The sequence below is a fragment of the Brevundimonas sp. M1A4_2e genome (genome assembly GCF_053345555.1).
Window position 1 is genome coordinate 1 of record NZ_JBKFAI010000007.1, and the last position, 53294, is coordinate 53294.

The 53294-nt window shown below is 67.9% G+C and carries 60 protein-coding genes (1 of these 60 running past the window's edge); 34 read left to right on the forward strand and 26 right to left on the reverse strand.

Annotated elements, in window-relative coordinates:
- Positions 1 to 771 precede the first annotated feature (771 nt).
- Together ACLBV5_RS13370 and cueR are read left to right on the forward strand one after the other, a co-directional pair.
- Entirely contained in the window at positions 772 to 3264 is a 2493-nt protein-coding gene (locus ACLBV5_RS13370) for a heavy metal translocating P-type ATPase (RefSeq protein ID WP_447605974.1), read from the forward strand.
- Positions 3261 to 3665, forward strand: a complete 405-nt coding sequence (gene cueR, locus ACLBV5_RS13375) for a Cu(I)-responsive transcriptional regulator (RefSeq protein ID WP_253119780.1) — start codon at positions 3261 to 3263, stop codon at positions 3663 to 3665. The genes ACLBV5_RS13370 and cueR overlap by 4 nt, the downstream gene beginning before the upstream one ends.
- A gap of 222 nt (positions 3666 to 3887) precedes the next feature.
- On the opposite strand, the gene ACLBV5_RS13380 is transcribed toward cueR, so the two are convergent.
- Entirely contained in the window at positions 3888 to 4448 is a 561-nt protein-coding gene (locus ACLBV5_RS13380) for an OmpA family protein (protein WP_134582421.1), read from the reverse strand.
- 293 nt (positions 4449 to 4741) lie between these two features.
- Between ACLBV5_RS13380 and ACLBV5_RS13385 the strand changes: the two genes are divergently transcribed.
- Entirely contained in the window at positions 4742 to 5623 is an 882-nt protein-coding gene (locus ACLBV5_RS13385) for a hypothetical protein (protein ID WP_447605975.1), read from the forward strand.
- Here the strand turns inward: ACLBV5_RS13385 and ACLBV5_RS13390 are convergent.
- The gene (locus tag ACLBV5_RS13390) at positions 5620 to 6408 is read right to left on the reverse strand and encodes a prepilin peptidase (RefSeq protein WP_253119778.1); all 789 of its coding nucleotides are present in this window, start codon (positions 6406 to 6408) and stop codon (positions 5620 to 5622) included. The genes ACLBV5_RS13385 and ACLBV5_RS13390 overlap by 4 nt on opposite strands.
- Positions 6409 to 6588: 180 nt before the next feature.
- On the opposite strand from ACLBV5_RS13390, the gene ACLBV5_RS13395 reads away from it, so the two are divergent.
- From ACLBV5_RS13395 to ACLBV5_RS13410, 4 genes are all read left to right on the forward strand, one after another.
- A complete protein-coding gene (locus ACLBV5_RS13395; protein ID WP_227157804.1) occupies positions 6589 to 7065 on the forward strand; it encodes a helix-turn-helix domain-containing protein in 477 nt (158 codons plus the stop codon).
- A 78-nt stretch (positions 7066 to 7143) separates the two neighbouring features.
- Positions 7144 to 7632: a hypothetical protein gene (locus tag ACLBV5_RS13400; protein WP_253119775.1), complete on the forward strand. Its 489-nt coding sequence runs from the start codon at positions 7144 to 7146 to the stop codon at positions 7630 to 7632.
- A 37-nt stretch (positions 7633 to 7669) separates the two neighbouring features.
- Positions 7670 to 7903, forward strand: coding sequence for a hypothetical protein (locus ACLBV5_RS13405; RefSeq protein WP_025978483.1), 234 nt, complete (start codon positions 7670 to 7672; stop codon positions 7901 to 7903).
- A 117-nt stretch (positions 7904 to 8020) separates the two neighbouring features.
- On the forward strand, positions 8021 to 10396 hold the full coding sequence (locus ACLBV5_RS13410; protein WP_447605976.1) for a TonB-dependent receptor: 2376 nt from the start codon (positions 8021 to 8023) through the stop codon (positions 10394 to 10396).
- Positions 10397 to 10452: 56 nt separating this feature from the next.
- On the opposite strand, the gene ACLBV5_RS13415 is transcribed toward ACLBV5_RS13410, so the two are convergent.
- Positions 10453 to 10905, reverse strand: coding sequence for a DUF983 domain-containing protein (locus tag ACLBV5_RS13415; RefSeq protein WP_025978481.1), 453 nt, complete (start codon positions 10903 to 10905; stop codon positions 10453 to 10455).
- 147 nt (positions 10906 to 11052) lie between these two features.
- Here ACLBV5_RS13415 and ACLBV5_RS13420 point away from each other — a divergent pair, with 147 nt between their 5' ends.
- The gene (locus tag ACLBV5_RS13420) at positions 11053 to 13881 is read left to right on the forward strand and encodes a hypothetical protein (RefSeq protein ID WP_447605977.1); all 2829 of its coding nucleotides are present in this window, start codon (positions 11053 to 11055) and stop codon (positions 13879 to 13881) included.
- A 74-nt stretch (positions 13882 to 13955) separates the two neighbouring features.
- Here the strand turns inward: ACLBV5_RS13420 and ACLBV5_RS13425 are convergent, their stop codons facing one another.
- The 3 genes from ACLBV5_RS13425 to ACLBV5_RS13435 form a co-directional block, all read right to left on the reverse strand.
- Complete coding sequence (locus ACLBV5_RS13425) at positions 13956 to 14234, reverse strand: HU family DNA-binding protein (protein WP_003170475.1); 279 nt, start codon at positions 14232 to 14234, stop codon at positions 13956 to 13958.
- A gap of 122 nt (positions 14235 to 14356) precedes the next feature.
- Positions 14357 to 15148, reverse strand: a complete 792-nt coding sequence (fliP, locus tag ACLBV5_RS13430; RefSeq protein WP_025978478.1) for a flagellar type III secretion system pore protein FliP — start codon at positions 15146 to 15148, stop codon at positions 14357 to 14359.
- Positions 15149 to 15168: 20 nt separating this feature from the next.
- A complete protein-coding gene (locus tag ACLBV5_RS13435; protein WP_024353562.1) occupies positions 15169 to 15447 on the reverse strand; it encodes a FliO/MopB family protein in 279 nt (92 codons plus the stop codon).
- 153 nt (positions 15448 to 15600) lie between these two features.
- Here ACLBV5_RS13435 and ACLBV5_RS13440 point away from each other — a divergent pair, with 153 nt between their 5' ends.
- The 4 genes from ACLBV5_RS13440 (at position 15601) to ACLBV5_RS13455 (ending at position 17254) form a co-directional block, all read left to right on the forward strand.
- Complete coding sequence (locus tag ACLBV5_RS13440) at positions 15601 to 16005, forward strand: flagellar basal body protein (RefSeq protein WP_447605978.1); 405 nt, start codon at positions 15601 to 15603, stop codon at positions 16003 to 16005.
- Positions 16006 to 16066: 61 nt separating this feature from the next.
- Entirely contained in the window at positions 16067 to 16453 is a 387-nt protein-coding gene (gene flgC / locus ACLBV5_RS13445) for a flagellar basal body rod protein FlgC (protein ID WP_447606063.1), read from the forward strand.
- Positions 16454 to 16464: 11 nt separating this feature from the next.
- The gene (gene fliE, locus ACLBV5_RS13450; protein ID WP_278070524.1) at positions 16465 to 16788 is read left to right on the forward strand and encodes a flagellar hook-basal body complex protein FliE; all 324 of its coding nucleotides are present in this window, start codon (positions 16465 to 16467) and stop codon (positions 16786 to 16788) included.
- Between the two features lie 82 nt (positions 16789 to 16870).
- Positions 16871 to 17254 carry a VOC family protein gene (locus ACLBV5_RS13455; RefSeq protein WP_278070525.1) on the forward strand — a complete coding sequence of 128 codons (384 nt, stop codon included), beginning with the start codon at positions 16871 to 16873 and terminating at the stop codon, positions 17252 to 17254.
- A 2-nt stretch (positions 17255 to 17256) separates the two neighbouring features.
- On the opposite strand, the gene ACLBV5_RS13460 is transcribed toward ACLBV5_RS13455, so the two are convergent.
- A complete protein-coding gene (locus ACLBV5_RS13460) occupies positions 17257 to 18402 on the reverse strand; it encodes an acyltransferase family protein (protein WP_253119766.1) in 1146 nt (381 codons plus the stop codon).
- Between the two features lie 231 nt (positions 18403 to 18633).
- Positions 18634 to 19221: a GTP cyclohydrolase I FolE gene (folE, locus tag ACLBV5_RS13465; protein WP_025978472.1), complete on the reverse strand. Its 588-nt coding sequence runs from the start codon at positions 19219 to 19221 to the stop codon at positions 18634 to 18636.
- A gap of 150 nt (positions 19222 to 19371) precedes the next feature.
- On the opposite strand from folE, the gene fliQ reads away from it, so the two are divergent.
- From fliQ to cckA, 4 genes are all read left to right on the forward strand, one after another.
- The gene (fliQ, locus tag ACLBV5_RS13470; protein ID WP_024353554.1) at positions 19372 to 19635 is read left to right on the forward strand and encodes a flagellar biosynthesis protein FliQ; all 264 of its coding nucleotides are present in this window, start codon (positions 19372 to 19374) and stop codon (positions 19633 to 19635) included.
- 15 nt (positions 19636 to 19650) lie between these two features.
- Positions 19651 to 20421, forward strand: coding sequence for a flagellar biosynthetic protein FliR (gene fliR, locus ACLBV5_RS13475; RefSeq protein WP_025978471.1), 771 nt, complete (start codon positions 19651 to 19653; stop codon positions 20419 to 20421).
- On the forward strand, positions 20414 to 21490 hold the full coding sequence (gene flhB, locus ACLBV5_RS13480) for a flagellar biosynthesis protein FlhB (RefSeq protein WP_025978470.1): 1077 nt from the start codon (positions 20414 to 20416) through the stop codon (positions 21488 to 21490). The genes fliR and flhB overlap by 8 nt, the downstream gene beginning before the upstream one ends.
- 226 nt (positions 21491 to 21716) lie before the next feature.
- Positions 21717 to 23798 (forward strand): cell cycle histidine kinase CckA, encoded by a 2082-nt coding sequence (cckA, locus tag ACLBV5_RS13485; RefSeq protein WP_447606064.1) that lies wholly within the window; start codon positions 21717 to 21719, stop codon positions 23796 to 23798.
- 15 nt (positions 23799 to 23813) lie between these two features.
- Here cckA and ACLBV5_RS13490 read toward each other — a convergent pair whose 3' ends face one another.
- Positions 23814 to 23996 (reverse strand): hypothetical protein, encoded by a 183-nt coding sequence (locus ACLBV5_RS13490; protein ID WP_025978468.1) that lies wholly within the window; start codon positions 23994 to 23996, stop codon positions 23814 to 23816.
- A gap of 192 nt (positions 23997 to 24188) precedes the next feature.
- On the opposite strand from ACLBV5_RS13490, the gene ACLBV5_RS13495 reads away from it, so the two are divergent.
- From ACLBV5_RS13495 to ACLBV5_RS13520, 6 genes are all read left to right on the forward strand, one after another.
- Positions 24189 to 24803, forward strand: coding sequence for a superoxide dismutase (locus tag ACLBV5_RS13495; protein ID WP_303705820.1), 615 nt, complete (start codon positions 24189 to 24191; stop codon positions 24801 to 24803).
- Positions 24804 to 24970: 167 nt separating this feature from the next.
- A complete protein-coding gene (gene rpsD, locus ACLBV5_RS13500; protein WP_025978466.1) occupies positions 24971 to 25588 on the forward strand; it encodes a 30S ribosomal protein S4 in 618 nt (205 codons plus the stop codon).
- A 158-nt stretch (positions 25589 to 25746) separates the two neighbouring features.
- On the forward strand, positions 25747 to 26127 hold the full coding sequence (locus ACLBV5_RS13505) for a lipoprotein (RefSeq protein ID WP_025978465.1): 381 nt from the start codon (positions 25747 to 25749) through the stop codon (positions 26125 to 26127).
- Positions 26128 to 26237: 110 nt separating this feature from the next.
- Positions 26238 to 28592: a bifunctional diguanylate cyclase/phosphodiesterase gene (locus tag ACLBV5_RS13510; RefSeq protein WP_447605979.1), complete on the forward strand. Its 2355-nt coding sequence runs from the start codon at positions 26238 to 26240 to the stop codon at positions 28590 to 28592.
- A gap of 87 nt (positions 28593 to 28679) precedes the next feature.
- The gene (locus tag ACLBV5_RS13515) at positions 28680 to 28808 is read left to right on the forward strand and encodes a hypothetical protein (protein ID WP_262922409.1); all 129 of its coding nucleotides are present in this window, start codon (positions 28680 to 28682) and stop codon (positions 28806 to 28808) included.
- A complete protein-coding gene (locus ACLBV5_RS13520) occupies positions 28808 to 29191 on the forward strand; it encodes a hypothetical protein (RefSeq protein WP_447605980.1) in 384 nt (127 codons plus the stop codon). The genes ACLBV5_RS13515 and ACLBV5_RS13520 overlap by 1 nt, the downstream gene beginning before the upstream one ends.
- On the opposite strand, the gene ACLBV5_RS13525 is transcribed toward ACLBV5_RS13520, so the two are convergent.
- The 4 genes from ACLBV5_RS13525 to ACLBV5_RS13540 all read right to left on the reverse strand — a co-directional run bounded on the left by ACLBV5_RS13525 (position 29188) and on the right by ACLBV5_RS13540 (position 31882).
- Complete coding sequence (locus tag ACLBV5_RS13525; protein ID WP_025978462.1) at positions 29188 to 29613, reverse strand: acyl-CoA thioesterase; 426 nt, start codon at positions 29611 to 29613, stop codon at positions 29188 to 29190. The genes ACLBV5_RS13520 and ACLBV5_RS13525 overlap by 4 nt on opposite strands.
- Before the next feature lie 20 nt (positions 29614 to 29633).
- Positions 29634 to 29987 carry a Grx4 family monothiol glutaredoxin gene (grxD, locus tag ACLBV5_RS13530; RefSeq protein ID WP_134579900.1) on the reverse strand — a complete coding sequence of 118 codons (354 nt, stop codon included), beginning with the start codon at positions 29985 to 29987 and terminating at the stop codon, positions 29634 to 29636.
- A 100-nt stretch (positions 29988 to 30087) separates the two neighbouring features.
- Positions 30088 to 31335, reverse strand: coding sequence for a hypothetical protein (locus ACLBV5_RS13535; protein ID WP_447605981.1), 1248 nt, complete (start codon positions 31333 to 31335; stop codon positions 30088 to 30090).
- Between the two features lie 166 nt (positions 31336 to 31501).
- On the reverse strand, positions 31502 to 31882 hold the full coding sequence (locus tag ACLBV5_RS13540; protein WP_134579903.1) for a hypothetical protein: 381 nt from the start codon (positions 31880 to 31882) through the stop codon (positions 31502 to 31504).
- Positions 31883 to 32024: 142 nt separating this feature from the next.
- Here ACLBV5_RS13540 and ACLBV5_RS13545 point away from each other — a divergent pair, with 142 nt between their 5' ends.
- Both ACLBV5_RS13545 and yczE read left to right on the forward strand, forming a co-directional pair.
- Complete coding sequence (locus ACLBV5_RS13545; RefSeq protein WP_447605982.1) at positions 32025 to 32258, forward strand: hypothetical protein; 234 nt, start codon at positions 32025 to 32027, stop codon at positions 32256 to 32258.
- A 29-nt stretch (positions 32259 to 32287) separates the two neighbouring features.
- Positions 32288 to 32896, forward strand: a complete 609-nt coding sequence (gene yczE, locus ACLBV5_RS13550) for a membrane protein YczE (RefSeq protein WP_447605983.1) — start codon at positions 32288 to 32290, stop codon at positions 32894 to 32896.
- 4 nt (positions 32897 to 32900) lie between these two features.
- On the opposite strand, the gene ACLBV5_RS13555 is transcribed toward yczE, so the two are convergent.
- Positions 32901 to 34529 (reverse strand): peptide chain release factor 3, encoded by a 1629-nt coding sequence (locus tag ACLBV5_RS13555; protein ID WP_278070536.1) that lies wholly within the window; start codon positions 34527 to 34529, stop codon positions 32901 to 32903.
- A gap of 159 nt (positions 34530 to 34688) precedes the next feature.
- Between ACLBV5_RS13555 and ACLBV5_RS13560 the strand changes: the two genes are divergently transcribed.
- A complete protein-coding gene (locus tag ACLBV5_RS13560) occupies positions 34689 to 34829 on the forward strand; it encodes a hypothetical protein (protein WP_253119745.1) in 141 nt (46 codons plus the stop codon).
- Between the two features lie 11 nt (positions 34830 to 34840).
- Here ACLBV5_RS13560 and ACLBV5_RS13565 read toward each other — a convergent pair whose 3' ends face one another.
- From ACLBV5_RS13565 to ACLBV5_RS13575, 3 genes are all read right to left on the reverse strand, one after another.
- Positions 34841 to 36496 carry a DUF1570 domain-containing protein gene (locus ACLBV5_RS13565; protein ID WP_447605984.1) on the reverse strand — a complete coding sequence of 552 codons (1656 nt, stop codon included), beginning with the start codon at positions 36494 to 36496 and terminating at the stop codon, positions 34841 to 34843.
- Between the two features lie 63 nt (positions 36497 to 36559).
- Complete coding sequence (locus ACLBV5_RS13570) at positions 36560 to 36940, reverse strand: hypothetical protein (protein WP_025978454.1); 381 nt, start codon at positions 36938 to 36940, stop codon at positions 36560 to 36562.
- Positions 36941 to 37127: 187 nt separating this feature from the next.
- Positions 37128 to 37457, reverse strand: coding sequence for a DUF1491 family protein (locus ACLBV5_RS13575; protein ID WP_447605985.1), 330 nt, complete (start codon positions 37455 to 37457; stop codon positions 37128 to 37130).
- 55 nt (positions 37458 to 37512) lie between these two features.
- Here ACLBV5_RS13575 and ACLBV5_RS13580 point away from each other — a divergent pair, with 55 nt between their 5' ends.
- Positions 37513 to 38388 (forward strand): hypothetical protein, encoded by an 876-nt coding sequence (locus ACLBV5_RS13580; RefSeq protein WP_447605986.1) that lies wholly within the window; start codon positions 37513 to 37515, stop codon positions 38386 to 38388.
- Between the two features lie 8 nt (positions 38389 to 38396).
- On the opposite strand, the gene ACLBV5_RS13585 is transcribed toward ACLBV5_RS13580, so the two are convergent.
- A complete protein-coding gene (locus tag ACLBV5_RS13585) occupies positions 38397 to 40043 on the reverse strand; it encodes a sensor histidine kinase (RefSeq protein WP_447605987.1) in 1647 nt (548 codons plus the stop codon).
- A 132-nt stretch (positions 40044 to 40175) separates the two neighbouring features.
- Here ACLBV5_RS13585 and ACLBV5_RS13590 point away from each other — a divergent pair, with 132 nt between their 5' ends.
- Together ACLBV5_RS13590 and ACLBV5_RS13595 are read left to right on the forward strand one after the other, a co-directional pair.
- The gene (locus tag ACLBV5_RS13590) at positions 40176 to 40610 is read left to right on the forward strand and encodes a SufE family protein (RefSeq protein ID WP_134579915.1); all 435 of its coding nucleotides are present in this window, start codon (positions 40176 to 40178) and stop codon (positions 40608 to 40610) included.
- Positions 40611 to 40687: 77 nt separating this feature from the next.
- On the forward strand, positions 40688 to 40981 hold the full coding sequence (locus tag ACLBV5_RS13595; protein WP_134579917.1) for a hypothetical protein: 294 nt from the start codon (positions 40688 to 40690) through the stop codon (positions 40979 to 40981).
- A gap of 13 nt (positions 40982 to 40994) precedes the next feature.
- Here the strand turns inward: ACLBV5_RS13595 and ACLBV5_RS13600 are convergent, their stop codons facing one another.
- From ACLBV5_RS13600 to ACLBV5_RS13615, 4 genes are all read right to left on the reverse strand, one after another.
- Positions 40995 to 42056, reverse strand: a complete 1062-nt coding sequence (locus tag ACLBV5_RS13600; protein ID WP_447605988.1) for a linear amide C-N hydrolase — start codon at positions 42054 to 42056, stop codon at positions 40995 to 40997.
- Between the two features lie 43 nt (positions 42057 to 42099).
- Positions 42100 to 42270 (reverse strand): hypothetical protein, encoded by a 171-nt coding sequence (locus tag ACLBV5_RS13605; RefSeq protein WP_447605989.1) that lies wholly within the window; start codon positions 42268 to 42270, stop codon positions 42100 to 42102.
- 114 nt (positions 42271 to 42384) lie between these two features.
- Positions 42385 to 43101, reverse strand: a complete 717-nt coding sequence (locus tag ACLBV5_RS13610; protein ID WP_447605990.1) for a DUF6456 domain-containing protein — start codon at positions 43099 to 43101, stop codon at positions 42385 to 42387.
- Complete coding sequence (locus tag ACLBV5_RS13615) at positions 43098 to 43469, reverse strand: chromosomal replication initiator protein DnaA (RefSeq protein ID WP_024353527.1); 372 nt, start codon at positions 43467 to 43469, stop codon at positions 43098 to 43100. Before ACLBV5_RS13615 ends, ACLBV5_RS13610 begins: the two co-directional genes overlap by 4 nt.
- 373 nt (positions 43470 to 43842) lie before the next feature.
- On the opposite strand from ACLBV5_RS13615, the gene ctrA reads away from it, so the two are divergent.
- Positions 43843 to 44544: a response regulator transcription factor CtrA gene (gene ctrA / locus ACLBV5_RS13620; RefSeq protein ID WP_024353526.1), complete on the forward strand. Its 702-nt coding sequence runs from the start codon at positions 43843 to 43845 to the stop codon at positions 44542 to 44544.
- A gap of 245 nt (positions 44545 to 44789) precedes the next feature.
- Here ctrA and ACLBV5_RS13625 read toward each other — a convergent pair whose 3' ends face one another.
- The 3 genes from ACLBV5_RS13625 to fliI are packed head-to-tail and all read right to left on the reverse strand — an operon-like array spanning position 44790 to position 47636.
- Positions 44790 to 45860 carry an endo-1,4-beta-xylanase gene (locus ACLBV5_RS13625; protein ID WP_303682901.1) on the reverse strand — a complete coding sequence of 357 codons (1071 nt, stop codon included), beginning with the start codon at positions 45858 to 45860 and terminating at the stop codon, positions 44790 to 44792.
- Between the two features lie 2 nt (positions 45861 to 45862).
- Positions 45863 to 46276: a flagellar export protein FliJ gene (locus ACLBV5_RS13630; protein ID WP_303682902.1), complete on the reverse strand. Its 414-nt coding sequence runs from the start codon at positions 46274 to 46276 to the stop codon at positions 45863 to 45865.
- A 16-nt stretch (positions 46277 to 46292) separates the two neighbouring features.
- Complete coding sequence (fliI, locus tag ACLBV5_RS13635) at positions 46293 to 47636, reverse strand: flagellar protein export ATPase FliI (RefSeq protein ID WP_447605991.1); 1344 nt, start codon at positions 47634 to 47636, stop codon at positions 46293 to 46295.
- Positions 47637 to 47826: 190 nt separating this feature from the next.
- Between fliI and ACLBV5_RS13640 the strand changes: the two genes are divergently transcribed.
- The gene (locus ACLBV5_RS13640; protein ID WP_447605992.1) at positions 47827 to 49311 is read left to right on the forward strand and encodes a methyl-accepting chemotaxis protein; all 1485 of its coding nucleotides are present in this window, start codon (positions 47827 to 47829) and stop codon (positions 49309 to 49311) included.
- A 9-nt stretch (positions 49312 to 49320) separates the two neighbouring features.
- Here ACLBV5_RS13640 and ACLBV5_RS13645 read toward each other — a convergent pair whose 3' ends face one another.
- Positions 49321 to 50229 (reverse strand): EamA family transporter, encoded by a 909-nt coding sequence (locus tag ACLBV5_RS13645; protein ID WP_447605993.1) that lies wholly within the window; start codon positions 50227 to 50229, stop codon positions 49321 to 49323.
- Positions 50230 to 50314: 85 nt separating this feature from the next.
- Here ACLBV5_RS13645 and ACLBV5_RS13650 point away from each other — a divergent pair, with 85 nt between their 5' ends.
- The 4 genes from ACLBV5_RS13650 to ACLBV5_RS13665 form a co-directional block, all read left to right on the forward strand.
- On the forward strand, positions 50315 to 50797 hold the full coding sequence (locus ACLBV5_RS13650; protein WP_024353520.1) for an Lrp/AsnC family transcriptional regulator: 483 nt from the start codon (positions 50315 to 50317) through the stop codon (positions 50795 to 50797).
- A gap of 68 nt (positions 50798 to 50865) precedes the next feature.
- Positions 50866 to 51822 carry a glycosyltransferase family 9 protein gene (locus ACLBV5_RS13655; protein WP_447605994.1) on the forward strand — a complete coding sequence of 319 codons (957 nt, stop codon included), beginning with the start codon at positions 50866 to 50868 and terminating at the stop codon, positions 51820 to 51822.
- Between the two features lie 68 nt (positions 51823 to 51890).
- Complete coding sequence (locus tag ACLBV5_RS13660; RefSeq protein WP_447605995.1) at positions 51891 to 53228, forward strand: dihydroorotase; 1338 nt, start codon at positions 51891 to 51893, stop codon at positions 53226 to 53228.
- Positions 53225 to 53294 carry the 5' end (the start) of a prephenate dehydrogenase/arogenate dehydrogenase family protein gene (locus ACLBV5_RS13665; protein WP_447605996.1) on the forward strand. 665 nt of this gene lie beyond the right edge of the window, so only the first 70 of its 735 coding nucleotides appear in the window; it begins with the start codon at positions 53225 to 53227; the stop codon falls past the right edge of the window. Before ACLBV5_RS13660 ends, ACLBV5_RS13665 begins: the two co-directional genes overlap by 4 nt.

Sequence of the window (53294 nt, forward strand, 5' to 3'; positions counted from 1 at the left end):
GAAACCGGAAGGCGGGAAAACCCACTTGCGCCAGAGCGCCTCGAGCGCGTGCTTTTGGTCGGGACCCGGCTTCGCGGAAGGCATTATGGCCAGCGGTCATGCGTACCGCACCAACAGGTCGAACACATGGCCGCACCGACCAGGCTCAGCAGAACGTCAGATCAACCCTTGCCAACGGGGAGCCGTCCACACATGGCGCTTCAGACGTCAGCTAAACACTCAGTCCTGTGCTGCGTCGGGAGGGTAAGCGACTGAGCCACTCTTAAGTGGTTTCGGCTGGGTTTGAGCCGCTCCTAGGTGGTCAGCTTAAGTGGTCGGATTTCTAGAGCCCAACGATTCCAGGGCCCGACTGAGCAGGTCTTGAGTGATCCCGATAACCTCACGTTTTTCTGTGTTAAATCAGGTACATAAGGCGAGGTGTCTAACTGGTTAGACACCGCTTATAGTCGTTTCGGCCTTTTCAAGCATCGTCATGGCGTCATCGGCGAGGGCGACTTGGCTTGCTTCGCGGGTGTGGCGAGCGACCTCGTTGAGGCTTCGGTGCCTTATGGTCGGGCGCGCGCAACGCTGACATCGCCGCCCATATCATCGGCTTCGTGCGTCATGCGGCGATCGGCGATCCGCTTGTCCCTTATGAGACGCGGGTGAACGTTATGGCGCACTCCGGGGCCTCTCTAACCCCAGCCTCCGCGGCGGGTTTCCTGACTGTTGACCTTCCCTTGATGGGAAGGTTTAGCAGTGTCGTCGTCAAAGGTTTGCGAGGACGACGCCATGGCCGCCGAAGGCTTCAGAACACTGGATATACCCGTGCTGGGCATGACCTGCGCCAGCTGCGTGGGCCGGGTCGAAAAGGCCATCCGCGCCGTGCCGGGCGTCACGCACGCGCAGGTCAATCTGGCCGCCGAGCGGGCGCAGGTGTCGCTGTCGCCTGACGGTTCCGCCGCCGCCGTGGCCGCCGCGATCAAGAGCGCAGGCTATGAGCCGATGCAGGAGGAGGTCGCCTATCCTGTGCGGGGCATGACGTGCGCGTCCTGTGTCGGCCGCGTGGAAAAGGCGCTGGCCGCCGTGCCGGGGGTGCTGTCGGCCAGCGTCAATCTGGCGACCGAGCGGGCGACCGTGCGCTTCCTGTCGGGGACGACGACGTTTCAGGATCTGGCCGCCGCCGTCGAACAGGCCGGCTATGGGCTGGACACGCCCGAGGACGCCGGGCCGGACGCCGGCGACCGCGAACAGGCCGCCCGCGACGCCGAGATCAGGAAGCTGGGCCGGGCGGTGCTGATCGCGGGCGCGGCGACCCTGCCGCTGTTCGTGCTGGAGATGGGCTCGCACTTCGTGCCGGGGATGCACCACTGGATCGGCGAGACGATCGGCGCCTTCAACTGGAAGGTCATCAGCTTCGTGCTGGCGACCTTCGTGCTGTTCGTTCCGGGGATCATCTTCTATCGCAAGGGCGTGCCCGCCCTGCTGCGCTGGGCGCCGGACATGAACTCCCTCGTCGTGCTGGGCGCGACGGCGGCGTGGACCTTCTCGACGGTGGCTACGTTTGCCCCCCAGTGGCTGCCTGCGGGCACGGCCAACATCTATTTCGAAGCGGCGGCGGTGATCGTCACCCTGATCCTGGTCGGGCGCTGGATCGAGGCGCGGGCCAAGGGCCGCACGGGCCAAGCCATTCGCCGGCTGATGTCGCTTCAGGCCAAGACCGCGCGCGTGGTGCGCGACGGCGTTGAGCAGGACGTGGCCGTCGATGCGGTCAAGGTTGGCGACGTGGTCGTGGTGCGCCCCGGCGAGCGGGTGCCGGTCGACGGCGTGGTCACGGACGGGGCCTCCTTCGTCGATGAATCCATGCTGACGGGCGAGCCGATCCCGGTCGAGAAGACCGCCGGCGCCGACGTCACGGGCGGCACGCTGAACACCACGGGCGCCTTCCGTTTCGAGGCGCGTCAGGTCGGCGCCCAGACTGTGCTGGCCCAGATCGTCCGCATGGTCGAGGCGGCGCAGGGCGCCAAGCTGCCCATTCAGGCGCTGGTGGACAAGGTGACGGGCTGGTTCGTGCCCGCCGTCATGGCCATCGCCGCCCTGACCTTCGGGGCGTGGTTCCTGTTCGGGCCGTCGCCGTCGCTGGGCATGGCGCTGGTCAGCGCGGTGGCCGTGCTGATCATCGCCTGTCCGTGCGCCATGGGGCTGGCGACGCCGACCTCCATCATGGTGGGCGTGGGCCGAGCGGCCGAGCTGGGCGTGCTGTTCCGCAAGGGCGAGGCGCTTCAGGCCCTGCAGGGCGTGGACGTCGTCGCCTTCGACAAGACCGGCACCCTGACCGAGGGCAAGCCGACATTGACCGATCTGGTCACGGCCGAGGGCTTTGACGAGGCGACGGTGCTGGCCCAGGTGGCGGCGCTGGAAAGCCTGTCTGAGCACCCGGTGGCCCGCGCCCTGGTCGCTGCGGCCGAGGCGCGCGGCGCGACGGTGGCCCGGCCGCTGGACTTCGCCTCCATCCCCGGCAAAGGCGTGACGGGTCTGGTTGACGGGGCGCGCGTCGCGGTCGGCGCCGACCGCTACATGGCCGAGTTGGGCTGCGACGTTGCCCTGTTCGCCGAGGCGGCGGCCCGTCTGGGCGACGAGGGCAAGACGCCGCTCTACGCCGCCGTGGACGGTCGACTGGCCGCCATCATCGCCGTGGCCGACCCGGTCAAGGCGACGACGGCCGAGGCGATCGCCGCCCTGCATGAGCTGGGGCTGAAGGTGGCGGTCATCAGCGGCGACAACAGCCGCACCGCCGCCGCCGTGTCGCGTCGTCTGGGCATTGACGAAGTCCACGCCGAGGTCATGCCGGACGGCAAGGTGGCGGTGATCGAGGCGCTTAAAAAGGGCGGGCGCAGGGTCGCCTTCGTCGGCGACGGGGTGAACGACGCCCCGGCTCTGGCGGCGGCGGATGTCGGCCTGGCGGTCGGCGGCGGCTCGGACGTGGCGATCGAGAGCGCGGACGTGGTGCTGACCGGCGGCGACCTGCGCGGCGCGGTCAGCGCTATCGGCCTGTCGCGGGCGACGATGAACAACATCCGCCAGAACCTGGCCTGGGCCTTCGGCTACAACGTGCTGCTGATACCGGTGGCGGCGGGGGTGCTGTATCCGGTCTTCGGCCTGATGCTGTCGCCCATGCTGGCGGCGGGGGCCATGGCCCTGTCCAGCGTCAGCGTGGTGCTGAACGCCCTGCGCCTGCGCGCCTTCAGACCCCATATCGGCAGCGCGAAGGGAGCCGCGCGATGAACATCGGCAAGGCCGCTGAGGCGACCGGCGTCTCGGCCAAGATGATCCGCTATTATGAGGCGCAAGGGCTGATCCGCCCTGCAGACCGCACCGAGGGGAATTACCGCGACTTTTCAGAGCGCGACCTGAACGACCTGCGCTTCATCCGCCGGGCGCGGGGGCTGGGCTTTTCAATTGAGGAGATCAGCCGCCTGCTGTCCCTGTGGCGCGACGAGGCCCGGCCCAGCCGCGAGGTCAAGGCGATGGCGCAGAAACATCTGGAGGACCTGGACGCCCGCATCCGTGAAATGCGCGAGATGGCCGACACCCTGCGCCATCTGGCCCAATGCTGCGTCGGGGACGAACGTCCGGACTGTCCCATCCTGTCGGATCTGGCGGGCGGATCCGCCGGTCAGCAATAGCGCGCGGACTGAAGCTGAACGTCAGAATGACAACGGCGGCGCCCCTCGCGGGACGCCGCCGTTTCTCGTTCCAGCCGGGGCAGGAGGCCGGACCGAATGGCTAGACCCTTTTCGGTTCAGTCGGAATCGACTGCACCCAGAACAAGGGTCCAGAATTAGCTGGAGCGAATATCTGAGTTGAGTTGGACCTGCGTCCAACTCAACCGATTTCGCTCTTGGCTGTTAGGCCAGAACCATGATGGCGACGCGGCGGTTCTGGGCGCGGCCTTCACGGGTGTTGTTGGGGGCGACCGGCTTGGCGGCGCCGTAGGAGATGGTCGCCATGCGGTTCAGGGCGATGCCCTGATCGCTCAGGAAGCGACGCACCGCTTCGGCGCGTTCCTGGCCCAGACGCTCGTTGATCTGGTCGGTGCCGGTCGAGTCGGTGTGGCCCTGGATCTCCAGATACACGTTGGCGTTCTCGGCGCGCAGGCGCTGGACCAGTTCGGCCAGGCGCTGTTCGGCTTCCGGCGACAGTTCGGTGTGGTTGACCGGGAATTTCACCGAGTCGTCCGACAGGACGACTTCGTACAGGAATTTGCCTTGGGCCAGTTTGTGCGCGGCGTTGGCGCGGGCCAGGGCTTCGCCCGCCGTGCCTTCGACCTGCGTCAGATGAGCGTCGACGCCGTCTACGCGCTCGTTCACGACCTGGACGTTGTCGCGGACGAACCGATGGCTGGCGCAGCCGCTGACGGCGATGCCGAGAACGGCGACGGCGCCGATAACAGCGGTCCTAGATGCCAAATTGATCAAATCAAGTCTCCTTCGTGCCCGGCCCAACTCCGGGGATGTTACGCGCCGCACCGATGTCGGTTGCAAAACGGCGGAGCAAAGACGCGCGAAGAAGTGAAAAGGTTCAGCTTGACTGTAAAAAAATATAAAGAACCGACGTTCTTGTTATTCTCCCTTCCTCGCCAGACGCCTTTTTCCTGACGTTCTCAGGTGATCAGTTTCTCGCGATCTGAACGGCGAGGAGCCTTGTTGCAAATGTCACCATCGGGCGTTCGCGGAACCTGCAGCGGAACAGGCGTCAGGTAGTGAGGCGGGCGTCGAGGCGTAAACGGTCCGGGGTCCTGCCGGTTGCGGCCAGCATCGCGGCGCATGGCCTGATCCTGGCGATGATGATGACGGCTCCGGTCAAGCCCGTCGTCGCGCCGCCGCCGCCGCCGCCGGTCGAGGTGATCCTGGTTGAGCCGCCTCCGCCCGCGCCTTCAGAGCCGGCGCCGGGCGATGCGCCGGCGGGAGGCGCCGAGGCCGCGCCCGCGCCTCAGCCTGAACCGGCGCCTGCCGCGCCCGCGGTTGCGACGCCCGTTCCGGTTCCGGCGAAAACGCCCCAGAAGGCGCGGGCCGCCGCGCCGACGCCGCCGACGCCTCGCCCCCCTCGCCCGACGCCTCCGGCGCCGCAGGTCGAGCCGCTGCCGATCTCGGCGCCGGAACCCAGCGTGTCCTTCGTGCTGTTGGGAGACGGCGCGCTCAGCGGCGCCTTGACCGCGGGGCAGGGGACGGGCGGAGGCGGCGGGACGGGCTCTGGGGCGGGCGGCTCGGGCGGCGGCTCCGGTTCAGGCGCAGGGGGCGGTTCGGGGCAGGGGTGCGACATGGTCAAGCGCATCCAGAACGCCCTGCGCAATGATGCGCGGATCAACGCCGCGATCGGACAGGCCTATCGCGCCTCCGGCGCCTCGGGCCGGGCGATCCTGATGTGGAACGGCGACTGGCTGCAGAGCCCCGGCGAGGAAGGCAAGGGGCTGGCCGGGGTGCGACAGGCCATCGCCGTCACGGTCGGTTTCTCGCCGCGCGTCTGTAAGGCCGAGACCGTGAACGGCTATGTGCTGCTGACGCTCAGCGATCAGCCGGGCGCCCCGCGCGTGGCGCTGGGCAGCGGCGGGCGCTGGCGCTGGTCCGACCTGCTGTCCCTCTAGCCGGTCACGCCGAGCCCGAGGGGGCCATAAAGCCAGGTCAGCCAGGCGCCGATGGCCAGAAAGACGCCGAACGGCAGGCGGTCGGTCCCGGCGACGGGGCGGCGCAGGACGACCTTGGCCGCGACGACGCTCAGGCCGCTCAGGGACGCCCACAGCAGCACGCTGGGCAGGCCCATCCAGCCGACCCAGGCGCCGATCGCGCCCAACAGGAAAGGATCGCCCCCGCCCAGCCCGTCGCGCCCGCGCAGGCGCTTATAGATAAAGGCCAGCAGCCATAGGCCGCCGAAGCCCGCCGCCGCCCCGATCAAGGGCGTCTTCAGCGGGCCGACCAGCGACCATTGCAGGCCGCTCTGCACATTGGCGGGGTCCAGCGCCACAGCCGCGAACAGGCCGCTGAGAAACAGCGGCAGGGTCAGGGCGTCCGGCAGCCAGAAATGCTCGGCGTCGATGATGGCGATCAGCAGCAACTGCCAGCCCAACACCGCGCCCGCCAGCGCCCAGGCGGGATCGTCGAAGCGCAGCGCCGCCCAGACGCCGATGGCGGCGGCGGCCAGCTCGATCAGGGGATAGCGCACAGGAATGGCCGCGCCGCAGTCGCTGCACTTCCCGCGCGTCATCGCCCAACTGACGACCGGGATCAGCCGCCAGGGCTTCAGGGGGCGCTCGCATGACCCGCAACGGGAGCGCTGCACGACGACATCCTGGCCCTTGGGCAGACGCAGGCTGACCAGGCCCAGAAAGCTGCCCACGATCAGTCCCAGGCCGCCCATCAACGTCGCCAGCATGCGCTTCCCTCTGTCTTCTTATCCAGTCTCGGCTCCTAGTGCGGCGATCCTCCGACGACATGCAATGGAAATGCTGAAACGCAAAGGTTGTGTCGCAGCGCGGCGACACCTAACGACCTATCCGTCGCGGGCGTCGCTGAAGACTGGACGCGCGACCTTTCAAATGGATATTCGGGTTTTGTGACCATAGTTTCGGCGATCGACAAATTGACGCCGCGCGAACGGGAAATTCTTCTGCTCGTAGCGGAACGTCTGGGCGACAAGGAGATCGCCCAGCAACTGAACCTGTCGCCCCGCACCGTTCAGAACCACCTGCATCGCGCCTATGAGAAGCTGGGCGTTTCCGACCGCCAGCAGGCGGCCCGCCTGCTGAGTAATTCCTACTCACGGCAATCGCCGCCCCTGTCGTCCGAGCCGTTTCTGGGCTCAGAACATGGCGTCCTTGCAGGTTCCGAACGTGTCGAGGACGGGAAGACACCCTGGCCGGTTCCCTTCTATGGGAGCTATGTACGCCTGGGGCGCTGGCGTCGGCCACGCACGGTCGGCGGCTCTGTTCTGCTGTTGATCCTGGGCGGGGCGCTGGCGTGGATTCTGCTCGCAGCCGCTGCGATCAGTTTAATTCCTCCCGTTCTGGAGATGATCCATGGCCTGCGCTGACGCTTATGATGGGCGGAGATGCGCATGATCAAAGGGATTTAAGCGCCTGACGACTGATCGGGCCGAGCGGAGACGTCGATGACCCCTGTGCAGCTCGCACTGCAGTTCGCATTGCTGGCGTTCAGTCTGGCGGGCCTTTTCCTGCTGCTCTGGCGGGGACGGACCTTGGACCGTGCTGCCGCCGGCGTCGTCCTGATGGCTCTGACCTTGTCCTACGCGGTCGATGACGCGAGCCCGCAGGGGTTTGAGTTCGGCGTGGTCATCATCGATACGACGGCCTTCCTCGCCCTGTGGTTGATCGCCGAGCGGGCGGGGCGGTGGTGGATCGTGATGGCCGCTGCACTGCACCTGGTGTCGACCTTGGTCTACGTCGCGCCGTTCTTGACCTCGACCAGTCTGGCCTGGGCCGCGATGACGCTGATCTGGGTCCTCTGGTTCCTGACGTCACTGACATTTTTCTTCGGCGTCTGGGAAATCGAAGCCGCCCGACGCTTCGCCTTTGGGGGGCGACATGGCTCAACAGTGGACGATGGAGGCGGCCCGCGCGCTGCTCCGTCAATGGAATGACAAACGGCTTGAGGCCTCCGTTCGTGCGGGGGGGCTGATGGCTGAACTGGGGGCGCTTGAGGTCTGGCTGCTGGAGCAGCGGCCTGAGACCCTGGCCGAGGCGGAGCGCCTTCTGGACCTGATCACATCACACGAAAGCGGCGGCGGGCGCGGGCTGGAGCAACTGTGCCGCATCGGCGGCGGGGTTCGTAACGACGTCGACGCCCATCGCAGCCGGGTGGAGCACAGCTTCGCTCCGCGCGCCTCGGGACCGCTGGCGGGGCGCGCCTAAAAGTCATCATTTGATGATGGTCGGCCAGGGTTTCGTCCTGCCGACCGGACTGTTACAGCCGTTGACAGTCCGCGACGAAGCCTTGCGCCGTCGCTCCGCAAAGCGGTTTTTCCTCCCATGAATTTCGCCGTTCGCGCCGCGTCTCTCGCGTCCGCCTCTCTGTCCGTGCTTGCTTTCGCCGCGCCTGTTCTGGCCGAAGCGCCTATAGACACCGGCCCGACCCAGGTGTCCGAGATCGTGGTGACGGCCGAGCGCCGCGAGGCGCCGCTGGCGGCGACGCCGTTGTCGCTGACGGTGGCGAGCCAGCCCCTGCTGGACGGCGTCGGCGTGCGCGACATCAAGGATCTGCAGATCCTGGCGCCGGGCCTGATCGTGGCCTCGACCTCGAACCAGACCTTCACCACCGCCCGCATCCGCGGCGTCGGCACGGTAGGCGACAATCCGGGCGTGGAGAGCTCGGTCGGCGTCATGATCGACGGCGTTTACCGCCCGCGCAACGGGGCGGCGCTGGGCGATCTGGGCGAGGTCGAGCGCATCGAGGTGCTCAAGGGCCCGCAGGCGACCCTGTTCGGCAAGAACACCTCGGCGGGCGTCATCAACGTCGTCACCGCCGCCCCGTCGTTCGACGCGCGCATGGCGGGCGAGGCGACCTTCGGCGACTATGGAACGCACGGCGGCTCCGTCTCCCTGACCGGCCCGATCGTGGACGAGGTTCTGGCCGGGCGGCTGTATGCCGCCGCGCGTCGCCGCGACGGCCTCTATGACGTGAAGACGGGGGAGGGGCCGCGCACCTCGACCGACGATCAGACCGAACACTATGACACCGTGCGCGGTCAGCTGCTGTGGCGCGCCACGCCGGACCTGACCGCCCGCCTGACCGCAGACTGGACCGAGCGGGACGAGCGTTGCTGCGTCGGCGTTCAGCTGGTGACAGGCGCGACGGCGCCCCTGCTGGCGACCTTCGCGCCCGACGGCGGCGTGGCGGCGACGCCGAAGCCGTGGGATCGCGTGGCTTATTCGAACCGCGACACCAACACCCGCATCCGCGACAAGGGGCTAGCGCTGCACCTGAACGCCGATCTGGGCTGGGCGACGCTGGAGAGCACCTCGGCGGTGCGCGACTGGCGCGGCGTCATCAGTCAGGACTGGGACTTCACCTCGGCCGATCTGGCCTATCGCCCGGACGACGGCAGCTGGTCGAACCGCTTCCGCACCCTGACGCAGGAGTTCCGCCTGTCGGGTCAGCGCGGAAAGCTGGACTGGTCGGCGGGCGCCTTCTTCGCCGATGAGAAGCTGACCCGTCGCGATAGCCTGCTCTACGGCGCCGATTACGAGGGCTACGTCAGCCGCCTGCTGTCGCGCTCGGCGTCGAACCCGCTGGGCGACCCGAACTACGTCTCGACCCTGACCGGCCTGGCTGTGGGCCAAAGCTTCGTCGAGGGCGAGGGTCAGCTGGATCGCTATTGGCAGACGGCCCGCAGCGCCGCCCTGTTCGGCCAGGTCTCCTACGCCGTGACCGACCGCCTGACCCTGACAGGGGGCCTGCGCCGCACCCATGAGACCAAGGAGATGACGGCCGCCTATCACAACACCGACGGCGGGCGGGCCTGCGCGGCGGCGCTGGCCAATGGCGTGAGCAACGCCACCTTGTGCCTGCCGTGGTCGAACCCGGCGTTCAACGGTCTGAACCAGTCGGAAACCGTCAAGGACGAGGCCTGGACCGGCCTGGCCCGCGCCGAGGTCCAGGCGGCCGAGGGGACGCGCCTCTACGCCTCCTGGTCGCGAGGGCGCAAGAACGGCGGCTTCAACCTGGACCGCGGACAGACCAACCTGGCCCCTGACGCCTCGCGCGCCTTCCCGGCCGAGAGCGCCGACGCTTTCGAGGCGGGCATTAAGAGCGTGATGCTGGACCGACGCCTGCTGGTCTCGGCCGCCGCCTTCCGCCAGACCTATGACGACTTCCAGCTGAACACCTTCCTGGGCACGACCTTCCTGGTCCGCTCCATCCCGCAGGTGCGGGCCAAGGGCGTCGAGGCGGACTTCATGTTCCTGCCGTTCGAGGGCCTGTCGCTGCAGGGCGGCCTGACCTACGCCCAGACGGAGTATGGCGACGACGCCGTGCCGGGCCTGCCGCTGCTGGCGGGCAAGCGGATGAACTTCGCTCCCCTGTGGAGCGGATCGCTGGCCGGAACCTATGAGCGGCCGGTGACGGCCGGCTTGACCGGACGGGTGACGTTGGCGGCCAAATATTCGTCGGAATACAACACCGGCTCGGACCTCGATCCGGCCAAGAGCCAGCCGGGCTTCTGGCTGGTGGACGGCCGCGTCGCCCTGGCGCGGGACGATGCGTGGAGCGTCGAGCTGTGGGGCCGCAATCTGTTCGATCAGGACTATCGCCAGGTGGCCTTCGGCGCCCCGTTCCAGACGGGCACCCTGGGCGCCTTCCTGGGCGCGCCGCGCACGGTGGGCGTGACCCTGCGGGTCATGCGCTGAGGCCATGAAAAAAGGACGCCGGCGATGCTGGCGTCCTTTTTAAATTCTCGGTCGGATCAGTCCTTGTCGCGGGCCGCAGCCTTGGCCGCGCGCTCGGCCTGGCCGCGCCAGCCATAGCCTTCGCCATGTTTGCCGACGCTGACGAAGGTCGCCTCCTCAGCCTTGTGGAAATACTGCTCGGACACCATCCAGCCCTTGAAGGGGCGCAGCACCGACAGGCACATGGCCGCCAGCACCGGGAAGGTCACCAGGAAGTGGACCCAGACCGGCGGATGAACGGTGAACTCGAAGATCATGAAGGCGATCATGCCGACGACGCCGACGGCGCACATGACGAAGAAGGCCGGGCCGTCCGCCGGATCGGCGAACTTGTAGTCCAGCCCGCATTCGGGGCAAGACTCGCGCAGGCTCAGATAGCCCTTGAACACGGGACCCTGGCCGCAGCGGGGGCAGCGGGCGCGAACGCCGGTCTTCACGGGGCTGATCGGAGGATAGACGGGATCGGACACTAAAGCTGTTCCTGCGGCGAACGATGTCCATGATGTCGGCCGTTCGTCACAGGGAAGCAAGCGGGTGTTTTGTCCTATTCGCGACAGACCCTCGCGTCAGGCCCCGTTAACGACGATTAAAGCCCTTCGCGCGAGCATGCGCGCGATATGTCCGGGGCCCCCGCCAAGAAGCGCGTTCTGCAGACGACCGTGGCGGCCGCCGCGGCGGGCGTCGTCGTCTTCGCGCCTCTGGCTCCGGCGCCGTCGCTGGCCCAGGCGGGCGCTCCAGTCGAGATCCGCATCGGCGCCAATGCGGGCTTCACCAGGATCGAGTTCGCCGGGGTCGTCGGGGCGCGCGCACGGGTGCGTCAGGACGGCCGCACGGTCGTGGTCCGCATCGGCACGACCGCCGCTCCCGACGTCAGCCGCCTGCGCGTCGATCCGCCCAAGGGGCTGGAGAAGATCGAGACCCGCGCCGCCCAGGGCGCGACCGAACTGGTCCTGATCCTGGCCGAGGGGGCGGGCGCGACCAGCGGGTCCGCGGACGGCGCCGTCTGGCTGAACCTCTATGCGCCGGCCAAGGACGGCGACGGTCTGCGCCGCTCGCCGGTGCCGATCGGCGGGGCGGTGCCGGTGGCGGCCGAGGTCAAGGGCCAGCAGACGGTGATGCGTTTCGCCTGGAACGGGCCGGTCGGCGCCGCCGTCTTCCGGCGCGGCGAGGCGGTCTGGGCCGTGTTCGACCACGCCGCCCGCATGCAGATGAAGGGCGAGGGCCTGAACGGCGCCCGCTGGGCCGCCGGGCCTGACTTCACCGCCGTGCGCATTCCGGTCGAGCCGGGTCAGGCCGTGGCCGCCCGCGCCGAGGGCTCGACCTGGGTGGTGACCATCGGCGGAACCGCCCCTGCGCCCAGCGGCGTGGATATCGAGCGCGACGACGCGGTCAAGGCGTCGTTGACCGCGCGCATGGCCGGGGCGACCCGCACCGTCTGGCTGACCGACCCGATGATCGGCGACCGCTTCGCCGCCGTCACCGCCCTGGCCCCCGGCAAGGGGCTGAAGACCGGACGGCGTACGGTGGACGCCGGCTTCCTCCCGACCGCCCACGGCCTGGCGGTCGAGACCCCGACCGACGATCTCAGCGTCACCGCCGACGGCGATCTGGTGACGGTGACAAGGCCGCGCGGCCTGACGCTGTCCTCGCCGACCGCCGGGCTGGAACGGGCGGCTGAAGGCGCCGACGCGCCGCGCGCGGCGTCTCGTCCGGCGCTGATCCCGGCCGACTGGTCCGCCGATGCGGGCGAAGGCGGCTTCATCGCCCGCCATCGCGCCCTGCAGGACGCCGCCGAACGCGAGAGCGGCCGCGCCGCCGAAGACCTGCGCGCCCCGATCGAGGCGCGGCTGGCCTATGCCCGCTTCCTGGTCGGGCATGGTCTGGGGTTCGAGGCGGTCGGGGTGCTGAACGCCCTGATCAAACAGACGCCCGCCATGCAGGGCGTGGCCGAGGTGCGCGGCCTGCGCGGCGCCGCCCGCGCCTCCATCGGCCGGTTTAACGAGGCGGAGGCCGACTTCTCGTCCGGCGCCCTGGCGGGCGATCCCTCGACCAAGGTGTGGCAGGGCTATATCGCGGCCCAGCAGGGCGACTGGGCCAACGCGCGGCGGCTGTTCGCGGCCGGCGCAGGCGTGGTCGACGGCTTCGCTCCCGAATGGCGCGCGCGCTTCGGCGCCGCCCATGCGATGGCGGCGGTCGAGACCGGCGACGCCGACGCCGCGCGCGAACTGCTGGCCTATGCCTTCAGCCAGCCGAACGTGTCGGCCCCCGATCAACTGACGGCCCGCCTGGTGCAGGCGCGCCTGTTCGAAATGGATGAGAAGCCCGACCGGGCTCTGGCGGTCTACAAGGCGGTGGCGCGCGCCCCGCTGGACGGCGTCGCCACGCCCGCGCGCCTGGGCGTCATCAAGCTGGAGATGGCCAAGGGGACGCTGAAGGCCGACGCCGCCGCCGCCCAGCTGGAGGCGCTGAAATGGCGCTGGCGCGGGGATGCGACCGAGCTGGCGGTGATCCGCACTCTGGGCGAGCTTTATCTCTCCCAGGGGCGCTATCGCGAGGCCCTGACCACGCTGAAGACGGCGGGGCCGAAGATCGTCACCCTGCCGGGCGGCGACCGGCTTCAGGCCGATCTCGACAACGCCTTCCGCGCCTTGTTCCTCGAAGGCGCGGCGGACGGTCTGCAGCCGGTGCAGGCGCTGGCCCTGTTCTTCGACTTCCGAGAACTGACGCCCGTCGGCGCTGACGGCGACGAGATGGTGCGGCGGCTGGCGCGGCGCCTGATCGACGTCGACCTGCTGGATCAGGCGGCGGAGCTGCTGAAGTATCAGGCCGAGAACCGGCTGGACGGGGTGGCCAAGGCTCAGGTCTCGACCAATCTGGCCGCCGTCTATCTGATGAACCGCCAGCCGGAAGAGGCGCTGCAGGCCCTGTGGTCGTCGCGCACGACCCTGCTGCCGACCGCCATGAATATCGAGCGCCGCGCCCTGGAGGCCCGCGCCCTTATGGAACTGGGGCGCTATGACCACGCGCTGGAGGTGCTGGGCAAGGACGCCTCGCCCGCCGCGCGCGACGTGCGCGCCGACATCCTGTGGAAGCAGCAGCAGTGGGGGGCGGCCGCCGCCCTCTATGAGCAGCGCCTGGGCGACCGATGGAAGGAGACCGCCGCGCCGCTCAGCGAGGTCGAGGAGACGCGCCTGATCCGTGCGGGCGCGGGATATTCGCTGGCGCGGGACGCGGGGGCGCTCTCCCGTTTGTCCAAGAACTACGCCGCCTTCGCCGAGGGCGCGCGCTCGCCGGGCGCGATCCGGGTAGCGCTGGCGGGGCTGGACGGCGGCGACTCGGGCCGGCCGCAGGACTTCGCCGCCCTCAGCGCCGGGGCCGACGCCTATGCCGGCTGGATCGCACAGACCAAGGCCGAGTTCCGGGCGAAGACGGGCGCGGGCCAATAAAAAACCCCCCTCCCGGCGGGAGAGGGGTTTTTTTGCATCAATCCTGACGAGCAGGACGAACGCGCCGTAAAGGCTTAGCCGTTGACGGCGTCCTTGAGCGGCTTGGACACGCGGAAGCGCACGGCCTTCGAGGCCGGGATCTTGATCGTCGCGCCCGTGGCCGGGTTGCGGCCTTCGCGCTCGGCGCGCTCAGCCGTGTCGAACACGCCCAGGTTGGAGATACGGACGTCGTCGCCCGACTTCAGAGCCTTGTGGATGTTCTCGACAATGGCGGTCAGAACCTTGCCGGCGTCAGCTTGCGACACGCCCGCGTCTTTGGCGACAGCGGCGATCAGTTCAGCTTGAGTGGTCATGAGGGTATTTTCCCAATGGTGGTCGCCCGGAAGGAAGCGCCGGGCGAGGACCGGGGGATCAACGACGGTTTTTGTGAACTTGGCAAGCCCGCATCGCCCAGAAGGCCTTGCAGGCTGGGGATTTATCCTGCGCCGGAGGCTCTCTGGAAGCTCTCGACGAGGCTGCCCGCGACCAGTCTCCACCCGTCCACCAGCACGAAGAAGATCAGTTTGAAGGGCAGGCTGACCACCACCGGCGGCAGCATCATCATGCCCATCGACATCAGCACGCTGGCGACCACCAGATCGATCACAAGGAACGGAACAAAAAGAAGAAATCCGATGGTGAAGGCGGTCTTCAGCTCGCTGATCATGAAGGCCGGGGTGACCACTCTCAGGGGCAGGTCCTGCATGTTCGCGGTGGCCGTGACGCCCGACAGTCGAGTGAACAGGGCCAGGTCGTCCGGCTTCACCTGAGCCAGCATAAAGGTTTTTACCGGTTCGGACGCCGCATCGAAGGCCTGAGGCAGTTCCATCTGCTGATCCATCAGCGGACGGACCCCCGAATCATAGGCGTCCTGCCAGGTCGGAGCCATGACGATGGCGCTCAGGAACAGGGCCAGGGACACCAGGACGGCGTTCGGCGGCGACTGCTGCATCCCCAGCGCCGTACGCAGAAGCGACAGCACCACGACGATCCGCACGAAGCTGGTGGTCATGATGACGATGGACGGGGCCAGCGACAGCACCGTCATCAGCCCGACCAGTTGCACCACGCGCTGCGTCAGGCCGGCGCCCGTCCCCAGGTCGATGTTGATGGCCGATCCGCTCTGCGCCGCCTCCTGCGCCAGGGCGCCCAGCGGCCAGATCAGGCACAGGGCGGTGGTGATCAGCGACAACAGGGCCGCGCGTTTGAGTTCGGCGCGGGTCGGCATGGCGAAAACTGCGGGGCGTTTCACTTCACGCCTCCCGGTTGGCGCGGCTCGATCAGTTCGCGGCCCTCGCCCAGCAGGATTAGCCGTTCTTCGTCATCGACGCGGATCAGGACCAGACGGCGCGACGGGTCCAGCACCAGAGTCTCGACGACCTTCATCCGCCGCACCTGTCCCTGCTGGCCCTGAAAGCGCGCCAGAATCTCCGGCGCATAACGACGCGCCGCCCATGCGGCCAGGCCGATGATGCCCAGGGTGATGGCCAGGCCGAAGATCGCCCGGAACAGATCAAGGAAGTTCATGCGGATGCAGCCCCAGACGCGCGACGATCCGGCGTTCGGCCGCCACGCTTCGGGCCATGTTTCAACAGACGTGGTTAACGGCGCGTTTAGGGATACGGGATATTAACCATGCAGGCGGCAAAATCTGCCGATCCGTTCGTCCGAGGGATTCGCATGTCCGTCACCGACCTGCCGCTGCTGAATCAGATCAAGGGCCGTCTGGCCTGGCTGGACGACCGTCAGCGGGTGATCGCCGAGAACGTCGCCAACTCCGACACCGCCGGCTATATCGCGCGCGACCTCAAGACGCCCGCCGACTTCGCCGCAGCCGTGAAAAAGAACGCCGGGCTGCGCATGACGGCCACCAACGCTCATCACGTCTCTCCGCCAGCGCGCGCGCCGCGTTTCGAGGGGATGGAAGCGCCGGATTCCGAGACCACCCTGGACGGCAATTCGGTCGTGGTCGAAGAGCAGATGCTCAAGATGGCCGAGAGCCGCATGGCCTATGACGCCGCCATCGGCTTCTACCAGAAGTCCATGCAGATGATCCGCCTGGCGGCCAAGAAGCCGGCCGCCTGAGGGGAAATGAAACATGCCTGACCCGATCAACAACCGCCCGGTAAGTCCCCGCAACACCGCCATGGCGGTCGCCTCCAGCGCGCTGAAGGCGCAGCAGTCGCGGATGCGGATCATCGCCGAGAACATCGCCAACGCACAGTCCACGGCCACTGTCGCAGGCGGCCAGCCGTATCGCCGCCAGATGCCGGTGTTTCAGAGCCGCGACGTGGACGGCGCGACCGGCGTCGCCTTGGCCGAGGTGCGGCCGGATCAGAGCGACTTCCGCATGGATTACGACCCCTCGCACCCGGCGGCGAACGCGGAAGGCTATGTCATGCGGCCCAACGTCGACACCCTGATCGAGGCGATGGACATGCGCGAGGCGCAGCGCGCCTATGAGGCCAATCTGAACGTAATCGAGACGGCGCGGAACATGGATTCGCGCACCCTCGACATCATCAAGAAGTAAGGGGCTAAGGCATGAACCCCATCATGGCCGCCCGCGCCTACGCCGCCGTTCAGGGCGGAGGCGGCGTCAGCGTCACGACCTCGGCCAACGCCGCCGCGAGCGCCGGTCCGAACGCGGCCGGCGGCTTCGCCGACCTGTTGCAGAACGTCATGACGCAGACGACGCAGGCCACCCGCGTCGCCGAGGTCCAGATGGCCCAGTCGGTCCAGGGCCAGGGCAATCTGATCGACGTCGTCACGGCCATCTCGTCGGCCGAGGCCTCGCTGGAGACAGTGATGGCCGTCCGCGACCAGGTCATCTCGGCCTATCAGGAGATCATGAGGATGCCGATCTAGCGTCGGCTTCTCCATTTCCTGACGAGTGCGGATCGAACCCGCGCCCCGCACGCTTTCTTTCCCGACAGTGAAAGGAAGACCCATGCTCAAGGACAAGAACTCCTCGGCTATCGTGGCGGTCAGGGATCTGGATCGCGCCCGCGCCTTCTATTCAGACGTGCTGGAGCTGAACCTGGCTGATAGCGGGATGGAAGGGATGCTGGGCTACCGCACCGGCGGCACCTGGCTGATCGTCTATAAGTCCGACTTCGCTGGAACGAACCAGGCCAACGCCGTATCCTGGGACGTCGGGGTCGAACTGGACGACATCGTCGCCGCTCTGAAGGCCAAGGGCGTGGCGTTTGAGCGCTATGACGGCATGGAGCACGACGGCGACATCCACGTGTGCGGGTCCCTGCGCCTGGCGTGGTTCAAGGACCCGGACGGCAATGTGCTGCATCTGGTCGGCGGCGCCGGCGCAGGCTGAGGTTAGCCTTCCAGCGACACCACCGGCTGGCTGACGGCGGCGCTGCGGCCGCGCGCCTTCAGCCACGCGCGGATGCGGTTCTGGATCGGCTGGTCGATCAGGTAGTGCAGGCCGAAGGCGAAGACGAAGGCCGCCAGCACGCCCAGACCCCACAGCCCCCAGCGCCAGGCTTCGCCCAGCGCCAGCTTGCCGGCCACGGCGTCGGCCAGGCCGAACCAGGCGATGCGCACCACCTCGTTCGAGATGAACATGGAGAAGGACACCATCGCCGCCTGCTCGACCAGTTTTGAGGGCCTGCGTCCAGGAACGGCGCCCGCCGCCAGGATGATGAGGCTGATGAAGACCAGCGAGATCAGGGCGTGTTTGTCGAAATACTGCACGCCCGCCAGGGCCACGGCGGCCAGCACGCCGGCCCAGCCGGCGACGCGCGGGTGGATCCATACCCCTTGCGCGAACCAGGCCAGACCCATGCCGAGGATGAACAGGGGCAGGGCGCGCCAGATGCCCAGGTTCAGCGGCATCTGATAGACGGGATAGTTCAGGATCGCCCAGCTCAGCTCATTGGCGGCCAGATAGCCGACGACGACCAGAATCAGCGCCGTCCAAGGTCCGATCCGGCTGAGGCCGCGCAGCACGAAGGGAAAGGCGACGTAGCAGCCCAGCAGCGCCGAGATCGACCACGTCGGCGCGTTCCAGCCGATGCCGCCGGGCACGCCGAACGACTGCACCAGGGCGACCTGAGCGGGGAGTTGGTCCCAGGCGAACCATTCGGGATGGTTGGGCGGCATCCCTGCGGCCGTGGCGACCAGCACCAGCGCCACCAGCAGACCCAAGACAATCAGGTGCGCCGGAAACACCCTCAGCGCCCGCTTCAGGAAAAAGTCTGTCTTCGACATCCGCCCCGACCCGACGGCGCGGCCATAGACGCGCATCAGCACGTATCCGCTGTCGATCAGGAAGAAGTTGGTCAGCAGAAAGCCGCCCCGCTCGAACACGGGATGCAGCCCTTCGGCCAGGGGCACGGGCGCCGACATCTGGAAGTGATGCAGGATGATCAGGGCGGCCACGATGAAGCGCAGCGCATCCAGCCACCCCCCGCGCCCGATCGGCGGCGGCTCATTCCGGGACGAAAACACGGCCTGCAGCATGGCGACCCCCTTGTTCAGAGGGTTTCATGCAGGAACGGGACCGTCTCGCCATGTCCTTCTCCCCTTGTGGGAGAAGGTGGTCCGTGAGGACCGGATGAGGGGTGTCGGCGCTGCGGTCGGTTGTCGCGTGCCTGCGTGAAGCGCCTTTCGGATGGGGCGGGCGCGCTTACACCCCTCATCCGTCAGGCTTCGCCTGCCACCTTCTCCCACAAGGGGAGAAGGAAGATGGTCCTACCCCCGCACCAGCCGCAGGAATTCCTCACGCGTGCGCGGGTCTTCGCGGACGGCGCCCAGCAGGCAGCTGGTGGACAGGCTGGCGCCTGGAACGTCGACGCCGCGCATGGTCATGCAGCTGTGCTCGGCCTCGATGACGACGCCGACGCCGACGGGGCGCAACACTTCCTGGATGGCTTGCGCGATCTCGGAGGTCATCTTTTCCTGGATCTGCAGACGGCGGGCGTAGCCACGCACCACGCGCGCCAGCTTGGAGATGCCCACGACCCGGTCGGTCGGAAGATATCCGACGTGCGCCTTGCCCACCACCGGCAGCATATGGTGTTCGCAGAAGCTGACGAAGCGGATGTCCTTCAGGACGATCAGTTCGTCATAACCGCCGACCTCTTCGAAGGTCTTTTCCAGATAGTCGCGCGGTTCGACCTCATAGCCCTGGAACAGCTCGCGATAGGATTTGGCGACGCGCTTGGGCGTCTCGATCAGGCCTTCGCGCGCGGGATTGTCGCCGGCCCAGCGGATCAGGGTGCGGACGGCGGCTTCGGCTTCTTCCTGCGAGACGGGCGGGGTGGGGGCGTGATCGGTCATGGGCGCTTCATAGCGCCGAGCCGCCGCCGAAGGCCAGAGCCCAGCTTGAGCGACTTTTTGTCCGGACGGTTAGCGCGGCGTTAACCATCCTGTCGGCATTTTCTGCCCACTGTCCCGTGTCCGATGTTCGGCGGGGTTTGGGGAACGGCGATGAACGGCGCGGAAGTTCTGGATGTCGGGCGCGACGCCCTGTGGCTGACCATTCAGCTGTGTCTGCCGATCCTGACGGTGGCGCTGGGCGTCGGCGTCTCCATCGGCCTGTTTCAGGCCCTGACGCAGGTTCAGGAGCAGAGCCTGGTCTATGCGCCCAAGATCGTGGCCGTCTTCGCCGCCCTGTTGTTGTTTCTGCCGATGATGGGCGCGCTGCTGGGCGGGTTCATGAACGAAATCGCCGCCCGCATCGCGGGAATGTAAGGCGAGGGCAGGCGGGTGGAGCCCTATGCGACGGCGGAGCAGGTCTGGACCGGCGGGCTGATCTTCGCGCGCGTCGGCGCCATCCTGATGCTGCTGCCCGGTTTCGGGGAATCCTATGTGCCGCCGCGGGTGCGGCTGTCGCTGGCCCTGGTGCTGTCGCTGGCGTTGTGGCCCATCGTGGCCAGCAGCCTGCCGGCCCTGCCCGCCACCCTGGGCGCCACCGTCGGCTGGGTCATGCGCGAGGTGCTGACCGGGCTGGCCATCGGCGCCATCCTGCGCAGCTTCATGACCGCCATGACGACGGCGGGCGAGGTCGTCTCCCTGCAGACCACCCTCGGCTTTTCTCAGACGGCCAACCCGATGCAGGCCCAGCCGGGCACGACCCTGTCGGCTTTTCTGATGCTGCTTGGCGTGACCCTGGTGTTCGCCACCAACACCCATCATCTGTTCATCGGCGGCATGGTCGGATCCTATGAGGCGATCGCCCCGGCCAAGCCGCTGATCGTGTCGGACTTCACCCAGATGGCGATCCGCACCCTGAGCCAGAGCTTCGCGCTCGGGGTGCAACTGGCGGCGCCGGTGCTGGTTTTCGCCCTGATCTTCAACCTGGCTTCGGGGCTGGTGGCGCGCGTCATGCCCAGCTTTCAGGTCTATTTTGCTGCCGCGCCCTTGAGCGTCGTTCTGGGGCTGTCGGTGTTCGCCCTCAGTCTAGGGGTCCTGGGGACCGTCTTCATCGACCGTTATCGCACGGTAGCGGCCTTCTTCACGGGAGGCGCCGTTGGCTGACGGTCCCGATCCCGAGTCGAAAACAGAAGAAGCCACCCCGCGAAAACTCGAACAGGCGCGCAAGAAGGGCGATGTCGCCAAGTCGCCGGACGTGGCGCAGGCCCTGTCGCTGGCGGGCGCGGCCTGGGTGTTGCTGGCGGGGGGCGGCATGTTCGCCACCCAGATCGCCGAGGGGCTGATGCCCTTCCTGTCGCAGCCGCACGCCATGATCGGCGGGCTGGAGGCGGGGGCCGGCATCGAGATCGGGATGCGCGCTGTCTGGGTGGTGACGCCTTTTCTGGCGGCGGTGTCGTTCGCAGTCATTCTAGGCGGGGTCGGGGGCAATCTAGCGCAGTCGGGCCTCATCTTCACCGCCGACAAGATCAAGCCCAAATGGTCCAAGGTGAATCCGCTGGAGGGGTTCAAACGCATCTATGGCCCGGACGGCGTGGTGCAGTTCCTCAAGACCTTCATCAAGCTGGTCGCCATCGGCGCCGTGTGTTTCTGGGTGCTGAACCCGCATGTGCGCGAACTGGAGGCACTGGCCGCCATGAGCCCGGCCTACATCCTGCCGTTCGCGCGGGACCTGGCGCTGGCGCTGATGGTGTCGGCCCTGGTGTTTCTGGGGCTGACGGCGGGCATGGACTATCTGTGGCAGCGAATGCGCTTCGCCAAGCGGATGCGGATGACCAAGGAAGAGCTGAAGGACGACTTCAAACAGTCCGAGGGCGACCCCCATGTAAAGGCCAAGCTGCGCCAGATCCGCATGCAGCGCGGCCGCCAGCGGATGATGCAGGCGGTGCCGGACGCCACGGTCATCATCACCAACCCGACCCACTATTCGGTGGCCCTGCGCTATGAGCCCGATCAGGGCGACGGCGCGCCCGTCTGCGTCGCCAAGGGCGTGGACGCCCTGGCCCTGCGCATCCGCGAGGTGGCCAAGGAGCACCAGGTGCCGATCGTCGAGAACGTGCCCCTGGCCCGCGCCCTGTATGCGGCGGTCGAGGTCGACGATGTGATCCCTCGCGAACATTTCGAGGCGGCGGCCAAGGTCATCGGCTTCGTCATGCAGCAGCGGAAACGGCGGTGAGGGGAGACGGGCGCCACGCCTCTCCCTCCCCGCCCCGGGGAGGGTGGTCGCGCAGCGATCGGGTGGGGGCGGCTTGGCTGATCAAGCGCCGCGCTGCGCACCGCCTGACGCTCCCCACCCGGCTTCGGCCTGACGGCCTCAACCACCCTCCCCGTCCCGGGGAGGGAGAGGCGTCGTGCTAGAAGGTATGCTGACGAACCCTGATTCGCGCGGGCGAGACGCCATGATGATTTCCCGACCCCAAGACAGGTTGAAGGCGCAGGCGACGCGCCGCCCGACGTTCGATCCTCTGCTGGTGATCATGGCCGTGGGCTTCACCCTGGCGGTCGCCGCCATCGCCTATCCGGCCTTTCGGGCCAACGCCTTCAGCGCGCCGGGTCTGATGCTGATCTTCGCGGCGGGCGCCACGGCGCTGATCTGGCTGTTCGCCTTCGGCCGGGCCGAGGTGCGGCGCGCCAATGGCGATACGGCGGTCGAGATGCTGGACGCCCTGGCCGAGCCCGCCGCCCTGGTGTGGCCGTCGGGCCAGGTGCTGGCTTACAACGCCGCCTGGGCCGAAGAGAACGGGACCGTCACCACGCTTCCCAGGTCCGGCAAGGGAGGGGGCAAGTCCGCTCAGGCCCTGTACATGGCCTTCGCCCAGGCGCGTGAAGGCCAGCAGGGGCGCGCCATCGTCCAGATCGGCCCGCGCGAGAAGGAGGTGCTGATCGGCCAGGCGGGGCAGGGGCGCTTCCTGGTCCGCGCCGCGCCCGACGCCGTCCTGCCGCTGGCCCCGTCTGCGCCCGCTGCGCCCCAGCCCATCGCCTCGACGGGCGAGGCTCGCGCCATGGCCGCAGGCGCCCCCTTCGGCTCGGCCGTCATCGGCGGCGAAGACCTGTTCGCAGGAAGAGCTGAGGAGCCGAACGCGGCCATGGCGCTGCTGACCGGTCCGGCGGCCTCGGGCGACGCCGCCTTCGGCCATCTGTTCGACCCGGTGGGCGTAGCCGAGGCCCGGACCAAGCTGGAGGCCGGCTCCTCCGGCCCGATCGAGCTGATCGCCCGCGCCCACCCGGACCGCCAGCTGCACCTCTATGTCGCCCCCGAAGGCGACAAGCGCCGCGTCTGGCTGTTCGATGTGGCGGCGCAGAAGTCGATGGAGCTGCAGCTCTCCCAGGCCCAGAAGATGCAGGCTGTGGGCCAGCTGGCGGGCGGCGTGGCGCACGACTTCAACAACCTGCTGACGGCGATCCAGCTGCAGCTTTCCGGCCTGCTGGAGCGGCACCCGGTCGGCGATCCGTCCTATGACGGGCTGAACGAGATTCGTCAGACGGCCATCCGCGCCGCCGATCTGGTGCGCAAGCTGCTGGCTTTCTCGCGCAAGTCGACGGTGCGGCGCGAGCGGCTGGACCTGGGCGAACTGGTCGGCGAGTTCGCCGTGCTGCTGCGCCGCCTGCTGCGCGAGGACGTGCGGCTGGAGACCGACTACGGCCGCGACCTGCCGCTGGTGCTGGCCGACAAGAGCCAGCTGGAGACGGCGGTGATGAACCTGGCCGTCAACGCCCGCGACGCCATGCGCGGCGTGGTCGAGCCGGGCGCGGGCGTGGTCACCATCAAGACGCGCCGCCTGACGGGCGCGCAGGCTCGCGATCTGGGCTGGCGCGAGGCCCCCGAAGAGGTCGCCCTGATCGAGGTCTCGGACACCGGCCCCGGCGTGCCAGCGGCCCTGCTGGACAAGATCTTCGAGCCCTTCTTCACCACCAAGGCGGTGAACGAGGGGACGGGTATGGGGCTGGCCACCGTCTACGGCATCGCCCAGCAAGCGGGCGGCCACATCACTGTCGTCAACCTAGATGGCGCCGGCGCGGCCTTCCGCATCTTCCTGCCCGCGGCCACGGCCGAGGAACTGGTCGAGGCCCCGGCGGTCGAGAAGGTCGTCAAGGCGCCGCGCGACCTGTCGGGCGCCGGCCGCATTCTGTTTGTCGAGGACGAGGCGGCCGTGCGCGGCATCGCCGCCCGCCTGCTGCGCCAGCGCGGCTATGAGGTGATCGAGGCCGCCGATGGCGAGGAGGCCCTGATCCTGGCTGAGGAGTGGGCGGGCCAGATCGACATGCTGATCTCGGACGTCATCATGCCCGGGCTGGACGGCCCGTCCCTGCTGCGCAAGGCGCGGCCGTTCCTGGGCGACGCGCCGGTGATGTTCATCTCGGGCTATGCCGAGAGCGACTTCTCGGACCTGCTGCAGGACGAGGTCGGCGTGTCCTTCCTGCCCAAGCCGCTGGACATCAAGACTCTGGCCGAGCGCGTGAAGCAGGAGCTTCACGCGAACTGATTCAGGGCGAGGGCGTCAGGCCCTGAGGTCGAGCCGATCTTCCGACGACCAGCGCCGCTCCCGCGCGGCTTCGTGCAGGGTGTCGGCGAGATCGAGCAACTGATGACGGCGCAGACGTGGAATCACCTCCAGCAACCGCAGGCGCAGGCTTTCCGCTTCGGCGTCGGAGAGGAAGGCGTCGCGAGAACGGACAGGCATGATGCACCATCCTTGAAAAGCGACCGCAATGACGGTCCGGGCGTGCGGAAAACCGCTATTTGCCGCTTTAGGTTCCGAAAACCGGCCTTGGCTCGACAATTGTGAACAAAGGCGACGTTCAAGGCTTGGGTCTGGCGCGCGCGGCCCTAGATAGGGTCCAGAGGAATCACACGCCGTAAAAAGGAGTCTCCCATGGCCTTCACCCTGCCCCCGCTGCCCTACGCCTACGACGCGCTGGAGCCGGCCATCGACAAGGAGACGATGACCTTCCACCACGACAAGCACCATCAGACCTACGTCGACAACCTGAACAAGTTCGTCGACGCCACGCCCGAGGCGCAAGGCAAGTCGCTGGAAGAGATCTTCGCGATCATGTCCAAGCTGCCCAAGTCGATCCGCAACAACGGCGGCGGCGTGTGGAACCACAGCCTGTTCTGGGAACTGCTGGCCCCGGTCGGCACGGGCGGCGAGCCCTCGGCAGAACTGGCCGCCAAGATCGACGCCGAACTGGGCGGCATGGACAAGTTCAAGGCTGACTTCGACGCGGCCGGCGCCGGTCAGTTCGGTTCGGGCTGGGCCTGGCTGATCCTGCAGGACGGCAAGCTGAAGGTCACCTCGACCCCGAACCAGGACAACCCGCTGATGGACGACGCGGCCGAAAAGGGCGCCGTCCTGCTGGCCGCCGACGTGTGGGAGCACGCTTATTACCTCAAGTACCAGAACCGCCGCGTCGACTACCTCAAGGCCTTCTGGTCGGTGGTGAACTGGAACAAGGTCAACGAACTGTACGAAGCCGCCAAGGGCTGAGCCTTCGGTTTGCTTGACTCAGGAAGGGCGGGCCTTCATAAGCCCGCCCTTCTCGCATCGGGTTCGTCCCGAGGCGCGATGTCTATTACGGACGATGCGTGGACCGCCGTTGAGATCGCCGCTCCAATAGGGGAGGGGCCGGGCCGCATCATGATGAAGAGTGACATATGTCCAAGCGCCACAGCGCCAAGTACAAGCTCGACCGGGCCATGGGTGAAAACCTGTGGGGTCGCGCCAAGTCTCCTGTCAACAAGCGCTCCTACGGCCCCGGCCAGCACGGTCAGCGCCGCAAGTCTAAGGTCTCTGACTTTGGTCTGCAGCTGAAGGCCAAGCAGAAGCTGAAGGGCTACTACGGCAACATCACCGAGAAGCAATTCGCGGCGACTTACGCCGAAGCCGCCCGCCGCAAGGGCAACACCTCGGAAAACCTGATCGGTCTGCTGGAATCGCGCCTGGACGCCATCGTCTACCGCGCCAAGTTCGTGCCGACCGTCTGGGCCGCCCGTCAGTTCGTCTCGCACGGCCACGTCACCGTCAACGGCAAGAAGGTCGACATCGGCTCTTACCGCGTGAAGGTCGGCGACGTCATCGAGGTCAAGGAAAAGTCGCGCAACATGGCCCTGGTGCTGGAAGCTCAGCAGTCGGGCGAGCGTGACCTGCCCGACTACCTGGAACTGGGCGATCGCGGTTTCTCGGTCCGTTACGGCCGCGTGCCGGAACTGTCCGACGTGCCGTACCCGGTGAAGATGGAGCCGAACCTGGTCGTCGAATACTACTCCTCGTAAGTTCGACGGATCAGCCAAGCTTCTTGGCCAAGGTTCTTTGGAAGGCCCCGGCGTCGCCGGGGCCTTTCTTTGTTCATATTGCGGCCTTGACGGTTCACTTTCGGGCCAATTGAGCGCACAATGGATAATCATCAGGATCGCGCCCAGGGAGGCCGAACATGAGAAGGTCTTTCTTTGGTCTGGTTCTGGCCGCCGGGCTCGCCGCCTGCGCGCATGCCCCGGGCGAACTGGTGCGGACCGAAGGCATGCCGGGCCAGCTGGAGCCGATCCACGCCGCCGCCTTCACCCGCGACCTGGCGGTGTTCCGCGTCAGCTCCAACGGCTGCACCGACAAGGCCGACGTAAAGCCGTTCATCACGCGGCTGAAGGATTCGGCGGTCATCACGCTGCGCCGCCTGGACGAGGACCGTTGCACTCGTCCGGTCAAGGACGGCGTCCAGTTGCAATGGACTTTTGAGGAGCTGGGTCTGCCGCCCGGCGCCAATGTGGTCGTCAACAACCCCTATCTGTTGAACGGGGACGAGGGCGTGACCCAATAGGTCGGATCGAGCTGAATTTTCAGCTTTTGTTAGCTACGCTCAGACAGACGCGTTTAAGGCCTCGGTCATAGAAGGGCCGACCGTTTTCTCATGTCTGGCGTCCCCCTAGTATGCGCGTCCTCTCGTGTCTGACCGAAGATCACCATTTCGGTCTGGTGGCCTTGGCGGCTTTCATCTGCCTGGTCGGTAGCTGGGTTACCTGCGGACTTTTGCGGCGGGTCAGGGAAGAGCGCGGCGTGTCGCTGGCGTCTTGGGTGTTCCTGGGCGCGCTGGCCGGCGGCGCCACCATCTGGTGCACCCATTTCGTCGCCATGATCGCCTATCGACCCGGCGTCGAGATCGCTTATGAGCCGCTGCTCACCGGGGTGTCCTTGGCTATCGCCATTGTCGGTGTCGGCCTGGCGTTGGGCGGAGCGACGATCCGGGGGCGCTTCATGCCTGCGCTGGGCGGGGCGGTGTTCGGCCTGGCGGTCGCCGCCATGCACTTTGTCGGCATGGCGGCCATGGCGGTGGAGGCCGTGGTGCACTGGTCCTACGCCTATGTCGCCGTGGCCTTGATCGGTTCGGTCGTCTTCGGGGCCGCCGCCTTCCAGTTCAGCGCTCGTGCTGACGACCGGCTCGCTCGCCCGAAGGGAGCCGCCGCCATGGTCCTGGGCATCGTCTGCCTGCATTTCACCGCGATGGCGGCGATGGCGGTGATCCCCTTCGCCGCCACGGACGGCGTTCTGACGGGGCAGGACGCCCAGCATGTGCTCGCGCTGGGCGTTGCCGGCGTGGGGTTGCTGGTGCTGGGGGCAGGGGCCGCCAGCCACTTTCTGGACAGCCAGGCGCACGCGCTGCACCGTGAGCGTCAACAGTATCTGATCGACAGCAGCGTCGACGGCATGGCGATCGAACGCGACGGGGCCATCATCGCCGCCAATGAAGTCCTGGCGACCCTGCTGGGGGTCGAGCGCGAAGCCCTGGTAGGGGCAAGTCTGGAGCAATGGGTCGAGGACGCTCATCGTCTCGGGGACGGCGCGGTGGCCCAGACCGTGCTGCGGACCGAGGCCGGAGACATCGCCGTCGAGCTGTCGGCCCGTCGCGACCAGACGACCGCCGGCGGCGTCATGATCTACGCCGTGCGCGATCTGCGCGACCGCATGGCCCAGGAACGGCGGATCGCCCATCTGGCGAGGAACGACAGTCTGACGGGCCTGCCCAACCGGGCCTCATTTCTGGAGCGGCTGACCCGGCTGAAGAAGACGGCGGCGGAAGGCGAGACCCTGGCTCTGTTCGCCCTCGACCTCGATCGCTTCAAGGAGGTGAACGACCTGTACGGCCATGCCGTGGGCGACCAGCTTCTGTGCGTCATCGCCGAGCGGATGAAGGCGGCCCTGCATGAGGGCGAATTCATTGCGCGTCAGGGCGGAGACGAATTCCTGGCCCTGGCGTCGGTCGCCGGCCGGGATCAGGCCCTCGCCGTCGCCGAACGCCTGCGAAAGGCGGTGATGGAAACCGTCACCATAGAGCACGCCGACCTGTCGTGCGGCGCCAGCATCGGCGTGTCGCTGTGGCCGGAAGACGCCCGGGACGTTTCGACCCTGATCAACAATGCGGACCTGGCCATGTATCGCGCCAAGGCCTCGCTGACGCAGGACGTCTGCTTCTATGAGGCGGACATGGATCAGGCCGTGCGTGCGCGCCGCCGCGTCACCCAGGCCCTGCGCGAGGCGCTGGAGCGCGAGCAGTTCGAACTGCACTATCAGGTGCAGGCCTCGGTCGAGACGGGCAAGGCGACGGGCTATGAAGTCCTGCTTCGCTGGAAGAACGACGAGGGCCGCTATATCTCGCCCGTCGACTTCATCCCCGTGGCCGAGGAGAACGGGCTGATCCTGCCGATCGGCGAATGGGTCCTGCGTCAGGCCTGCCGTCAGGCCGCCGCCTGGGCCGAGCCGCACCGCATTGCGGTCAATCTGTCGCCGGTCCAGCTGAGCCATGTCGACCTGCCGCGTCTGGTGCATCAGATTCTGATCGAGACCGGCCTGTCGCCGTCGCGCCTTGAGCTGGAAATCACCGAGACGGCGATGATCACCGACATGGAGCGCACCACCCATGTCCTGCGTCAGCTGAAGGCGCTGGGCGTCACCGTGGCGATGGACGATTTCGGCACCGGCTATTCCTCCCTGTCGACGCTGAAGGCCTTCCCCTTCGACAAGATCAAGCTGGACCGCTCCTTCATGCTGGAGCTGGACGGAGCGGCGCCCCAGTCGCGCGCCATCATCCGCGCGGTGTTGACCATCGGCGAAAGCCTGTCGATCCCGGTGCTGGCCGAGGGCGTGGAGACGGCCGAGCAACTGGCCTTCCTGCGGGCTCGGGGCTGTAATGAGGTGCAAGGCTACCTGCTGGGGCGGCCCCAGCCTGAGGCTGACGCCCTGTCGCATGGCGCCGCCGTGATCCCGGCGACGGCCAGAACGGCCGCCTGAGCCGCCAGGCCGCAGCCTTTCCGATTATTCACGTGATCCGGAACGGCGACGCTGGCAGTCTTGGGCCAATCAACACGGGAAAATCCTATGCGTCGTCTCATCATCGCTCTCGCCGCCGCTGCGGTCGCCGCGCCCATGCTGTCGGGCTGCATCATCATCGCCACCGAGAAGCCGACCACGCGCGTCATCCACTCGGCCCCGGCTGAGGCGAACTGATGCGTCTGGCTGTTGTTCTGGCTGCGGCCACCCTGCTGCCCCTGCTGGGCGGCTGCGTCATCTATTCGAACGAGGGGGGCGAGAAGATCTCCATCGTCGCCGATCAGGGGACGACGCGCGTCGAGGCGCTTGAAGCCGTGCGCAAGGTCGACTTCGACGGTCAGCGGCTGAATGTCGTGGTCGGGTCCAACGGCTGCACCGAGACCTCCAGCTTCGAGGTCAAGATCAAGGACGGCGAACCGGCCGAACTGACGTTGACGCGCCGTACGCCGGACCTGTGCAAGGCTCTGGTTCCCGAAGGCGTTACGGTCAGCTGGACCTACGCCGAACTGGGTCTTGAGCCGGGCCAGCCGGTGCGCGTGCTGAACCCCATCAGCCTCTAGGCTTGAAACGGCCCCAGCATCTCTTTCGGGATGCGGGCCGGACGCAGGGTTCTGGCGTCGACCAGGCACCATTCGGAAAGCCCTTGGGCGCACAGGCGGCCTTGGGCGTCCTCAATACGGACATAGCGATTGAAGCGCGGCCCCTGCGGATCGCCGACCCAGGTGCGGGCGATCACGCCTGTCGCATCCGGTTCGATGGCGCGCAGGTAGTCGATCTCATGACGCAGGGCCAGCCAGGCCCATTTCGCGCGCGTCTCCTCGTCGAAACGCGCGTTCCAGTGCGCCGTGCCGACATCCTGCAGCCAGCCGACATAGACGACGTTGTTGACGTGGTTGTTCTCGTCGATGTGCTCCGGCCGCACCTCTAGCGGCACGACGAAGACCTCGCGGTCTTCACGCGGCTGAAGCTGCGGCCGGGCCATCGGTTCAGGCTCCGCTCGGTTTACGCTTCGCCGAGGGCGACGCCCTTCTCGGCCATCAGGGCCTGAAGCTCGCCCGACTGGAACATCTCGCGCACGATGTCCGAACCCCCGACGAACTCGCCCTTCACATAGAGCTGGGGAATGGTCGGCCAGTCGGTGAAGGCCTTGATGCCTTCGCGCAGGGCTTCGTCCTGCAGCACGTCCACGCCGACGAAGGGCGCGCCGACGTGATCCAGGATCTGAACGGCCAGCGAGGAGAAGCCGCAGCGCGGCGAGTCCGGCGTGCCCTTCATGAAGAGCACCACGTCATGCTCAGCCACCGCCTGGGCGATGAAGGCGTGGACGGGATCGGCGGCGGCGGTTTGTTCGGTCACTGTGTCGAAACCCTTCTTGAGGAGCCCGTGAGCTAGGCGCCCTTTGGGGCCGGGTCAAGGCCGGGCCAGTGCAGGGGCGGTGCAGGGCGGACTGCGCGCCTCAGGCGGACTGCGTGCGGGCGGTCAGCCGTTCGGCCCGTTCCGCCAGCGTCTGGGCGCCGTATTCGCGCGCGGTCTGGGCGGCTTCAGTCAGCATCAGGCCGACGCCGCGGGGGCTTTCGCCGGTCCACCGCGCCCGGGCCAGCGCCACCCGCGCCAGGCCGATCTGTTCGGCCGCCCAGTCCAGCGGCGTGGCCGTGACCGAAGGCCGCGCCAGACGGCGCCGCAGGCTGGTCTCGATATCCAGCAAGGCGGTCAGGTCGCCGGCGGCGCTGGCGCGGGCGGCGTCCTGGGCCACCCGCTGCTCATGGGCCAGGGCGCCCAGGATCAGGCCCCCGCCTTCGGTCAGCGCCTCAGCCTGGATCAGCACCACCGACGGCAGGGTCTCCCGCTCGGCGCGCATGACCTGGATGGCGGCCCAGTCCAGCGGGCTGTGATCGGGGGTGAACAACTGGGCGGCCACGTCGAACATGGCCTGCGCCTGATCGCGGGCGGCGGGGGCGTCGGCGACGGCCGCCAGGGCCGCCATGCCGGCCGCGCAAAGGGCCAGGGCGCGGGCGCGGCTCAGCGGCCTCTGTTCCGGAGCGGCCGCCTCGACCAGGGCGCGCAGATCGCGGCCGGCCTGATCCAGCATCTGGGGATCGCGCGCGGTCAGGCCGATGTCCAGAACCAAGGCGGCGCGGTCCAGCCGTATCTCGTCTTCCACGGTGCGCGGGCCCTTCAGGTTGGCCAGCGCGGTTTCCAGCAGGCTGGCGGCCTCGTGCATCTCCGAAAGGCGGCCGGACAGAAGCGCCAGCCGCGCGCGCAGGCGGGCGTGCAGCGCAGCCGCCGCTGCGACCGTGTCCACCCGCCGCGCCGCAGGCAGGTCGCTCAACAAATCGAGGGCGGCGGTGAGGCGTTCCGGCCCGCCGCGAAGGTCGAAGGCCAGCATGGCGGTTGCGGCCAGGTCCAGGGCGGCGCGCACCGCCTGATCGCCGTTGGCGGCGTGTTTGGCGGCGTCGCGGCCGCTGCTTTCGGCGCGCTCCAGGCTGCCGGGGGCGCCGCAGCGACGCGCGTGCTCCCGCCACAGGGCGGCGGCGCGCAAGGCGGCGTCAAACGGACGGGTGCAAGACACGCGCCCGGCGTCGGTGGCTTGCTGGCGCGCCTCGACCTCGACCAGGCCCACGCCGATCAGCTCCAGCCACCCAAGGTCGTCGCTGTCGCGCGCCTTCTCGAACAGCCGTCTGAGATCTCTGCCGAATTCGAACATTCGCCTCTATCGCCGCCTGCATCGTCCCGCTTCGGGATCAAGAGGATGATCCCTGGGTCGACCAAGCAAACGCAGCGCCGTTGGAACGGTTCGCCTTAACCATATGCACAACTTTCCGGGCGGCAGGGCGAGGGCCCGCCGCGTTGGGGGGCTGCGCGACGCGGCCTTAGCCCAGGCGGGGCGCCTTCTGACGGCAGCGCTGCAAGGTCGCGCGAGCCTCGGATTCTCCGGCGGAGAGGCGACGCACGGCGTCCAGACGGGCGCGAGTCTGTTCCGTTTCGGCTACGGCGGGATTGCGCCCGGCGACGGTGGCCGCCTGCATGGCCGCTAGCGACCAGTAGAGGGCGGCGTCATAGAGCGAGCGGCCATAACGGCTCTCTCCGCCCTCCAGTTCGGACGCCGCCTGTGTCAAACCGGCGCAACGCACCGCCTCGTCATAGGAGACGAGCCGGGCGCTGGGCGCTGGAGCCGGAGCCTGGGGCGAAGGTTGGGTCTTCGCCGAGGTCTGGGCCAGCGCCATGGCGGCGGTGACGACAAGGATGAACATCAGAACTCCACAGGCGCGGGGAGCGCCAATCTGGCCCTAATAGAGAACCACGTCCCCGTGAAGGATGAAAGACGTGTTCAGCTAAGCTTCAGGTTGCATCCGGGGCGTCGGGCATGGCGCGCCCCTGATCGCCGAGCCAACGGTGGAACTGGCGGTGGCCTCGGCCGTCCTGCCGCTGCATCTGTTCGGGCGCGAGAGCTATGGCGCGCGACAGGCCCTGATGCTGACGCCCGCCCGGTTCGTTCAGGCGGCGGCTCCGGCGCTTTACGGGGTGGTGCTGGATCGCTCGGCGGGGCTGGCCATGCTGCTGTCCAGCGGCGTCTGTCTGGTCATGTTCGCCATGACCTTCGGGCTCAGAAGAAAGCCGGGCCTTTAATTCCCGGCGCGATCAGGCAGAAGGGGGCCATGTTCATGCGCCGCTTCATCCAGCTTCAACTGGGCCTGTGCCTGTATGGCGTCGCCGCCGCCATGATGGTGCGGGCCAATCTGGGCTTGGATCCGTGGAACGTCTTCCATCAGGGCCTGTCGTTGCGCACCGGCATGAGTCTGGGGACCGCCTCCATCCTGATGGGGGTGGTGGTGATGCTGACGTGGATTCCGCTGCGGCAGAAGCCGGGGATCGGCACCCTGTTCAACATCTTCGTCATCGGCCTGTCGATGGATGCGGCGCTGGCGGTCATGCCTGAGATGACCACTCTGCCGCTTCGGCTGGCCTTCATGGCGGGGGGCGTCGTGCTGACCGCCGTAGGCGCGGCGGCCTATATCGGGGCGGGCATGGGGACGGGGCCGCGCGACGGCCTGATGGTCGGGCTGAACCAGCGGCTGGGGTGGTCGATCCGCGTGTCGCGGATGCTGATCGAGCTCAGCGTCCTGGCCGGCGGCTGGCTGCTGGGCGGCTCGGTCGGCGTCGGCACCATCGTCTTCGCCGTGGGCATCGGCCCGCTGATCCAGATCTTCCTGCCGTGGTTCCAGAGTTTGGCGCGGGAAGGCGCGCCCGCCCGCGCCAGCGCGTGATCGGTCAGCCCCGTTCCTTGGTCTTCGAGAAGGCGACCTTGGGGAAGCGTTCGGAGACGTAGCCCGTCTCCCAGCTCGACTTGGCCAGGAAGACCGGGTTCTGGTCGATATCGGCGGCCATCTGGGGTCGGTACTTGCCGGCGAAGTCCTCAAGGTCGGCCTTGGCTCCGGACACCCAGCGGGCCTCGGCATAAGGCGACGGCTCGAACATGACGTCCAGGCCGTATTCCTCGCCTAGGCGGTCGGCCATGACCTCGAACTGCAGCTGGCCCACGGCGCCGACGATGAAGTCCGCGCCCAGTTCCGGGCGGAACAGCTGGGTCACGCCTTCCTCGGCCAGACCAACCAGCGCCTTTTGCAGGTGCTTGGCCTTCAGCGGGTCCTTGACGCGGACGCGCTGCAGGATTTCCGGCGCGAAGTTGGGCAGGCCCGCAAAGCGCACCAGGCCGCTCTCCGACAGGCTGTCGCCGACGCGCAGCACGCCGTGGTTGGGAATGCCGATGACGTCGCCGGCATAGGCCTCTTCGGCCAGTTCGCGGTCCGAGGCGAAGAACATGATGGGGGCGTTCACCGACAGCTGCTTGCCGGTGTTCTGCACCTTCAGCTTCATGCCGCGCTTGAAGCTGCCCGAGGCCATGCGGAACATGGCGATGCGGTCGCGGTGGTTAGGGTCCATGTTGGCCTGGACCTTGAAGACGAAGCCGGTGACTTCGTCCTTGCTGGGTTCGACCGTGATGTCTTCGGGCGCGGGAGCGTTGCGCGTTTCGGGCGGCGCCTCCTTGCGGGCCTTCATGGTCTTGGGCGGCGGGGCCCACTCGCCGATGGCCTTCAGCAACTCCTCGATGCCGAAGTGGCGCAGGGCCGAGCCCCACAGCACAGGCGTCATATGGCCTTCCAGAAACGCCTGATGATCGAACGGCTTATAGCCCGCCTCGACCAGTTCCAGCGCATCGACCATGTCGGCCTGCTCCGTGCCCTGGAAGAAGTCGGCGGCCTGATCGAAGGGCAGGGGCGCCGGGTGTTCGCCGTCGTTGTCGGCGGTCTTGCGCGTATAGGGCTGGAAGCGGCCCTGACCGCCGACCTCGGCCAGGCCGCGCAGGCGATTGCCGCTCTCGGCCGGCCACCAGATGGGCGAGGGGTCCAGCTGCAGGCGGGACGCGATCTCATCCAGCAGGGCCATCGGGTCCTGCGCTTCGCGGTCCAGCTTGTTGATAAAGGTGATGATCGGAATGTCGCGCAGGCGGCAGACCTCGAACAGCTTCAGCGTCTGCGGCTCGATGCCTTTGGCGGCGTCCAGCACCATGATGGCGCAGTCGGCGGCGGTCAGGGTGCGATAGGTGTCTTCCGAGAAGTCTTCGTGGCCCGGCGTGTCCAGCAGGTTGAACATCTTGCCGTCGTGCTCGAACGTCATGACCGAGGCGGTGACCGAGATGCCCCGTTCCTTCTCGATCTTCATCCAGTCCGAGCGCGCCCGGCGGTTCTCGCCGCGCGCCTTGACCGCGCCCGCCGCGCGCACGGCGCCGCCCGCCAGCAGAATATGCTCGGTCAGCGTCGTCTTACCGGCGTCGGGGTGAGCGATGATGGCGAAGGTCCGACGGCGATCGGCCTCCTGGGCGAGGGTCAGTTTGGACATGGAGCTTCCTTTAGGACGCGCGACCTAGCGCGCCGGCGCTCAATTGTCGACGTTCACGATGGCGTGAGAGACCCTTCGCCTATGAGGGTTATTCGAGGCATCCTCGTTTCTGGGAGACGGCGGACCATGAGTTCGCCGCACTAGGGAAGGGAAAACGTCATGGCTCTGGTCCACCCAGGCAAGGTCGCGCCTGCACCGAACGCCTCCAAGATTCATCCGCTGGTCTGCTTTCTGGCCGGGTTCGCCCTGATCGTCCTGGCCGCAGCCGTCGTGCACACGGTGTTCGGCGTCCTGCTCTAACACCTTTCAGGTCAGGCGGCGTCGGCGGCCTGACCCGGCGCATCGGCGTCGTCTTCGTCGTCAGGCTCCGGTCCTGTTTCTAGCGGAGCCTGGTGCAGGGCCTGTCGCGCGCGGTTGATCATGGCTCGCGCCTGGCGCTTGTAGCCGCTGGAATGGGGGCTGTTGGCCACCGGCGTCAGGACCGCGATCGCCTCCGGGTTCATGCCGCGCGCCATATAGGCGTGGGCCAGTCGGGTGCGGCAGTCGAAGGACTGCGGCGCCAGGGCGCAGGCGACCTCCAGGGTGGAGATGTCGTTATCCGTCGGATAGCGCGGCTGGCCGTTTCGTACGTCGTTGAGACCCAGATAGATGCGGAAATCCAGTGGCTCGGCGTCCATCGCCCGGGCCAGATAGATGGAGGCCTGACGGCGAAGCTCATTGGCGTCGTCGACTGACCCCGCCGCTTCGGTCTGATCCAGCAGCGCCAGCGCGGCGACACGCAGGACCTGGGCGTTGTGCGTGTTGGCGTCGAGGCTCGGCGCCAGAGCCGCCAACGCCAGATCGGGGCGTTGTGACAGTCTGTGGGCACGGGCGGTGAGCAGACGGCCCACATCGGAGTCTGCGTGAAGTTCGCCTAGGGCGAAGGCCGAGCGGATCAGTTCGGCCCGGTTTTCGCTCGCCTCTTTGCGCTCGCGAACCCGACGCGCCTTTTGCGCTTCTGATTGAGTTTCATCTTCGGTCTCCTCCTCGGCCGGAGGCTTGATCGGCGCGTTATCGAGGCGCACGTCCAGCCAGATGGCGTCCGCTTGGGCTTTCGACAGCCGACTGATCGCCACCTGCGGATCTGTGACCGCAATCTGGGGCGTGGTCACGTTGATGGAGCCGGAAATATAGCGCCAGACGTCGTCCTGAAGCTGAGCGGGGGTCCGGCCTGTCGCCGCCTGCATGGCGACGACGGAATCCTCACCACCGGCCACAGCCCCCAGATAGCGTCCGAGCATCTGGGTGCGTTCGGGCGTGCTCATGAAGTAATGGGTCATGGCCCAGGCCTGGGCGTAATAGCTATGCGCCGGGTAACGTCCGGAATCCGAGATGCGCCACTTCAGCACATCCTCCATCTTGGCCCACGAGCTGAACCCCATGGTCAGGGAGTTCATCCGGCCCGGATTATGCCGTCCGAACTGGATCTTCTTATCGGTCAGGCTGGCGGTTGAGTAGAATTCGGCAAACCCCTCCACGAACCAGGATGGATAGGCGTTGGCCTGCATCTGGAACATGAAGTGGTGCGCGTATTCGTGGAAGACGACGACATCGCCCATAGAGCTGCGCGTATCGACAATCGTATAGATGCGGCCGCTGTTCGGCGAATAATAGCCCGCTACCCCCTCGCCGATGCCGGGAGACATGCGGTTCATGTCGCGTCGACCTTCGGCCATGAAGATCTCCAGCTTGGGGATCTCATGGTCGGTCTGGATGGGATAGTAGGTCCTCAGCAGGGCGTCGAAACGCTCGACCTTCTGGGCGTAGCGCCGCAGGCTGCCTTCCGAGGTGTCGCCATAGACGATGAAGTGGTCGGTTTCGGCCCGGAGCCATTCCGCCAGCGCCGGCGATGCGGCGAAGGCGCCGAGGGCGGCCGCCGCGGTCATGGCCGCGCCCCGCTTCACGCGAAACCGCATTTTCTTGTTCATCGCCCTTCGTCTCCCCAAGGCTGAGGGACAAGAAATAAAGAACGATGGTGTTCTATGGAAGCCCTAGGCGGCCAGGCGGCTCCAGACCGTCTTGTCGGCCGTGGCGGCGTCCAGGGCGCCGCGACGCGCGCGCTGATGCAGGTGACGCAACACGATCTCGGGCAAGGCGCAGAAGCGCGGCTCGACCAGTTCGGGCGCGCAACCGGCCTGCGGCGCCGCGAACAGGGCGGCGCTGACGCCTTCGGCCTTGTGGGCGATCAGCCAGGCCAGGCGGCGAGCGCGGGCGGGGTCGTTGTGGTGAAGCAGCGGGTCCTCGGCGAACAGTTCGCAGCCCATCTCCAGCACATAGTCGAACGACAGACACTCGAACCGACGCACGTCGTGGCTGGGGGCCGGGCAAGCCTCGTCGAGATCGAAAACGACGTCGTTCAGAAGAAACAGCATGGACCGCGCCCGCTCGCAGGACCGTTCTGGTCCCATGCGAGAGGTTTTAGGGCGCCGCGCTTGCGGTCCGGTTCACGAACGCGGTGAACGAGCCGGTTACCATTTTGAGCGGCCCTACCGGCCTTCGGCCTGCTTGAGGGCCGGTGCGGGGGCCTACCTATAGACCCTCTATCCCGGCGAGGGAGGGTCAGCCCTGCGTCTTCTCGGTCAGGAAGTGGCGGCCCTGGCGGTCCTCGATCTCGACGATCCAGAGGTCGGGGTCATAGCGGCGCTGGCGATCCAGATAGGCGTCCAGTTCGCCCTCGAACTCGCTGGCGACGGGCTGGATCCACAGCGGTTCGCCGTCCTGGCCGGTCGCCTCGGTCCACAGTCGGGCGGTGCGGGTGACGGTGTCATAAGCCTTGACGATGACGGCGCCGGCGCGGGCGTCGCCCTTCTTCACCACCACGGCGTTGGCGCCCTCCAGCTCGGCGCGTCGGATCAGGGCGCCGACCCAGACGTCAGTGGAAAGAAGCAAATGATTCACCCTGTTTGGAGACGGACCCGGAACCGGCGTCGGCTAGGGTGGAGGCATGAACATAGCGCTGTCGCCTCGCATAGTCAGCAGAACGCTGGCCGCGATCGTCGCACTGGCCCTCGCGGCCGGGGCGGCGACGGCTGCCGGCCAGAACTTTGGCGACGTCTATTACGAGCGCGCCTTCGTGCGCGCCGCGCAGGATAAGTGCCGCCTGTTCGAGCCGCGCCTGACGCAGGCGCTGGAGGCGGCGACGCTGCAGGCGCGCGGGGCCGCCTTGCGCGCAGGTCGCCCGGCGACCGAACTGGCCGCGACAGCCTGGCGCGCCAAGGCGCGGGCGGAGGCGACCGCCTGTGACGACGCCGAGCTGAACCGGGTCAAGACGCGGGTGCGCCACGCCTTCGCCGGATGGTCGCGCGCGGCGCGGATCAACTTCCCTGGCGACAAGGCCGTGTGGAGCGCCGACCGTTTCGAAAGCGTCCGCGACGGCTGGCGCCTGTTTCAGGACGGGGCGACCGGCGCCTCGCCTGTTCGCTTCGGCCTGACCGGCAAGGCGCCGCAGGACGCGCGTCCGGCGGCGGTCGTGTCGTTCGTCGGCAAGCCCCGACCCTATGCCGCGCGCATCGTCATGCGGGACGCGACGCGCTCGCCCCGACCATGGCTGGGAACGGACGGTCTGCCGCCGGACGGCGCGCGCCGCGCGGTCTTCGCCGCCGGGTCCGATCTCGCGCCGCGCGAGCTGCTGGTCTCAGGCGCGCGGGCGGGCGAGGTCTGGCGCTTTCCCAACAGCGCCGCCGAGGCGCTTGCGGCGCTGGACCCGCGCGAACCCTTCCTGATTGAATTCCTGTTCCGCGACGACAGCGTGGCGACGGCGCGTTTCGAGGCGGGCGATTTCGCCGCAGCCCGCGCCTTTCTGGCTATGGGCCCGGTCTGACGGCGGCGTCAGGCTTCGGCCAGAACCGGCAGTCGCAGAGCGGCGGCCGTGCCCTCGCCCAGGGTGCTGTCCAGGCTCAACGTCCCGCGATGCAGTTCGGCTAGGGCGCGGACGAGAGCCAGCCCCAGCCCGCTGCCTTTCGCCTTCTGGTCGGCTTCGCCGGCCTGCTCATAGGGGCGCCCCAGCCGCGCCAGATCAGCCTTGGCGATCCCGACGCCGGTGTCGGCGACGATCACTTCCAGCATGGTCCCCGCCGCCTGCGCCGAGGCCGTGACCGTCCCGCCCGCCGGGGTGAACTTCACTGCGTTCGACAGCAGGTTCAGCGTCATCTGCTTCAGCGCCCGCCGGTCGGCCCGGATCATCAGCGGTTCGGGCGGCAGGACGGCGTTCAAGGCCACCCCCTTGTCCTCGGCCTGAAGGCGGACCAGCGCCAGTCCGGCCGTCACCGCCTCGCGCGCGTCGAAACGCTCCAGCGCCAGCTCATAGCGGTCCGCCTCGATGCGGCTGACGTCCAGCACGTCGTTAATCAGGTCCAGCAGGTGGCCGCCCGCTTCGTGGATCGAGCGGGCGTAGTCGGCGTAGCGGGGCGGGACCGGGCCGAACAGCTCCTGCCGCATGGCGTCCGAAAAGCCGATGACGGCGTTCAGCGGAGTGCGCAGTTCGTGGCTCATATGGGCCAGGAAGCGCGACTTGCCGGCGCTCTGGGCCTCGGCCTCCATGCGGGCGGCGTCCAGTTCGGCCTCGCGGGCGTACTGCAAGGTGGCGTCCAAGGCCTGAACGATCAGGCGAGAGCCGCCGTCATCCATGCGCCGCGCCGTCAAAAGGATGCGGCGGTCCAGCGCCAGGCGGGGCGTAAAGCGGACCTGGGCCTCGCCCAGGCCGCGCGCGCGGGCGAGGGCGGCCAGGACGGCGGGGCGGTCGGCGGGATCGACGGCCGACAGCAGCCCCTCCTTGAACAGCGGCTCGACCGGCAGGGCGGCGGGCGCCGCGCCATAGGCGGCCAGGGCGCGCAGGTCCTGGTTCAGCGCCAGGGTCAGGGCCGGCTGCCCGGCCAGCAGCGTCTCGACCCCGGCCACGTCGGCTTCGGCGAGCTCCATCCGGCGGGCCGCGCGGCGGGCGCCGAGGAACAGGGCCGCGGTGGTCGCGCCGGCCGTCATCAGGGCCGAGATCCCCGCCGTGGTCGCCGCCGCGGTCGGCGCGCCCAACAGCCAGCCGGACAGCAGGCCCGCGCCCGCCGCGCCCGTGGCGGCTATGGCGGCGACCAGCACGCGGCGGCGCCCGCCCAGCGCCAGACCCGCCGCCAAGGGCGCGAAGACGAAGCCCGCCAGCGGGCCGCCCGCCCCGCCGCTGAGCGCCGCGCCCGCCAGGGCCGCCAGCGTCCACAGCGTCAGAAGGGCCGAACGGGCCTCGTCATCGTCGCGGCGCAGCAGCGTCAGCCCCGCCAGCCCCGGCGCAGCCGTGACCCCCAGAGCCAGCAGCAGGGGCGCCGCCGTCCCAGCGGCTTCGGCGCCGGTCCCTGCGCCCGTCGCGAACAGGGCCGTCACGCCGACGGCCGCCGCCCAGCCCGCGTGCCAGGCGGCCACGGCGGCGCCGTCCCCGGCGTCGTGGACCTCGGGGCGGCGGATCGGATCAAGCAGGGCGGTATGAGGCTTCAAGTGCGCCTGAGACGGACGGAGTGATAACAACCCTATATCTAGGCCGCGTCGTCTCAAGCCCCTAGGGCGCTCGCCTGTAGGGGGAGCGGCGCGCCGGTTGTGATCGCGGCGGCGGGGGCCTATGTCGCGCCCATGACTTCTACCGCCCCCGACCGCTCCATCGACGACACCCTGGCCGAACTGGTCGAAGAGTTTGACCTGTTGGGCGATTGGGAAGGGCGGATCGAATACGTCATCGACCTGGGCAAGGACCTGCCGCCCCTGCCCGTAGAGGCGCGGATCGAGGCGAACAAGGTGCCGGGCTGCGCTGCTCAGGTCTGGTTGTCGATGCGGCCCCAGGGCGAGCGGCTGTTTTTCGACGCCGACAGCGACAGCGCCCTGTCCAAGGGCAATATCGCCCTGCTGCTGCGGCTTTACTCGGGGCGGCTGCCGGGCGAGATTCTGGCGTTCGACGCCAAGGCCGCGCTGGACCGGCTGGGCCTGCCCTCGGCCCTGACGCGCCAGCGCGCCAACGGCCTGAACAGCATGGTCGGGCGCATCCGCGAGGCGGCGCTGGCGGCGAGCTGACCGGGATCGCCGCTTCTCTTCCGATTGGGCGCGATCGGGCGCATGATGAGGCGTCTCATACGGTGTGGAGCGGTCCGATGACGGCCCTGACGAAGCGCGCCCCTTCCTTTTTCAATCCTGTCCGAATGGCCGGCTGGAGCGCGGTCGGGCTGATCTTGTTGGCGCCGTTGGCGGCCATGCAGGTCACCTCCGAGGTCGCCTGGGACGCCCAGGACTTCCTGTTCGCCGCCGTCCTGCTGGTCGGGGCGGGTCTGCTGCTGGAGCTGGTTCTGTGGAAAACGCGGACCCCGCTGGTGCGGCTCATGCTGGCCGCAGCGGTGATCCTGGCTTTACTGTTGATCTGGGCCGAGGCGGCGGTCGGGATTTTCTGAAGCCCAACCGCCTTTATCGGCTTAGGACTGCGGGCCCAGGAAGGGGAAGGCGCGCGCATTGCTGAACTTGGCGGTGGCGTCGCCCGCATGGGTGTTGGTTCTCGCCCAGCTCCAGCCGCTTGACCGGGGCGCGTTCAGAGAAGTCGATCTTCTTCAGGTCCACCCAGAAGGTGTTCGGCGTCAGGGCCGACTCGAAGAAGTACAGCTTGCGCTTGTGATCCACGACCGTGCGCCAGCGCGTTGAGGAGATGTTCGGCTGATCCGGGGTCGAGATGCCGAACGGCACCGAGACGTTGCGGATCACGCTGAACACGCTGGCCACGGCCATGTTCTGGTCTTCGAACTTGGGAATGGCGTTGGCGTAGAAGGAGGCCCGCGCATAGCGGTCGGCCGCCCGGTTGGTGCCCGGCAGCATGACCGTGCCGCCGATGCCCTGCCAATAGGTGTTCAGGGCCAGCTGCTGATCGAACGTCGGCGAGTTGGTCATCACCTGGTAGTCGCGGCTGTGGTGGATCACCAGTTTGCCGTCGATGTATTCGAAGATGGCGCTGTCGCCGCCGGAATCCGACAGGGACAGGTGCAGGGTGGTCAGCCGCTCCTGACCCGGCACATTGTCGCTGACCAGGACGAAGGGTTCGTCGCGCAGGGCCTCGACCGCCTCGGCCACGGTGGCGAAATTGTCGAGGGCGTACTGGGCCCAGGCGGCGATGCTGAGGGCGGGCTTGTTCGGGTCGTAGGCCGGGTATTGCGACTCGACCAGCCACAGGACATTGGCGACCAGGCCCATCTCGTTCACGCCGTCGACGGTCGAGATGTCATAGCCGCTGGCGATGACGCTGCCGTATTTGGACATCCAGGTCAGGGAGTTGGGACCGCCGGACCCGTCCCGCGCCATGCCGCGCGGAAATATCCACAGGTTGGTCATGATCTCGTCCTTCCAGTCCATCGACCGGGCCGTGATCACCGCGCCGTCGTGGCCGTGGTAGACAAGCCGCGTGCACGCTTCGGCCGCGGGAACGGCCAGCATGAAGGCGGCGGCCAGGGCGGCGACGCCCTTCTTCATTCCGTTACGCATGTCGTCTCCTTGGGATGGGGGTCGTGAGGGAAGGGTCAGTAGGTCAGCTGCGCCCGGCCGGCGTGACGTTCCCGTCCAGCGAGGTGGCCCAGACATAGGGGCTGACCGTGACGCGCCACGGCTCATCCGTGCTGGTCTGGGCAAAGGCGGAAGAGCCGCGCGCCAGCCCCAGAGACAAGCCCAGAACCTGTGCGGCTGGACGGAAGAAGGTCATGGGGAATTCCATTCGCTGCCACCGGAAGATCGCGTCACGGTAGAACGCCCATGCTTAAGCAATGATGGAGCGACAATCGCTGATTGCATGTCGCAATGGCGCCGTTCGGCCGCATTATCCTATGCCGTAATGCTCCGCCAGCGCCTGCAGCCCCTGTTTGAGCAGGGTCTTGCCCTGACGGCGGCGTAAGGACAGCGCCTGTTCCGCCAACTGCAGAGACGTGCCGTGGATGCAGACCTGCTCGACGATGGCGCGAAGACGCGGCCCGCAGGCCTCCAGCGCCGCCTGCACCCGGGCCGAAGCGGAGATGGCGCGGTCGCTTGGCTCGATCCGTCCCGCGCCGCCGCCGGAGCCGCTGCGGGGCAGGCCGTCCCAGCGCATGGTCATGGAAGGACCGGCGGCGGCGATCTCGGCATCGGCGCGCAGCCGCTCGCCGGCCGTGACCTCGGCCGGGGTCAGCCAGGGGCGGCCCGACTGGTCCTTGCGCCGCGCCAGCCACAGGATCGGGCTCTCGCCCAGATTGGCGCGGCGCAGTGTCAGGCGGCCGTCTGCTTCCATCACCGCCCGTTCGCCCTCGATGACGCCGGGGCGGCCGGGCGGGGGCGAGGCGGGGGCGTGGTCGTTGGCCGCGCGGGGCAGCCAGCCGCCGCCCTGACGCAGCTTCAGCCCCGGCCGCTCGATCACGGCGCGGAAGGCGGCCTCATCCAGCGTCAGCACCACCCGGCTGCGCCGGTCGCCGCCGAGACGCAAGGGATAGGCGCCGTTCGCCTGGTCCAGCCAGGCGCCGGGCCGTTGCAGCAGGCTGCGCGCGCGTTCCAGTTGACGGCTCATCGGCGGCCTCCGGTTTCGGGCGCCAGATCGACCAGCGGCAGTTCCATCACCGCCCGCAGCGACCCCTCCAGCCCGTCCATCAGCGCGTCATAGTCGGGCCGGTCGCGTTCATCCTCGGCCCAGCGGCAGGCCGCGCCCGCCGTCGCCCGGTTCAGGCCGAAGGCGTGGGCGACCCGCTCCAGCGGCCAGCCAAAGGAGACGTGCGCCAGATACATGGCCGACCATCGCGCCCGGCAGGCTCTGGGCCGCACCCGCTCGCGCCGCGTCATTTCCGCGACCGGCACCCCCAGGGCCAGACCTGACAGCGACAGGGCGGCGTCCGCCCGGATGCGGTCGCCCTCCGTCACCGGCACGCGATAGGGTTCCATGATCTGCGCTTCCTCCCGTCATTCCTGTGGATGCCGCCATTATGAGTGCGTGTGGCGGGTGCGTTAGGAATGTTGTCCTATGAGGCGTCAGAAGCGGTCGCTTCCCCAGGCGGCGTCGGGCATCGGCGGGGACGGTTGTGCACGCCCCCTGTGGAAGACGCGCCAAAGGTCAACAGGGGAATGCGGCCCCCGCCCTTAATAAATTAACGAATCCTTGACTCAGGACTCTGGACGGCGATTCGCAAATCATCCTACGCGTTCCATATCGGGACCCGTTAACCCTTCTTAAGGTTTTGGCCCGTTAACGTTGGAACAAGGTTACCCGGCCGTATCTCACGTGCGGTCATCCCAAGCTTTGCCTGGAGGGGCATTAATGCGCGTCCTGTTGATCGAAGACGACCACGCGACGGCCCAAAGCATCGAACTGATGTTGAAGTCGGAAGGGTTCAACGTCTACACCACTGATTTGGGTGAGGAAGGCATCGATCTGGGCAAGATCTATGACTACGACCTCATTCTGCTGGACCTGAACCTGCCGGACATGAGCGGGCTTGAGGTTCTGCGCCAGCTGCGCAACGGCAAGATCAATACGCCGGTGATGATCCTTTCGGGCAGCCATGAGATCGACACCAAGGTCAAGACGTTCGGCGGCGGCGCCGACGACTATCTGACCAAGCCCTTCCACAAGGACGAGCTGATCGCGCGCACCCACGCCGTGGTCCGCCGTTCCAAGGGCCACGCCCAGGCGATCATCCACACCGGCGAGATCGCGGTGAACCTGGACGCCAAGACCGTCGAGGTGAACGGCCACCGCGTGCATCTGACCGGCAAGGAATACCAGATGCTGGAGCTGCTCTCCCTGCGCAAGGGCACGACCCTGACCAAGGAGATGTTCCTCAACCACCTGTACGGCGGCATGGACGAGCCGGAGCTGAAGATCATCGACGTCTTCATCTGCAAGCTGCGCAAGAAGCTGGCGACAGCTGCGGGCGGCAAGCACTACATCGAAACCGTCTGGGGCCGCGGCTATGTCCTGCGCGACCCGGCTGAAGGGGCGGCCACCGTCGCCGCTTGAAAAGATCCCTCCTGAGCCTCCACTCAGGGCCGATCCAGAAACGCCCGCCGAGTTCATCGGCGGGCGTTTTTTATATCCTTCTCCCCTTGTGGGAGAAGGTGGCAGGCGGAGCCTGACGGATGAGGGGTGTGAGCGCCTCGATCTGAGGGGCTGCTGTGGCGGTGAATGACGAACGTCAGCGGTCGCGCCGACACCCCTCATCCGAACGCCTCCGGCGCCCACCTTCTCCCACAAGGGGAGAAGGATTAATGCGCGAACGCCTCTGACAGCACGTCGAACATGGGATTGGGCCGGCCTGCGTCGTCGAATAGCAGGGGGCTGTCCTGGCCGTCGTCGTTCTTGCCCCGGCGCAGCCAGGAGTCGCTGTCGCGGACGCCCCAGACGGTGAAGGCGAAGCGCTGGGCCGGAGGCAGGTCCATGAAGGCCTCGGCCAATTCGGCCACGCGCGCGGTCTGCTGCTCGCGGCGCTGGGCGCGGGGGCGCAGGTCGGGCATCCGGCCGCCGCGCTTCAGCGAGGCGTCCAGTTCGGAGACATGGATAGGCAGGCCGAACTGTCGGGCCTCGTTCATGAAGGCGGCGATCTGGCCGCCGGGGATTTCGATGTCGAGGTGGGACTGGATGCCGATGCCCTGGATCGGCGCGCCCGCCTTCAGCAGCCGTTCAATCAGACGCAGGAAGGCCGCGCCCTTCCTGGGCGTGTTCTCCAGGTTGTAGTCGTTCAGGAACAGGGTCGCATCGGGCGCCGCGATGCGGGCCTGTTCGAAGGCGCGGATGATATAGGCGTCGATCCCGCCAAGTCCTTGGCTCCAGACGCAGTCGCGATAGCCGCTGCCGTCATCCTCGACCGGCTCGTTGACCACGTCCCAGCCGACGATCTGGCTGCGCCAGCGGCCGGCGACCTCGGCGATATAGCGGTCGTGCTCGGCGATGAAGCGCGGTCGGTCGTCGACGATGGCCGTGAACCACGGATGCTCCTGCGCGTACCAGATCAAGGCGTGGCCGAAGAGGCGGATGTCCAGATCCCGCGCGAAATAGGCGATCCGGTCCGGCGCGTCGAAGCGCAGGGAGCCGTCCTTTTGCAGGATGTACTCCATCTTCATCTCCCACTCGGGCGTGAGCTGAGAGAAGTGGGTGGAGACGAGGCGGAACCAGTCCTGATCCGACAGTTGGCCGGACATGGCGACCGTGCCGACCGGGAAGGGGGCGACGGACTTCAGCGGGCGGACGGGGCCGGCAGGCGCCGCTTCGGGCGCCTCGCCCGCACCGCATGACGCGAGCGCGATGGTGGAGGCGAGCAGGGCGCGACGGTCGATCACGTCTAGCCCTCGGCGCGGCGACGCAGGCCCATTTCGTCATAGGCGGCGGCCTCGCGCTTGGCGGCGGCCATCAGCTTGTTCAGTCGGGTGGTCTCGGCGACGTGCTCGAACTTCTTCAGTTCCTCAAAGGCGCCGGTCAGGGCGTCGCGAGCGCCTTCCTCCTCGGCGGAGACGGCGGCGATCTCGGCCTCGGCGTCGGCGCGCCGCAGCTTCCAGCCGTTGAGATAGGCCTGCAGCATCATGCCGGAGGACGGGTCGAGCCGGGCGTTCTCACGCTCGATCTCGGCCTGGGCGTCCAGCACGGCGACGCGCATCTCGGCCTGCGCCTTGCGGGCGCTGATTTCGGCCAGGCGCTTCTGCAGCGTCTCGACCTCATAGTTTGAGATGCGGATCAGGGATTGGGCCCAGGCCGTCATGCGTCGTCTCCCGCGATCATTGGTCCACCATGCCCTGGTTCAGGATGGTTTCAAGTCTGTCGAAACTGTCGTTCAGGCGCGTCACGTCGTCCTTGTCCTGGGTCAAGAAGCCTTCCAGGGCCGGGTTCAGGGCGATGGCGCGGTCGACGATGGGGTCCGCCCCGGTGCGATAGGCGCCGATGCGGATCAACTCTTCCATGTTGGAATAGGCGCTCAGGCACTGGCGCGCGCGACGGTTCAGTTCGCGCTCGGGCGGGGACTGGTTGCCGGGCATGGTGCGGCTGACGGACTTCAGCACGTCGATGGCGGGGAAGCGGCCGCGCTCGGCGATCTTGCGGTCCATCACGATGTGGCCGTCCAGGATGCCGCGCACGGCGTCGGCGATCGGCTCGTCATGGTCGCCGCCGTCCACCAACACGGTGAACAGGGCGGTGATCGGCCCCGCCTCGGTGCCGTCCAGGCGGATCGGGCCGGGACCGGCGCGCTCCAGCAGCTTGGGCAGTTCGGTGAAGACGGTCGGGGTGTAGCCCTTGGTGGTCGGCGGTTCGCCTGCGGCCAGGCCGATCTCGCGCTGGGCCATGGCGAAACGGGTGACGCTGTCCATCAGGCACAGCACCTCCAGCCCCTGGTCGCGGAAGAACTCAGCCACAGCCATGGTCATATAGGCCGCCTGCCGCCGTTTCAGCGCCGGTTCGTCGCTGGTGGCGACCACGACGACGGCGCGCTTCAGCCCCTCTTCGCCCAGGGTCTCTTCGATGAACTCGCGGACCTCGCGGCCCCGCTCGCCGATCAGGCCGACAACAACGACGTCGCACGTCGCCTGGCGCGCCAGCATGGACAGCAGCACCGACTTGCCCACGCCCGAACCGGCGAAGATGCCCAAGCGCTGGCCCCGGCTAGTGGTGGTGAAGACGTCCATCGCCCGCACCCCCAGGTCCAGCCGCTGGCCCACCCGGCCGCGCGAATGAGCGGGCGGCGGCGGGGCGCGCAAGGGGTAGGGGACAAGGCCCGGCGTCAGCGGCCCCAGGCCGTCGATCGGCTCGCCGAAGGAATCGATGATGCGGCCCAGCCACGCGGTTGTGGGGCGCACGCTGGCGGCGGCGTTGATGATTTTGATGTCGGCCCCGGGGGCCACGCCCTCGACCGGGCCGAAGGGCATCAGCAGGGCCTTGGCCTCGCGGAAGCCGACGACCTCGGCGGGCAGGGGCGGCTGGCCGCGCCGCTCGATCTCGGCCCGCGCGCCGACGGCCAAGCGGGACAGTCCGCCGCGCGACTCGATCAGCAGGCCGCTGACGCCCGCCACCTTGCCGGTGACGACCAGCGGGTCGATCGCTTCGACGGCGGCGACGAGATTACGCAAGGAAGGCCCCCAGGCCGCGAGCCGCGCGACCGATCCCAGCCACGCTGCTGCATCATGGTTAATGGTCGATGAAGTTCGGTGTGAATTGCAACTCCTGATTGCAAGTAACGAAAATGAAACCTCTCAAGCGCCAGTCTTATCCACAGACTTATCCAGTCCATCGCCGTTATTTTGAAGGGGGGCGGTTCGGATGTTCAGTGCAGGTCGTCGACAAAAACGGGCCACGGATATTGAGCGGCTTGAGGAACTGGATCGTCGGATGGCGGCGATCGGGCGGTCCCAGGCGGTGATCGAGTTCGACCTTGACGGCACGATCCGCGACGCCAACGAAAACCTGCTCCAGACCATGGGCTACGGCATGGATGAAATCCGGGGACAGCATCACCGGATGTTCCTGGACCCGGCCGAGGCGGCGTCGGCCGAGTATCTGGCCTTCTGGCGAGAGTTGAACGAGGGGCGCTTCGTCGCCCGCAAATTCCGCCGCATCGCCAAGGGCGGGCGTGAGGTCTGGCTGGAAGCGTCCTACAATCCCGTGCTGGACGAGGCGGGGCGACCGCTGAAGGTGGTCAAGCTGGCCGTCGACATCACTGAAGCCGAACAGGCCGCCCAGCGGGCCGAGCAGGAGCGCCTGGCGGCCGAGGCGGCGCAGGCTCGACTGGTCGGCGCCCTGGCGGAACAGCTTTCTCGCCTGTCAGACGGCGATCTGACGGCCGCTATCGAACAGGATATGGACGGCGCCCATCAGGCGGTGAAGGCGGACTTCAACGGCGCTGTGTCCAGCCTCAGGACTGCGCTTGAAAAGGTCCTGTCGGCGGTGACGACCCTGCGGGGCGGCTCGGACGAGATCAGTCAGGCGTCGGACGACCTGTCGCGACGCACCGAACAACAGGCGGCCAGTCTGGAAGAGACCGCGGCGGCGCTGGACCAGATCACCGCCACTGTCCAGCGCAGCGCCGAGGGCGCCCGGCAGGCGGCCTCCGTCGCCGCCAAGGCCCATGCTGAAGCCGGGCGGTCGGGCGAGGTCATGCGTCGGGCGGTGGCGGCGATGGACGGCATCAGCCGCCGCTCATCCGAGATCAGCGACATCGTCGGGGTGATCGACGAGATCGCCTTCCAGACCAACCTGCTGGCGCTGAACGCCGGGGTTGAGGCGGCGCGGGCCGGCGACAGCGGGCGCGGGTTCGCCGTGGTGGCGTCCGAGGTGCGGGCGCTGGCCCAGCGGTCGGCTGAGGCCGCCAAGGAAATCAAGGCTCTGATCTCTGCTTCAGGCGCCGCGGTGGCGCAGGGCGTCGAACTGGTCGCCGAGACCGGGCGCGCGCTGGGGACCATCGCCGAACAGGTCAATGAGATGGACGGGCTGGTCGCCGAAATCGCCGCCTCGGCCCAGGAACAGGCCTCGGGTCTGGGCCAGGTCAATCAGGCGGTGAACCAGATGGACCAGGTGACCCAGCAGAACGCCGCCATGGTCGAGCAGACCACGGCCGCCGCCGCCAACCTAAAGACCGAGGCCGAGCATCTGGCCGAACTGGTCGGGCGGTTCCGCACGGGCGCCGAAGGCGGCGTGGTGCGCGCGTTGAAGGCCTATGGCGGCCCGCCGCCGGCGCTGGAGGCGCAGCGCGCCCGTCTGCGCGCGGTCGTCAACGGCCCGGCCGCCGACGAATGGACCGAGTTCTAGGCGTCGAGATCAGGCAGGGGCGGCCGGATCCTGCAACGGCTGTTCGTCTGACGGCGAGGTCAGCACCGCGCCGACCGAGGCGGCGATGATGGCGGCGATGGCCAGCCACTGCTGGGTGCTGAGGTGCTCGCCCAGCACGAACAGGCCCGCCAGGGCGCCGATGGCCGGATCGCCGCTGACCGCCACGCCGAAGGTGCGCTTGGGGATATGGCGCAGGGCGACCATATCCAGCGTATAGGGCAGGGCGCTGGACACCAGGGCGACGACCAGACCCAGCGCCAGGATCCTGGGGTCCAGCAGGCTCATGCCCGCGCCGGCGACGCCGAACGGCACCACCGTCATGGCGGCGAAGGTCATGCCGATGGCGACGGTCGAGCCGCTGGGCAGATGGCTGACCCGCTTGCCGAAGACGATATAGCCCGCCCAGAACACCGCCGCCGCCGCCGCATAGGCGCAGCCGACCGGATCAAGCCCCGACACGTTGCCGTCCAGAGGCAGCAGCAGGACCAGACCCAGCACCGCCAGCCCGATCCAGACGAAGTGGATCAGCCGTCGCGAGTTGAACAGGGCGACCGACAGCGGTCCCATGAACTCGATCGCCAGGGCCACCCCCAGCGGAATGGTGTTCAGCGCTATGTAGAAGCTGAGGTTCATCAGCCCCATCACCACGCCGTAGACCGCCAGGGCGCGCAGGTCGCCGGTGGTGAAGGCGCTGCGCCAGGGACGAAACACCGCCAGCAGGACGATGGCCGACAGCCCGACGCGCAGGCCCGCCGTCCCGGCTGGTCCCACCATCGGATAAAGCGTCTTGGCGAAGGAGGTGCCGGCCGAAAGCGACACCATGCCGCCGATCAGGGCGAGATAGGGCAGGACCGCTGACAGGCGCGGGTGGCGAAGGGCGAGGGCCGGGGAGGACATGGCCGGCAACCTATCGAAAAGCCGCTCGTTTTTCTTGGCGATTTCGCCTGCCATGCTGCAAGAAACACGCGTATTGTCGCCTTGTATGCAAGAAAACGCTGACCTCGATTCCTTTGACCGTCGCCTGCTGGCTTTGGTGCGCCGCGACAACCTCCAGCCTGCGCGGGTGCTGGCGGACAAGGTCGGCCTTTCGGAATCGGCGGTGTCGCGACGGTTGCGGCGGCTGCGCGACGAAGGGATCATCATCGCCGATGTCGCCGTGGTCGATCCGGCCCGGCTGGCGCGCGTCCTGACCATGCACGTCCTGGTGGAGATGGAGCGCGAGGGTACGGCGGTTCTGGACGCCCTGATCGACAAGCTGACCGCCCGTCCCGAGGTGCAGGCGGCCTGGTATGTGACCGGCGACACCGACCTGATCCTGTATGTCGTGGTGCCGACGATGGAGGCTTATGAAGTCTTCACGCGGGAAATGCTGAACGACGACGCCCGGGTGCGCGCGTTCAAGACGCTGATTTCAATCAGGGAAGTTCTGCCCTTCGACCCCGCGCGACGGGCGCTGGCGCGATGAAGTCCGGTTTGCGGCCCTGTTTCAGTTTCGCCGCTGAATCGCCTTGAGAATCCGGATAGGCTGACATCATGCATGGTCGTTTTCCGATCCTCTATATCGCCGAGGCGGACGCCGAAGAGGCGGTCCTGTCGTCCGGGGCGCTGGCCCAGTTGGTCGAGGCGATCCCACAGGCGACCTTCACCGTCGTCGGCTCTCCGGCCAGCGCGCCCCTGTTCGCCGACCTACCGCGCCTGCAACGGCTGATCACCCTGGATCGCGACGGGCGCTGGGATTGGATCGCCCTGTGGAACCAGGTGCGCGAGACGAACTGGGGGCTGGTGGTCGACATGCGCGGCTCGACCCTGTCGGGCAAGCTGCGGCGCCAGCGGCGCGCGGTGAAGGGCAAGACCGTGCCGGGCGTGCATCTGGTCGAGCAGGCGGCGCGGACCCTGCAGCTGGACGAGATTCCGGCGCCGAAACTGTTCATCGAGCGGGACACTCAGGAAGCCGCCGACGCCCTGATCCCGCCAGGGGGCGGCCCGATCCTGGCCATCGGGCCGGGCGCCGACTGGATTGGCAAGCGCTGGCCCGCCGATCGCTACGCCAAGGTCGCCATCTCCCTGCTGGGCGAGGGCGGACCGCTGGCGGGCGGGCGGCTGATGATCGTGGGCGAGGAGGCGGACCGCGATGCCGCCCAGACCATCCGCTCGGCGGTCAAGCGCGACCGGGTGATCGAACTTCAAGGCCGGTTGACGCGCCTGCAGACGGCGGCGGCCCTGTCGCATGCGGACCTCTATCTGGGCGGGGACTCCCTGTGGACGCAACTGGCGGTGGCGGCGGGCGTCCCGGCGGTGGCGGTCTTCGGCCCTTCGGACGAGACGCTGAAACGTCCCTGGACCGGCGTCGCCGTGCGCGGACCTCGCAGCCTGCAGGAGTTCCAGGAACTGGACCCGCGCCTGAACCAGCACATCCAGCACATGATGGACCTGCCCTATGAGCGGGTGCTGAAGGCGGCGAAGAAGCTGCTGGCTGAACGGGGAGCCTGACTGACCCTCGGCTTGCGTCTCCAAGCCTTCGGCGCGCATAAGCCCCGGAGCTTCAGGAGATGCGCGCGATGACCCAGACCTATGACCTGATCGTTCGGGGCGGCGAAGTCGCCAACCACGCCGGGCGGGGCCGGGCCGACGTCGGCGTCATCGACGGGCGCATCGCCTTCATCGGCGACCTGTCTCAGGCCTCGGCCGGAGAGGTGTTCGACGCGACGGGCCTGACCGTCCTGCCCGGCGTCATCGACACCCAGGTCCACTTCCGCGAGCCGGGGCTGGAGTGGAAGGAAGACCTGGAGACCGGCAGCCGCGCGGCGGCCCTGGGCGGCGTCGTCGCCGTGTTCGAGATGCCGAACACCAACCCCAACACGACTGATCCCGACACCATGGCCGACAAGCTGGCGCGGGCGAAGGACCGGATGTGGACCGACCACGCCTTCTACGTCGGCGGCACGCACGAGAACGCCGAGCATCTGGCCGACCTGGAGCGCCTGCCAGGCTGCTGCGGGGTCAAGGTCTTCATGGGCGCCTCGACCGGTGACTTGCTGATCGCCGACGACGAGGGGGTGAGGAAGGTCCTGTCCAACGTGCGCCGCCGGGCCACCTTCCACTCCGAGGACGAATACCGCCTGGTCGAGCGCCGCAACCTGGCCCGCACCGGCGACTGGACCAGCCACCCCGAGGTCCGCGACGCCGAAAGCGCCATCATGTCCACGCGCCGTCTGGTCGGGCTGGCGAAAGAGACCGGCGCCCGCATCCACGTCCTGCACGTCACGACGCGCGACGAGATGGAGTTCCTGCGCTTCCACAAGGACGTCGCAACCGTCGAGATCACGCCCCAGCACCTGACGCTGGTGGCACCCGAGGCCTATCAGCGCCTCGGCGCCTACGCCCAGATGAACCCGCCGATCCGGTCGCAGGAGCATGTCGACGCGCTGTGGCTGTGGGGCATGCAGCAGGGCGTGGCCGATGTACTGGGCTCGGACCACGCGCCGCATACGAAGGAAGAAAAGTCCAAGCCCTATCCGGCCTCGCCCTCGGGCATGCCGGGGGTGCAGACCCTGGTGCCGCTGATGCTGACCCATGTGGCGAACGGGCGGCTGTCGCTGGAGCGCTTCATCGACCTGACCTCGGGCGGGGCGCAGCGGGTGTTCGGAACGGCCAACAAGGGCCGCATGGCCGTCAGCTATGACGCCGACCTGACCATCGTCGACCTGAAGGCGAAGAAGACCATCACGCACGACCAGCAGGCCACGCGCTGCGGCTGGACCCCCTTCGACGGCTTCGAGGCGACGGGCTGGCCAGTGGCGACCATCGTGCGCGGCCGCGTGGTGATGAAGGACGGCGAACTGATCGGCCAGGCGCATGGCCAGCCGGTGCGGTTCCAGGAGACGCTGGCGGGGTGAGCAACGCCAAGCCTCAACTCGGCCTGATCGGCTTCGGCGCCTTCGGGCGGCTGACGGCCAAGCATC

Excerpts from the sequence above, each read along its gene's own strand:
- ACLBV5_RS13370 (WP_447605974.1), top strand. The coding sequence starts at position 772 with ATGGCCGCCGAAGGCTTCAGAACACTGGATATACCCGTGCTGGGCATG.
- cueR (WP_253119780.1), top strand. The coding sequence starts at position 3,261 with ATGAACATCGGCAAGGCCGCTGAGGCGACCGGCGTCTCGGCCAAGATG.
- ACLBV5_RS13390 (WP_253119778.1), bottom strand. The coding sequence starts at position 6,408 with ATGCTGGCGACGTTGATGGGCGGCCTGGGACTGATCGTGGGCAGCTTT.
- ACLBV5_RS13400 (WP_253119775.1), top strand. The coding sequence starts at position 7,144 with ATGACCCCTGTGCAGCTCGCACTGCAGTTCGCATTGCTGGCGTTCAGT.
- ACLBV5_RS13405 (WP_025978483.1), top strand. The coding sequence starts at position 7,670 with ATGGCTGAACTGGGGGCGCTTGAGGTCTGGCTGCTGGAGCAGCGGCCT.
- ACLBV5_RS13410 (WP_447605976.1), top strand. The coding sequence starts at position 8,021 with ATGAATTTCGCCGTTCGCGCCGCGTCTCTCGCGTCCGCCTCTCTGTCC.
- ACLBV5_RS13420 (WP_447605977.1), top strand. The coding sequence starts at position 11,053 with ATGTCCGGGGCCCCCGCCAAGAAGCGCGTTCTGCAGACGACCGTGGCG.
- ACLBV5_RS13425 (WP_003170475.1), bottom strand. The coding sequence starts at position 14,234 with ATGACCACTCAAGCTGAACTGATCGCCGCTGTCGCCAAAGACGCGGGC.
- fliP (WP_025978478.1), bottom strand. The coding sequence starts at position 15,148 with ATGCCGACCCGCGCCGAACTCAAACGCGCGGCCCTGTTGTCGCTGATC.
- ACLBV5_RS13435 (WP_024353562.1), bottom strand. The coding sequence starts at position 15,447 with ATGAACTTCCTTGATCTGTTCCGGGCGATCTTCGGCCTGGCCATCACC.
- ACLBV5_RS13440 (WP_447605978.1), top strand. The coding sequence starts at position 15,601 with ATGTCCGTCACCGACCTGCCGCTGCTGAATCAGATCAAGGGCCGTCTG.
- flgC (WP_447606063.1), top strand. The coding sequence starts at position 16,067 with ATGGCGGTCGCCTCCAGCGCGCTGAAGGCGCAGCAGTCGCGGATGCGG.
- fliE (WP_278070524.1), top strand. The coding sequence starts at position 16,465 with ATGAACCCCATCATGGCCGCCCGCGCCTACGCCGCCGTTCAGGGCGGA.
- ACLBV5_RS13455 (WP_278070525.1), top strand. The coding sequence starts at position 16,871 with ATGCTCAAGGACAAGAACTCCTCGGCTATCGTGGCGGTCAGGGATCTG.
- ACLBV5_RS13460 (WP_253119766.1), bottom strand. The coding sequence starts at position 18,402 with ATGCTGCAGGCCGTGTTTTCGTCCCGGAATGAGCCGCCGCCGATCGGG.
- folE (WP_025978472.1), bottom strand. The coding sequence starts at position 19,221 with ATGACCGATCACGCCCCCACCCCGCCCGTCTCGCAGGAAGAAGCCGAA.
- fliQ (WP_024353554.1), top strand. The coding sequence starts at position 19,372 with ATGAACGGCGCGGAAGTTCTGGATGTCGGGCGCGACGCCCTGTGGCTG.
- cckA (WP_447606064.1), top strand. The coding sequence starts at position 21,717 with ATGATTTCCCGACCCCAAGACAGGTTGAAGGCGCAGGCGACGCGCCGC.
- ACLBV5_RS13490 (WP_025978468.1), bottom strand. The coding sequence starts at position 23,996 with ATGCCTGTCCGTTCTCGCGACGCCTTCCTCTCCGACGCCGAAGCGGAA.
- ACLBV5_RS13495 (WP_303705820.1), top strand. The coding sequence starts at position 24,189 with ATGGCCTTCACCCTGCCCCCGCTGCCCTACGCCTACGACGCGCTGGAG.
- rpsD (WP_025978466.1), top strand. The coding sequence starts at position 24,971 with ATGTCCAAGCGCCACAGCGCCAAGTACAAGCTCGACCGGGCCATGGGT.
- ACLBV5_RS13505 (WP_025978465.1), top strand. The coding sequence starts at position 25,747 with ATGAGAAGGTCTTTCTTTGGTCTGGTTCTGGCCGCCGGGCTCGCCGCC.
- ACLBV5_RS13510 (WP_447605979.1), top strand. The coding sequence starts at position 26,238 with ATGCGCGTCCTCTCGTGTCTGACCGAAGATCACCATTTCGGTCTGGTG.
- ACLBV5_RS13515 (WP_262922409.1), top strand. The coding sequence starts at position 28,680 with ATGCGTCGTCTCATCATCGCTCTCGCCGCCGCTGCGGTCGCCGCGCCC.
- ACLBV5_RS13520 (WP_447605980.1), top strand. The coding sequence starts at position 28,808 with ATGCGTCTGGCTGTTGTTCTGGCTGCGGCCACCCTGCTGCCCCTGCTG.
- ACLBV5_RS13525 (WP_025978462.1), bottom strand. The coding sequence starts at position 29,613 with ATGGCCCGGCCGCAGCTTCAGCCGCGTGAAGACCGCGAGGTCTTCGTC.
- ACLBV5_RS13535 (WP_447605981.1), bottom strand. The coding sequence starts at position 31,335 with ATGTTCGAATTCGGCAGAGATCTCAGACGGCTGTTCGAGAAGGCGCGC.
- ACLBV5_RS13540 (WP_134579903.1), bottom strand. The coding sequence starts at position 31,882 with ATGTTCATCCTTGTCGTCACCGCCGCCATGGCGCTGGCCCAGACCTCG.
- yczE (WP_447605983.1), top strand. The coding sequence starts at position 32,288 with ATGTTCATGCGCCGCTTCATCCAGCTTCAACTGGGCCTGTGCCTGTAT.
- ACLBV5_RS13555 (WP_278070536.1), bottom strand. The coding sequence starts at position 34,529 with ATGTCCAAACTGACCCTCGCCCAGGAGGCCGATCGCCGTCGGACCTTC.
- ACLBV5_RS13560 (WP_253119745.1), top strand. The coding sequence starts at position 34,689 with ATGGCTCTGGTCCACCCAGGCAAGGTCGCGCCTGCACCGAACGCCTCC.
- ACLBV5_RS13565 (WP_447605984.1), bottom strand. The coding sequence starts at position 36,496 with ATGAACAAGAAAATGCGGTTTCGCGTGAAGCGGGGCGCGGCCATGACC.
- ACLBV5_RS13570 (WP_025978454.1), bottom strand. The coding sequence starts at position 36,940 with ATGCTGTTTCTTCTGAACGACGTCGTTTTCGATCTCGACGAGGCTTGC.
- ACLBV5_RS13580 (WP_447605986.1), top strand. The coding sequence starts at position 37,513 with ATGAACATAGCGCTGTCGCCTCGCATAGTCAGCAGAACGCTGGCCGCG.
- ACLBV5_RS13590 (WP_134579915.1), top strand. The coding sequence starts at position 40,176 with ATGACTTCTACCGCCCCCGACCGCTCCATCGACGACACCCTGGCCGAA.
- ACLBV5_RS13595 (WP_134579917.1), top strand. The coding sequence starts at position 40,688 with ATGACGGCCCTGACGAAGCGCGCCCCTTCCTTTTTCAATCCTGTCCGA.
- ACLBV5_RS13600 (WP_447605988.1), bottom strand. The coding sequence starts at position 42,056 with ATGCGTAACGGAATGAAGAAGGGCGTCGCCGCCCTGGCCGCCGCCTTC.
- ACLBV5_RS13605 (WP_447605989.1), bottom strand. The coding sequence starts at position 42,270 with ATGACCTTCTTCCGTCCAGCCGCACAGGTTCTGGGCTTGTCTCTGGGG.
- ACLBV5_RS13610 (WP_447605990.1), bottom strand. The coding sequence starts at position 43,101 with ATGAGCCGTCAACTGGAACGCGCGCGCAGCCTGCTGCAACGGCCCGGC.
- ACLBV5_RS13615 (WP_024353527.1), bottom strand. The coding sequence starts at position 43,469 with ATGGAACCCTATCGCGTGCCGGTGACGGAGGGCGACCGCATCCGGGCG.
- ctrA (WP_024353526.1), top strand. The coding sequence starts at position 43,843 with ATGCGCGTCCTGTTGATCGAAGACGACCACGCGACGGCCCAAAGCATC.
- ACLBV5_RS13630 (WP_303682902.1), bottom strand. The coding sequence starts at position 46,276 with ATGACGGCCTGGGCCCAATCCCTGATCCGCATCTCAAACTATGAGGTC.
- ACLBV5_RS13640 (WP_447605992.1), top strand. The coding sequence starts at position 47,827 with ATGTTCAGTGCAGGTCGTCGACAAAAACGGGCCACGGATATTGAGCGG.
- ACLBV5_RS13645 (WP_447605993.1), bottom strand. The coding sequence starts at position 50,229 with ATGTCCTCCCCGGCCCTCGCCCTTCGCCACCCGCGCCTGTCAGCGGTC.
- ACLBV5_RS13650 (WP_024353520.1), top strand. The coding sequence starts at position 50,315 with ATGCAAGAAAACGCTGACCTCGATTCCTTTGACCGTCGCCTGCTGGCT.
- ACLBV5_RS13655 (WP_447605994.1), top strand. The coding sequence starts at position 50,866 with ATGCATGGTCGTTTTCCGATCCTCTATATCGCCGAGGCGGACGCCGAA.
- ACLBV5_RS13660 (WP_447605995.1), top strand. The coding sequence starts at position 51,891 with ATGACCCAGACCTATGACCTGATCGTTCGGGGCGGCGAAGTCGCCAAC.